55 protein-coding genes and 1 pseudogene (2 of these 56 running past the window's edge) are annotated in these 56324 nt (G+C 68.7%); 28 read left to right on the top strand and 28 right to left on the bottom strand.

Features of this window, described 5'->3' with window-relative positions; translation table 11 throughout:
• Window positions 1-2190: the 3' portion of a transglutaminase family protein gene (locus DIZ26_RS12095; RefSeq protein ID WP_112240452.1), read on the top strand. The gene continues 171 nt to the left of window position 1, outside the view; the window shows 2190 of its 2361 coding nt (coding positions 172-2361); its start codon lies off the left edge, out of view; the stop codon is at window positions 2188-2190.
• A 345-nt stretch (window positions 2191-2535) separates the two neighbouring features.
• On the opposite strand, the gene DIZ26_RS12090 is transcribed toward DIZ26_RS12095, so the two are convergent.
• The 4 genes from DIZ26_RS12090 to DIZ26_RS12075 all read right to left on the bottom strand — a co-directional run bounded on the left by DIZ26_RS12090 (window position 2536) and on the right by DIZ26_RS12075 (window position 6097).
• Entirely contained in the window at window positions 2536-3009 is a 474-nt protein-coding gene (locus DIZ26_RS12090) for a DUF3040 domain-containing protein (RefSeq protein WP_232828286.1), read from the bottom strand.
• Between the two features lie 719 nt (window positions 3010-3728).
• Window positions 3729-4532 carry a class I SAM-dependent methyltransferase gene (locus tag DIZ26_RS12085; RefSeq protein ID WP_232828285.1) on the bottom strand — a complete coding sequence of 268 codons (804 nt, stop codon included), beginning with the start codon at window positions 4530-4532 and terminating at the stop codon, window positions 3729-3731.
• A gap of 735 nt (window positions 4533-5267) precedes the next feature.
• Window positions 5268-5741, bottom strand: a complete 474-nt coding sequence (locus tag DIZ26_RS12080; RefSeq protein WP_112240448.1) for an SAV_6107 family HEPN domain-containing protein — start codon at window positions 5739-5741, stop codon at window positions 5268-5270.
• Complete coding sequence (locus DIZ26_RS12075; protein WP_112240446.1) at window positions 5738-6097, bottom strand: DUF6504 family protein; 360 nt, start codon at window positions 6095-6097, stop codon at window positions 5738-5740. Before DIZ26_RS12075 ends, DIZ26_RS12080 begins: the two co-directional genes overlap by 4 nt.
• Before the next feature lie 337 nt (window positions 6098-6434).
• Between DIZ26_RS12075 and DIZ26_RS12070 the strand changes: the two genes are divergently transcribed.
• Genes DIZ26_RS12070 through DIZ26_RS12060 form a run of 3 tightly spaced genes read left to right on the top strand, consistent with a single transcriptional unit; the run spans window position 6435 to window position 8592 of the window.
• On the top strand, window positions 6435-7028 hold the full coding sequence (locus DIZ26_RS12070) for a DM13 domain-containing protein (RefSeq protein WP_112240444.1): 594 nt from the start codon (window positions 6435-6437) through the stop codon (window positions 7026-7028).
• Between the two features lie 51 nt (window positions 7029-7079).
• A complete protein-coding gene (locus DIZ26_RS12065; RefSeq protein WP_112240443.1) occupies window positions 7080-8111 on the top strand; it encodes a DUF4037 domain-containing protein in 1032 nt (343 codons plus the stop codon).
• A gap of 10 nt (window positions 8112-8121) precedes the next feature.
• Complete coding sequence (locus tag DIZ26_RS12060) at window positions 8122-8592, top strand: YbaK/EbsC family protein (protein WP_112240441.1); 471 nt, start codon at window positions 8122-8124, stop codon at window positions 8590-8592.
• Between the two features lie 166 nt (window positions 8593-8758).
• Here the strand turns inward: DIZ26_RS12060 and DIZ26_RS12055 are convergent, their stop codons facing one another.
• Both DIZ26_RS12055 and DIZ26_RS12050 read right to left on the bottom strand, forming a co-directional pair.
• Complete coding sequence (locus DIZ26_RS12055) at window positions 8759-9499, bottom strand: nucleotidyltransferase (protein WP_112240439.1); 741 nt, start codon at window positions 9497-9499, stop codon at window positions 8759-8761.
• Window positions 9500-9509: 10 nt separating this feature from the next.
• A complete protein-coding gene (locus DIZ26_RS12050; protein WP_112240437.1) occupies window positions 9510-11429 on the bottom strand; it encodes an N-acetylmuramoyl-L-alanine amidase in 1920 nt (639 codons plus the stop codon).
• A gap of 183 nt (window positions 11430-11612) precedes the next feature.
• On the opposite strand from DIZ26_RS12050, the gene DIZ26_RS12045 reads away from it, so the two are divergent.
• The 3 genes from DIZ26_RS12045 to DIZ26_RS12035 all read left to right on the top strand — a co-directional run bounded on the left by DIZ26_RS12045 (window position 11613) and on the right by DIZ26_RS12035 (window position 15831).
• Window positions 11613-12224 carry a DUF4126 domain-containing protein gene (locus tag DIZ26_RS12045; protein ID WP_112240435.1) on the top strand — a complete coding sequence of 204 codons (612 nt, stop codon included), beginning with the start codon at window positions 11613-11615 and terminating at the stop codon, window positions 12222-12224.
• Window positions 12224-13531, top strand: a complete 1308-nt coding sequence (locus tag DIZ26_RS12040; RefSeq protein WP_112240433.1) for a phytoene desaturase family protein — start codon at window positions 12224-12226, stop codon at window positions 13529-13531. The genes DIZ26_RS12045 and DIZ26_RS12040 overlap by 1 nt, the downstream gene beginning before the upstream one ends.
• Before the next feature lie 92 nt (window positions 13532-13623).
• Complete coding sequence (locus DIZ26_RS12035) at window positions 13624-15831, top strand: HelD family protein (protein ID WP_112240431.1); 2208 nt, start codon at window positions 13624-13626, stop codon at window positions 15829-15831.
• Window position 15832: 1 nt separating this feature from the next.
• On the opposite strand, the gene DIZ26_RS12030 is transcribed toward DIZ26_RS12035, so the two are convergent.
• From DIZ26_RS12030 to metF, 5 genes are all read right to left on the bottom strand, one after another.
• Window positions 15833-17092 (bottom strand): MBL fold metallo-hydrolase, encoded by a 1260-nt coding sequence (locus DIZ26_RS12030; protein WP_157979685.1) that lies wholly within the window; start codon window positions 17090-17092, stop codon window positions 15833-15835.
• Entirely contained in the window at window positions 17092-19017 is a 1926-nt protein-coding gene (locus DIZ26_RS37430) for a gluzincin family metallopeptidase (protein WP_157979684.1), read from the bottom strand. The genes DIZ26_RS12030 and DIZ26_RS37430 overlap by 1 nt, the downstream gene beginning before the upstream one ends.
• Complete coding sequence (locus DIZ26_RS12020) at window positions 19014-20171, bottom strand: patatin-like phospholipase family protein (protein WP_112240425.1); 1158 nt, start codon at window positions 20169-20171, stop codon at window positions 19014-19016. Before DIZ26_RS12020 ends, DIZ26_RS37430 begins: the two co-directional genes overlap by 4 nt.
• A gap of 68 nt (window positions 20172-20239) precedes the next feature.
• Complete coding sequence (locus tag DIZ26_RS12015; protein WP_112240423.1) at window positions 20240-20770, bottom strand: SixA phosphatase family protein; 531 nt, start codon at window positions 20768-20770, stop codon at window positions 20240-20242.
• 210 nt (window positions 20771-20980) lie between these two features.
• Window positions 20981-21895, bottom strand: coding sequence for a methylenetetrahydrofolate reductase [NAD(P)H] (gene metF, locus DIZ26_RS12010; protein WP_112240421.1), 915 nt, complete (start codon window positions 21893-21895; stop codon window positions 20981-20983).
• Between the two features lie 56 nt (window positions 21896-21951).
• On the opposite strand from metF, the gene DIZ26_RS12005 reads away from it, so the two are divergent.
• Entirely contained in the window at window positions 21952-23022 is a 1071-nt protein-coding gene (locus tag DIZ26_RS12005; RefSeq protein WP_112240419.1) for a polyprenyl synthetase family protein, read from the top strand.
• 51 nt (window positions 23023-23073) lie between these two features.
• Here DIZ26_RS12005 and DIZ26_RS12000 read toward each other — a convergent pair whose 3' ends face one another.
• Window positions 23074-23490, bottom strand: coding sequence for a helix-turn-helix domain-containing protein (locus tag DIZ26_RS12000; protein WP_112240417.1), 417 nt, complete (start codon window positions 23488-23490; stop codon window positions 23074-23076).
• Between the two features lie 69 nt (window positions 23491-23559).
• On the opposite strand from DIZ26_RS12000, the gene DIZ26_RS11995 reads away from it, so the two are divergent.
• Both DIZ26_RS11995 and DIZ26_RS11990 read left to right on the top strand, forming a co-directional pair.
• Complete coding sequence (locus tag DIZ26_RS11995) at window positions 23560-23916, top strand: DUF4180 domain-containing protein (RefSeq protein WP_112240415.1); 357 nt, start codon at window positions 23560-23562, stop codon at window positions 23914-23916.
• A gap of 9 nt (window positions 23917-23925) precedes the next feature.
• Window positions 23926-24681 carry a YqjF family protein gene (locus tag DIZ26_RS11990; RefSeq protein ID WP_112240413.1) on the top strand — a complete coding sequence of 252 codons (756 nt, stop codon included), beginning with the start codon at window positions 23926-23928 and terminating at the stop codon, window positions 24679-24681.
• Here the strand turns inward: DIZ26_RS11990 and DIZ26_RS11985 are convergent.
• Genes DIZ26_RS11985 through thiE form a run of 3 tightly spaced genes read right to left on the bottom strand, consistent with a single transcriptional unit; the run spans window position 24659 to window position 26180 of the window.
• On the bottom strand, window positions 24659-25090 hold the full coding sequence (locus tag DIZ26_RS11985) for a barstar family protein (RefSeq protein ID WP_112240411.1): 432 nt from the start codon (window positions 25088-25090) through the stop codon (window positions 24659-24661). The two genes, DIZ26_RS11990 and DIZ26_RS11985, sit on opposite strands and share 23 nt — an antisense overlap.
• Window positions 25087-25518, bottom strand: coding sequence for a ribonuclease (locus tag DIZ26_RS11980; RefSeq protein WP_232828284.1), 432 nt, complete (start codon window positions 25516-25518; stop codon window positions 25087-25089). Before DIZ26_RS11980 ends, DIZ26_RS11985 begins: the two co-directional genes overlap by 4 nt.
• A complete protein-coding gene (gene thiE / locus DIZ26_RS11975; RefSeq protein WP_112240409.1) occupies window positions 25515-26180 on the bottom strand; it encodes a thiamine phosphate synthase in 666 nt (221 codons plus the stop codon). Before thiE ends, DIZ26_RS11980 begins: the two co-directional genes overlap by 4 nt.
• Before the next feature lie 43 nt (window positions 26181-26223).
• Here thiE and thiO point away from each other — a divergent pair, with 43 nt between their 5' ends.
• The 8 genes and pseudogenes from thiO (at window position 26224) to DIZ26_RS11940 (ending at window position 34009) form a co-directional block, all read left to right on the top strand.
• The gene (gene thiO / locus DIZ26_RS11970) at window positions 26224-27378 is read left to right on the top strand and encodes a glycine oxidase ThiO (protein WP_112240407.1); all 1155 of its coding nucleotides are present in this window, start codon (window positions 26224-26226) and stop codon (window positions 27376-27378) included.
• Window positions 27375-27587 carry a sulfur carrier protein ThiS gene (gene thiS, locus DIZ26_RS11965; RefSeq protein ID WP_232828283.1) on the top strand — a complete coding sequence of 71 codons (213 nt, stop codon included), beginning with the start codon at window positions 27375-27377 and terminating at the stop codon, window positions 27585-27587. The genes thiO and thiS overlap by 4 nt, the downstream gene beginning before the upstream one ends.
• A gap of 9 nt (window positions 27588-27596) precedes the next feature.
• On the top strand, window positions 27597-28373 hold the full coding sequence (locus DIZ26_RS11960; protein WP_112240403.1) for a thiazole synthase: 777 nt from the start codon (window positions 27597-27599) through the stop codon (window positions 28371-28373).
• Between the two features lie 271 nt (window positions 28374-28644).
• On the top strand, window positions 28645-29598 hold the full coding sequence (locus DIZ26_RS11955; RefSeq protein WP_112240401.1) for a lytic transglycosylase: 954 nt from the start codon (window positions 28645-28647) through the stop codon (window positions 29596-29598).
• 88 nt (window positions 29599-29686) lie between these two features.
• Window positions 29687-31456 (top strand): annotated as a pseudogene (gene pknB / locus DIZ26_RS11950) (Stk1 family PASTA domain-containing Ser/Thr kinase); the annotation flags it as partial.
• A gap of 21 nt (window positions 31457-31477) precedes the next feature.
• Complete coding sequence (locus DIZ26_RS39210; RefSeq protein ID WP_456298633.1) at window positions 31478-31666, top strand: PASTA domain-containing protein; 189 nt, start codon at window positions 31478-31480, stop codon at window positions 31664-31666.
• A gap of 277 nt (window positions 31667-31943) precedes the next feature.
• Window positions 31944-32825, top strand: coding sequence for a DMT family transporter (locus DIZ26_RS11945; RefSeq protein ID WP_112241113.1), 882 nt, complete (start codon window positions 31944-31946; stop codon window positions 32823-32825).
• 11 nt (window positions 32826-32836) lie between these two features.
• Window positions 32837-34009, top strand: a complete 1173-nt coding sequence (locus DIZ26_RS11940) for a glycoside hydrolase family 15 protein (protein ID WP_112240399.1) — start codon at window positions 32837-32839, stop codon at window positions 34007-34009.
• A 162-nt stretch (window positions 34010-34171) separates the two neighbouring features.
• Here DIZ26_RS11940 and DIZ26_RS11935 read toward each other — a convergent pair whose 3' ends face one another.
• Complete coding sequence (locus DIZ26_RS11935) at window positions 34172-35245, bottom strand: glycoside hydrolase family 172 protein (RefSeq protein ID WP_112240397.1); 1074 nt, start codon at window positions 35243-35245, stop codon at window positions 34172-34174.
• A gap of 150 nt (window positions 35246-35395) precedes the next feature.
• Between DIZ26_RS11935 and DIZ26_RS11930 the strand changes: the two genes are divergently transcribed.
• A complete protein-coding gene (locus DIZ26_RS11930) occupies window positions 35396-35908 on the top strand; it encodes a SigE family RNA polymerase sigma factor (protein WP_112240395.1) in 513 nt (170 codons plus the stop codon).
• Window positions 35898-36962, top strand: a complete 1065-nt coding sequence (locus tag DIZ26_RS11925) for a hypothetical protein (protein ID WP_112240393.1) — start codon at window positions 35898-35900, stop codon at window positions 36960-36962. Before DIZ26_RS11930 ends, DIZ26_RS11925 begins: the two co-directional genes overlap by 11 nt.
• 25 nt (window positions 36963-36987) lie before the next feature.
• Here the strand turns inward: DIZ26_RS11925 and DIZ26_RS11920 are convergent, their stop codons facing one another.
• The 4 genes from DIZ26_RS11920 to DIZ26_RS11905 form a co-directional block, all read right to left on the bottom strand.
• Window positions 36988-37512 (bottom strand): hypothetical protein, encoded by a 525-nt coding sequence (locus DIZ26_RS11920; protein WP_112240390.1) that lies wholly within the window; start codon window positions 37510-37512, stop codon window positions 36988-36990.
• A gap of 144 nt (window positions 37513-37656) precedes the next feature.
• Window positions 37657-38634 carry a ribose-phosphate diphosphokinase gene (locus tag DIZ26_RS11915; protein ID WP_112240388.1) on the bottom strand — a complete coding sequence of 326 codons (978 nt, stop codon included), beginning with the start codon at window positions 38632-38634 and terminating at the stop codon, window positions 37657-37659.
• 252 nt (window positions 38635-38886) lie between these two features.
• The gene (locus tag DIZ26_RS11910) at window positions 38887-39927 is read right to left on the bottom strand and encodes a threonine aldolase family protein (protein ID WP_332872727.1); all 1041 of its coding nucleotides are present in this window, start codon (window positions 39925-39927) and stop codon (window positions 38887-38889) included.
• A gap of 48 nt (window positions 39928-39975) precedes the next feature.
• Window positions 39976-41349 (bottom strand): class II 3-deoxy-7-phosphoheptulonate synthase, encoded by a 1374-nt coding sequence (locus DIZ26_RS11905; RefSeq protein WP_112240386.1) that lies wholly within the window; start codon window positions 41347-41349, stop codon window positions 39976-39978.
• A gap of 222 nt (window positions 41350-41571) precedes the next feature.
• Here DIZ26_RS11905 and DIZ26_RS11900 point away from each other — a divergent pair, with 222 nt between their 5' ends.
• Window positions 41572-42642, top strand: a complete 1071-nt coding sequence (locus tag DIZ26_RS11900; RefSeq protein WP_157979683.1) for a type IV toxin-antitoxin system AbiEi family antitoxin domain-containing protein — start codon at window positions 41572-41574, stop codon at window positions 42640-42642.
• A 49-nt stretch (window positions 42643-42691) separates the two neighbouring features.
• On the opposite strand, the gene DIZ26_RS11895 is transcribed toward DIZ26_RS11900, so the two are convergent.
• Complete coding sequence (locus DIZ26_RS11895) at window positions 42692-43084, bottom strand: DUF2237 family protein (protein ID WP_112240382.1); 393 nt, start codon at window positions 43082-43084, stop codon at window positions 42692-42694.
• Between the two features lie 8 nt (window positions 43085-43092).
• The gene (locus DIZ26_RS11890; protein WP_112240380.1) at window positions 43093-43863 is read right to left on the bottom strand and encodes a lysophospholipid acyltransferase family protein; all 771 of its coding nucleotides are present in this window, start codon (window positions 43861-43863) and stop codon (window positions 43093-43095) included.
• 226 nt (window positions 43864-44089) lie between these two features.
• Between DIZ26_RS11890 and DIZ26_RS11885 the strand changes: the two genes are divergently transcribed.
• The 6 genes from DIZ26_RS11885 to DIZ26_RS11860 all read left to right on the top strand — a co-directional run bounded on the left by DIZ26_RS11885 (window position 44090) and on the right by DIZ26_RS11860 (window position 48997).
• Window positions 44090-44869, top strand: coding sequence for an alpha/beta hydrolase (locus DIZ26_RS11885; RefSeq protein ID WP_232828282.1), 780 nt, complete (start codon window positions 44090-44092; stop codon window positions 44867-44869).
• Window positions 44862-45653: a hypothetical protein gene (locus DIZ26_RS11880; protein WP_112240376.1), complete on the top strand. Its 792-nt coding sequence runs from the start codon at window positions 44862-44864 to the stop codon at window positions 45651-45653. Before DIZ26_RS11885 ends, DIZ26_RS11880 begins: the two co-directional genes overlap by 8 nt.
• Before the next feature lie 60 nt (window positions 45654-45713).
• The gene (locus DIZ26_RS11875) at window positions 45714-46943 is read left to right on the top strand and encodes an ornithine cyclodeaminase, nickel-pincer nucleotide-dependent (RefSeq protein ID WP_112240374.1); all 1230 of its coding nucleotides are present in this window, start codon (window positions 45714-45716) and stop codon (window positions 46941-46943) included.
• Window positions 46944-46998: 55 nt separating this feature from the next.
• Window positions 46999-47388: a VOC family protein gene (locus DIZ26_RS11870; RefSeq protein ID WP_112240372.1), complete on the top strand. Its 390-nt coding sequence runs from the start codon at window positions 46999-47001 to the stop codon at window positions 47386-47388.
• A 49-nt stretch (window positions 47389-47437) separates the two neighbouring features.
• A complete protein-coding gene (locus DIZ26_RS11865; RefSeq protein WP_332872726.1) occupies window positions 47438-48187 on the top strand; it encodes an enoyl-CoA hydratase-related protein in 750 nt (249 codons plus the stop codon).
• Window positions 48188-48253: 66 nt separating this feature from the next.
• On the top strand, window positions 48254-48997 hold the full coding sequence (locus tag DIZ26_RS11860; RefSeq protein WP_112240368.1) for a phytanoyl-CoA dioxygenase family protein: 744 nt from the start codon (window positions 48254-48256) through the stop codon (window positions 48995-48997).
• Here DIZ26_RS11860 and DIZ26_RS11855 read toward each other — a convergent pair.
• The 6 genes from DIZ26_RS11855 to DIZ26_RS38295 all read right to left on the bottom strand — a co-directional run bounded on the left by DIZ26_RS11855 (window position 48984) and on the right by DIZ26_RS38295 (window position 54521).
• Window positions 48984-49697 carry an endonuclease/exonuclease/phosphatase family protein gene (locus DIZ26_RS11855; protein WP_112240366.1) on the bottom strand — a complete coding sequence of 238 codons (714 nt, stop codon included), beginning with the start codon at window positions 49695-49697 and terminating at the stop codon, window positions 48984-48986. The two genes, DIZ26_RS11860 and DIZ26_RS11855, sit on opposite strands and share 14 nt — an antisense overlap.
• Window positions 49694-50836 carry an ROK family glucokinase gene (locus tag DIZ26_RS11850; RefSeq protein WP_112240364.1) on the bottom strand — a complete coding sequence of 381 codons (1143 nt, stop codon included), beginning with the start codon at window positions 50834-50836 and terminating at the stop codon, window positions 49694-49696. Before DIZ26_RS11850 ends, DIZ26_RS11855 begins: the two co-directional genes overlap by 4 nt.
• A 103-nt stretch (window positions 50837-50939) precedes the next feature.
• A complete protein-coding gene (locus tag DIZ26_RS11845; RefSeq protein WP_112240362.1) occupies window positions 50940-51911 on the bottom strand; it encodes an ROK family glucokinase in 972 nt (323 codons plus the stop codon).
• Complete coding sequence (locus tag DIZ26_RS11840) at window positions 51902-52342, bottom strand: hypothetical protein (protein ID WP_112240360.1); 441 nt, start codon at window positions 52340-52342, stop codon at window positions 51902-51904. Before DIZ26_RS11840 ends, DIZ26_RS11845 begins: the two co-directional genes overlap by 10 nt.
• Window positions 52339-53610 (bottom strand): ArsA family ATPase, encoded by a 1272-nt coding sequence (locus DIZ26_RS11835; RefSeq protein WP_112240358.1) that lies wholly within the window; start codon window positions 53608-53610, stop codon window positions 52339-52341. The genes DIZ26_RS11840 and DIZ26_RS11835 overlap by 4 nt, the downstream gene beginning before the upstream one ends.
• 5 nt (window positions 53611-53615) lie before the next feature.
• A complete protein-coding gene (locus DIZ26_RS38295) occupies window positions 53616-54521 on the bottom strand; it encodes an SRPBCC family protein (RefSeq protein WP_112240356.1) in 906 nt (301 codons plus the stop codon).
• A gap of 102 nt (window positions 54522-54623) precedes the next feature.
• Between DIZ26_RS38295 and DIZ26_RS11825 the strand changes: the two genes are divergently transcribed.
• Window positions 54624-56324, top strand: the 5' portion of a protein-coding gene (locus tag DIZ26_RS11825; protein WP_112240354.1) for an AMP-dependent synthetase/ligase. It continues 87 nt past the right edge of the window; 1701 of the gene's 1788 nt are visible here — the first part of the coding sequence; it begins with the start codon at window positions 54624-54626; the stop codon falls past the right edge of the window.

Here is a 56324-nt window from a genome sequence, read left to right as displayed (position 1 = left end):
GTACCGGCGGTCCAGTTCGTCGTGCTCGTCGAACTGCTCTCGTTCTTCTTCCTGCGCGACACCTTGCGGTTCGGCCTGGTGCCGTGGCGGCAGACGGTCGTCGAGTTCAACCAGCAGATGGTGAACGCGATGGACTCGATCAATCGCTTCAGCGCGCCGCTGCCGCCCGACTCGCACCTGACGCTGTTCGCCGTCGCGGTGATCTCCGTGACCGGGCTGCTGATCCACCTGATCGCCGTACAGCTCAAGCAGGCCGCGTGGGCGGGGCTGCTGCTCCTGACCATGTACACAGTGCCCGCTGCGACTGTGCACGGTGGACTGCCCGCCCTGCTGTTCATCCCGCCGGCCATCGGCTACATCGTCCTGCTGTCGGCCGAGGGCCGGACCAGGTTGAGCAGATGGGGGCGCCGTATCTCCGGCGTCTCGCACCTGGACGCCGCCGAGCCGATCGAGGCTTCGGCACTGGGCCAGGCCGGCCGGCGGATCGGCCTCAGCGTGGTCGCGCTGGCGGCGCTTCTTCCCGCTCTCCTGCCGGCGCTGCCCGAAGGTGTCATCGGCAACGGCCTTTCCGGCAGTGCGGCCGGCGGCGGAGTCGGCGCGTCGATCTCGGCGACCGATCCCATGCTCGACATGGGCAAGAACCTCAAGCGCGGCGACAACGTCACCGCCCTGACCTACACCGGCGGCCCGGCCGGCGGCACCTATCTACGGCTCACCGCGCTCGATCTGTTCGACGGGAACACCTGGCGGATCTCGCCGCGGCAGACAGGCCACAAGATCACCGGCGACCTGAGCGGACCGCCCGGGTACTCCGGTGACGTGAGCAAGGTGCCGACCACGAAGATGCAGATCGACGTGTCGCGCAGCTTCCGGTCCCAGTTCGCTCCGGTGCCGTACCCCTTGCACTCGATCTCGCTGAAGAACCGCTGGCGCTACGACGCGAGCGCGCTCGACGTGGTGTCGGCCAACGGCCAGGTCGTGGGTGGCCAGAAGTACAGCCTCACGGCGTACGATCTCCAGCCGACTCCCGAGGACCTGTTTGCCAGCATGCCCGGCGGCGAGCCCGACCAGTACACCAGCGACGTCCCGGCCCGGACCGACCCGAAGATCAAAGCCAAGGCCCGCGAGGTCACGGCCGGTGCCGAAGGCAACAAGTACGAGCAGGCGGTCGCACTGCAGAAGTGGTTCCGGACCGAGGGCGGCTTCACCTACAGCACGGCGAACTCGCCCGGCAGCGGGATGCGGGCACTGAGCGCCTTCCTGCTGCAGAACAAGACCGGGTACTGCGAGCAGTTCGCCACCGGGATGGCGCTGATGGCCCGCATCCTCGGCATCCCGTCCCGCGTCGGCATCGGCTTCCTGCCCGGTCAGGCCGGCAAGAGCGGCGAGCACATCGTCCGGATGCACGACATGCATGCCTGGCCCGAGCTGTATTTCCAGGGCATCGGCTGGGTCCGGTTCGAGCCGACGCCGTCGACTCAAGCCGCCACCACGCCGAGCTGGACCGACTCGTCCGGCGTTGTCATCACCCCGACTACTGCGCCGACCACCGCACCCACGACGCCGGGCGACGCCGAGTCCCCCGACATCAGCAAGCCGAAGGACCCGCGCGACGGGCCCGACAGCGCCGGCCTCGCGCCGGTCGACACAGGCAACTGGTTCACCAACGGCGGCGGCAAGGCGATCGCGCTGACCCTCGGCGTACTGCTCGTGCTGTGCATCCCGTGGCTGATCCGCGCGTTGACCAGGCGGAAGCGGTTCGCCCGCGCACCTGGACGAGCCGGCGTCGAAGGGTTGTGGGCGGAGATCCGCGACGGCTCGCGCGACCTCGGCCTCGACTGGTCGGACACGGCGACGCCGCGACAACTAGGCGATTGGCTGGTCACACAGCTTCCGGCTGACGCCCACCCCGCGGCCCTGCGCCTCGCCCGCGGCGTCGAAGCCGTCCGGTACGCCGGTCTCACGGACCCGAAGGTCGACCTTCGAGCCGAGGCACGCACGGTCAGCAAGGGCCTCTGGAGCCAGGCGAAGCTCGCCCGCCGCTGGCGCGCGAGACTGCTGCCGCCGTCGTGGCGCTGGTACCTCAACCGAGGCAGCAGCGAAGCCTCCGACCTCCTCGACGAGTTCGACCTAGCGCTCGCCCGCCTCCGCTCCCTACTCCTCCCCCACCGCCGCCGCCCCGCCAACTAACCCAACCCCTCGCGTCCGAAGAACTGTAGGCCACCCTTCAGTTCTTCGGACGCATTCATGTCAGCCTGCTTGAGCACACGTGCCCACCCCAGAGCTCCACCCAGAGCGCAAGCCGACCACAACTTGCTCGGCTCTCCCGACTGTCTTACCTCTGCGAGCTTTCTCGCTTGAACCGACGCGAGGCGCGAGACGGTGGTTGGGTGTGGCGGGCGCGCGAACGTAGTACGGGTGGTGCGGTGGGGGCTGGGCGACGTGCGGAAACCAGAACCACACCCGGCGCCGAGGCGTGGGGTGTGGTTTGGGTGTCGGTGTCAGCCGGGCGGGATCGTCAGCGGCGTGAGGACGTCAGAGGTCCTCGTCGCGGCGGCGGCGCCAGCGGTCTTCCATCCGCTCCATGAAACTGCCGGAGGAGTCGTGTTTGGTTCGGTGCCGCCTCGACTGCGGCGGGGGCGGCGGGATGTCGTCCGCGTCGCCTGCGTTGCTGATCCGCTTCATGCTCAGCGCGGCGATGTAGAGGCACGCGACCATCACGATGAAGCCGAAGACTCCGATGATGGTGTTGGGGATGATCGCGCCGGCCATCAGTATGACGATGCCCAGCACGAATCCGACGCCGGCAAGAATTGCCCGGCGCTTGTAGTACAAGCGCACATTGGTCCCTCGCATGGCGGAAACGAACTTCGGGTCTTCCGCAGCGAGGGCGCGTTCGAGCTGCTCGAACTGGCGCTGCTCTTCTTCCGAGAGGGGCACCGTCGATCCCTCCATGGTGAGCGCGATCTCGATAGGCCAGCTCCAGTCTAGGCCGCCGGTGCGGTCCACGAAACCCTGACCGCCCCTCCCGCGCGTCACGGTCCCACAACTCCACACCGTAACCACCCCGATTTCCCGCCCTACCCCCCTCAAACCCCACCTTTTCCCCGCTCGCCAGTCACAACCGCACGCACCCAATCTCAACAACTCCACCCCGCCCTGCCACTGCCAGTAACCACCCTCACCAGCCCGAGGCGAGACTGACCACCCCGAGGCGAGCCGCAAGTCCCACCAGCCCTTCGTCCGCACTGCACCCGGTAGCGCCGCTTAGCAGGCGGTGCCGATTACCGGGTCTCGGCGCTGGCGGCTGGCCACGGACTAGACGGTTGCGCCGGTACTGAGCACCGGCGGCTGGCGGGTAGCGGGTTGTTTGCACCGGCTACTGGGCGGCCCAGGAGGCGTGGTTAGCGGGTGGCGAGGATGTGGAGCACGGTGGCTATGGCACGGGAGGCGCAGTGCCGACTCGCGGAGTTCCACATCGGCCCGGGCTGCGGTCAGCCGCAGGCGTCGGCCGCGGGGGCGGTTAGCGGGTGGCGAAGATGCGAAGTTGGGTGGTTATCGCACGGAGGGCGCAGTGCCGACTCGCGGAGTTCCACATCGGCCAGGGTTGCGGTCAGCCCCAGGCGTCGGCCGGCGGTGGCGGGTAGCGGGACGGCGCAGTGCCGACTCGCGGAGTTCCACATCGGCCCGGGCTGCAGTCGGCCGCAGGCGTCGGTCGGCGGTGGTGGTTAGCGGGTGGCGAGGATGTGGAGTTGGGTGGCGATTGCGCGGAAAGCCGGGTGTTGGCTGGCGGAGCGTTCCAGGTCGGCCAAGGCTTCGGCAGCGCCTGGTTCGGAGTCGACGAAGGCGGAGGGGACGAGGTCCGTGAAGGTGCGTACGCCGTGGATCGTGTGCACCATGAATCCTGCGTCAGCAAGGAGTCCGGTGATGCCGACTTCGTCGAAGCGGCGGGGCATCGGGTCCGTCGGCCCCCAGCGCCCGTCCGCGTCCTGCAGGGCGACCCGCGCCTCGGCGAGATGTCCGGCGAGAGCGCGCGCCAGCACGACAGCGTTGCGTTGGGCAACCAAGAGACTGAGTACGCCGCCCTCGCGCAGTACGGACGCCATCGCCTGCAAAGCCTGAGCGGGATCATCGACAACCTCGAGCACACCGTGACAGAGCACGGCATCGGCACTCGACTCCCCGGCGAGCCCTGGCAACTCGGCGGCATCACCCTGAACTCCGTGCACGAGCTTGCTGACACCTTCATCACTGGCGCGACGCTCGAGCGAAGCCAGTGCATCCGGACTCGGGTCGACGACCGTGACCCGGTGCCCTTCCACAGCAAGCGGTACGGCGAACCCGCCGGTGCCGCCGCCGAGATCGACGATGTCCAATCCGGCACCGGGATCGATTCGGGCCCGACCGGCCAGTGCGACCCGCAGAGCTTCGGCGACCAGCGCCGTACGTACCGAGGCGGCGTCGATCGACCATCGTGAATGCCCTCCTCGGCTACGAACCCGTTGCGGGCAACACCTTACTTCCCACCCCACCACCCCCAGCCCCCCGAGGTCACCCCCACCCAAACGCGCGCCTCAACTACCTCGCGCCGCCCGTACGACGAGCACCCGGTACGACGAGTACCCGGTACGACGAGTCGCGGTAAGACGCGCAGGATCGCCTGGCGTGGATCAACGCCAGGCGACCCACCACGAATCCAACGTCGGGCGGACTGGCTGGAACTGGAACCTGGATGGGCATGTGCCTGCTGGCTCGCCGCGTCGTTGAGCTGGATCAGGTTGCGCGCGGCGGCTGGCGATCCTGGCCGTGGTGGACGCGTCGTTGGGCTAGATCTGGTTGAGCGGGGCGGGCTGGCGATGCCGGGCGCGGCGGACGCGGCGTTGGGCTCGGTCTGATTGAGGACGGCGGGCTGACGACCCCCACCGCGGCAGACGCGTCGCTGAGCTCGATCAGGTTGAGCCCGGCGGGCTGGCGACCACCACCACCGCGGCGGACGACCGCGAGCGTTGTGCGCCCTCGATGCCGCGCCGTTCGCGTCGTTGAGCTGGATCAGGTTGCGCGCGTCGGGCTGGCGATGCCAGCCGCGGCGCGTCGTGGAGCTCGATCAGGCGGACGGTGTACTGCGTGACGCCATTCGTCAGCTCGTTTCGGGCGGGGCGGGCCGATGCCCTACCTCTAGCGGCGTGACGTGGGTGAACAGGCGGCGGGGAGGGGCGCCGCGACCTCCGGACCGCCCACCTGCAAACCCTGTGACAGATCCTCCGCGACTAGCTGGCTTGCATCCAGGGTTGGGCTAGGACTGATTCGGGGGCGAAGGTGGTGGTGAGGGTTGGCTGGGTGGCCAGGTGGAGGCTGGACTCGACCAGCTCGTAGAAGGTTTCTACGGCGCGGACCAGGTCGTCGGCCTCGCGGGTGGTGACGGCTCGCTCCAGGCCCGCCTCGGCGGCGGCGCGCTGGGTGGCACCGGCGGCGAAGAAGCTTGCCCATTCGCCGAACTCGGGGGCGACCTCGGCGAGCAGCACCCAGGCATTGCGCTGGACGCGTCGCCGCGGGCCGGACCGCACCGGGCGAGCCCGCACGGCGAGCACCGCCGCGGCGACCCGGAGGGCTGCCACGTGAGCGCTCGAATACTTCAGCAGGTGGTCGGTTGACTCGCGGGCCTCGGCCAGCGCAGCGCGTGCGCGGGACAGGTCGCGGCTGGCCGAGCCAGCGGCTGCCGGTGAAACCGGTGAAACTGTCATCGGTCCGTCACCCTCTCCAGTTGCCAGCGGCCGGAGTCCGGGTCGTGCGCGAGATCGAACATCTCGCGACGACCGTGCCGGCCGCACCCCGCCTCTACTCGGAAGACCGCCCGTTGCGGCCCCCAATCAGCGTCCAACACTCCGACGGCCGCAGATGATCCCGCCACCGCGGTGGCCGTCGCCGCACCGACACCCGAGCCGATCACGCCGCGCTCCCACCAGGCGGCGGTCTCCACCCACTGGGCCTCGACGGCACAGACCCGCCAGAGCCGGCCTCGCCACAGGAACTGCTCCGGAGTCTCGATGCCGTCCACGACGCCTGAACGCACCTCAACGGCTTCGTCGAACTCCCACATGCTCCATCGCCTCCTGTGTGCGAACTTCTTCCCCTGGGCAGCGGCCCGGTGGGTGGGCGCCGGGTGGGGGTCGAGGTCCACCACGGCGCCCGGCCCACCGGGACCGCCGGTTACCGATGCGGCCGCAACTCCGCACCGGAGTCGTCCAGTTGCTCCGATCGGCCCCTGCTGGTCTCCCGACGACACCGGCCTGGGGTCAATCGAACATCTGTTCGAACACTTGAAGCGTAGCGCTGCCCGCCGACAATCGTCAACGGGACGTAAGGCCGGCGTGGTTTCCGGCCGCCGATCCGCCGGACAGACTGAGATTCCAGCCTGAGCCGAGCCGAGGAGTCCGATGCCGACACCGAGCCGACGCACCGTAGCCGTCACCGCGCTTGCGGTGGCAGCCGTCGTCGCAGCGGTCGCGTTGCCGCTGTTCCAGCCGTGGCGGCTCTTCACCGACAAGGTTGTCGACGAAGCGCTCCCTGGCACCGGTCCGATCTCCATGACCTCATCCTCACCGGCGCCACCGACAATTTCCGGCGCCCCGGGTCGGACCCCCGCCAAGACGCCCGGTTCGGACGCGACCTCGGCGCCCGTAGTACAGGCGTCGGGTCGGTTCGTCTCTCACGAGCACCACACGGAAGGGGCGGTGGCCGTCATTCGGCTTCCGGGCGGAGCGCGGGTACTCAGGCTGACCGGGCTGGACACCTCCGATGGGCCGGCCCTGGAAGTCTGGCTCAGTGAAGCCGCGGTGGTCGAGGGCAAGGCCGGCTGGCATGTGTTCGACGACGGCCGCTATCGGAGCCTCGGGCAACTGAAGGGCAATCACGGCAATCAGAACTACGCCATCCCCAGCGATGTCGACCTGTCGGTCTTCAAGAGCGTTTCGATCTGGTGCAACCACTTCAACGTCTCTTTCGGCGCAGCTCAACTCGCCCTCGACTGAGCCTGTGGAAAACGTCAGGTGACATCGGCGAGATCGAACTAGAGTCGCCGTATGACCAAGACAGGGTTTGTTTCGGCAAGGAGGCTGAGCGCCGGCTTCCACGACGACGTGATCCGGCCGTTGCTGGGCGAAACCCTTTATGCAGCAGGCTTGCTGGGCTGGGGCTCCGATGTCCTCGGCTACGACACGGAGCGCTCCACCGACCATGGTTGGGGCCCGCGAATGCATGTCCTGGTGGATGCGGGCGACGTCGAGCGGATCACCGAGCTGATCGAGGCGCACCTACCCATGCAGTACAAGGGGTATGACGTCCGGTTCGGGTGGGACGGTCAGGAGCCCGTGCACCACATCACGGTGAAGACGGTCGGCGAGTGGCTCGACGGTCAGGTCGGTCGGGATGTCAGCGACGGCATGACCATCGAGGACTGGCTCGTCACGCCGCAGCAGCAATTGCTCGGGGTCGTCGCCGGGCCGGTGTACGCCGACGACGGCCGGCTGCAACGCGTTCGTACTGCGCTCAGCTGGTATCCGGATGACGTCTGGCACTGGATGCTCGCCTGCCAATGGTCCCGGATCGCGCAGGAGGAGGCTTTCGTCCAACGCACCGCGGAAGTCGGCGACGAGCTCGGATCACGAGTCGTCACGGCTCGCCTGGCCCGCGACCTGATGCGGCTGGCGCTGCTGATGGCCCGCGCCTACGCGCCGTACACGAAATGGCTCGGTACGGCGTTTGCGCGGCTGGGGCATCCCGACGGGCTCGACCGCGACCTGGTCGAGGCGGTCGGTGCGGCGACTCTCGAGCAAAGGGAGAAGGCACTGACCACCGCGTGCGAGAAGGCCGGGCGGCGGCACAACGAACTCGGTATCACGGAGTACGTCGATCCGCTGCCGAGGCAGTACTTCGACCGGCCGGCGACCGTGCTCGACGCCGGGCGTTTCGTGCAAGCGTGTCTGGCGAAGGTCGACGATCAACGGCTGCACGAGCTAGGACTGGTCGGCGGTATCGACCAGTTCGCGGACAACACCGATGTGCTCAGTAATCCGGCCGTCTACCGACGGCTGGTCACCATGTACGAAGAATAGGGTTTCAGCTGTGAGTACTCATCCCAATGTCCAACTGGTCGCGGAGGCACTTGAGGCGGCCGGTGCGACCGGTGTGATCCGGATTCTCGACGAGGCGGTGCCGACGGCCGCGGCCGCCGCAGCCGAGCTCGGCTGCGAGGTCGGCGCGATCGCGAACAGCCTGATCTTCGACGGCGACGGCGAGCCGGTACTGATCCTCACCTCGGGTGCGCATCGGGTCGACACGGCCAAGATCGCCGCGGAGCTGGGCGTCACCAAGCTGCGCCGGGCCACGCCGGAGTTCGTCAAGGAGCACACTGGTCAGTCGATCGGCGGGGTCGCGCCGGTCGGCCACCCGGCGCCGGTGCGGACGCTGGTCGACACGGCTCTCGACGAGTACTCCGAGGTGTGGGCGGCCGCCGGGATTCCCCACTCGGTCTTCCCGACCACCTACACCGAACTCCTCAACCTCACCAACGGCACACCGGTAACAGTCAACTAGGCGTCGTTGAAGAGGCTCGCGGTTGACGAGTCACCCCCTGCCTCTAAGCGCGAGACAGGGGGCAGCCGGCGTGCTTGTCGTAGGTGTTGCCTCCGAGCAGCATCAGGTCCGAGTTCGCGAGCGATTCCTCGGTCTGCCGGGCCGCCTCCTGGCTGAACTAGCTGGATCAGCTGAGGAGCGTGCGGATCTGCGAGCGGACGAAGGTGCGAGCGAGGTGGGCTCGGTGGAGGCGCCACGGCGACCAAGGCGGGGAGCCGGTGGCGGCGTACCGGCGGTTGCGGATGTCTTGTACTACGGCAAGCGGCGCGCCGAGTGACGGGAGTTCTGCGATCGCGGCCTGCTTGGTGATCAGGTGGCCGTCTTGGAGAGTACGACGGGCGCGGGCGACGGTGATCATGCCTAGGTCGACCCAGATGTCGGTGTACCAGCGGGTGCGCTTGGCGGTCGCCGGGTACCAGAAGTCTTGCAGGTCGCGGCGGATGAAGGCAGCCAGTTCCTCGTCAGTAGTTGCCGGAAGCAACGATGAAGGCGGCGGACCGAAAAGCGCCATATCCCCGAGAGTCAGTTCTCGACGGCTGACCGGCGTCACCGGCCGGTCGAAGTACCGCTCCTGCGCGAACGTCGGATGACGCAACGAGGCGTCGCCCAACTCCCCCACCGGCACATACGTGCAGTGCAGCTTCTTCCCCAGCGGTGTCGACTTCATCAGACCCCGGTGAACCTCGATCAACCCAGCTGGATCCCCCACCGGAGAATCCAGCACTGCGATCACGTCGAAGTCACTGCGCCCGAGCACGAAGTCGCCGAGCGCCAACGACCCGTGCAGCCACACAGCGCGCACAGGAAGCACCGCACGGATGGAAGCGACGAAGCCGCCCAGCAAAGACTGGACGGCTTCGTCGGACATGCGGCAGATCTTAGAAGGCCGGCTTCAGATCCACATCCGCAGCGCGGACGTACACCATCCGGTGGCCGAACCAGATCTGGTAGTACCGGTCCGTGCCGAGCACCTGGACGTGATCCGTCGGCGGCTCACCAGCGAACGTCACGGCCCGGTAGTAGTCCGTCTCGATGTTCGCGTCGCCCACCGGATAAGCCTGTCCCGCGCCGATCGTGTACTGCAGCGGCGTGACGGTCTGATACGGAATACCCGCCGGGTACGCCGCCTGCTCGGGGTACGCCCGGCCGTAGACCGGCACGCTCGCCTTGCCCGCCTTCGGCTTCACCACGAGCCCCGGCTTGGCAAACGCGTCCGGTGCCGACGCCGGGTTCTTGAACCAGCCCTTGGCGCCCAGGTACCAAACGGCCACCCAGTCCCCCGACCGCTCAGCCACGACGTACTTCGAACCGGCTGCAGCCCGCGCACCGATGTCGGACACCTGCGTGGTGCTGTCAGCGCCGTTCGGCCGGTTGCCCAGGTCCTTGACCAGCGGAGCGGCGTCGTCCGGCGCCTGCCGCAGGTAGACGAAGTTGGTGCCCTGCGGCGCGCAGGTGCCGTCGGGGTTGCACCCGGTGACCACCTGCACGTTGTCGGAGAAGCCAGGCTTCACCGTGACGATCGAGCCGACCCGGACCGGGAAGATGTTGTGCCCGTAGATCGGCGCGCCCAGCAGGTCGAAGTAGTGCTCCCAGTCCCAGTACGGTCCCGGATCCCAGTGCATGCCGGCCACGGTCGAGGGGATCGTGCCGGACACCTGGTCGTGACCGATGATGTGCGCGCGGTCCAGCGGGATGTTGTTCTTCTGCGCCAGGTAGCGGACCAGCCGAGCCGAGTTCCGGTAGAGCGCCTCGGTGTACCAGGTCGCGCCCTGGGCCGCGAAGCCTTCGTGCTCGATACCGATCGAGTGCATGTTGACGTACCAGTTGCCGGCGTGCCAGGCGACGTTCTTAGTGTCGACGTGCTGCCAGATGTGCCCGTCGGAGGACCGCATCGTGTAGTGCCAGCTCACGTACGTCGGGTCCTGGATCAGGTTCAGCGTCCCCTGCCAGCCGCCCTCGGTGTCGTGGATGACGATGTAGTCGATCTTGCCGGTCTTCGGCCGGTTCGCCAGGTCGTGGTTGCCGTAGTCACCGGCACCAGGCCCGTACTGCGAGTAGGGCGCCGGCAGCGACTCGCAATCCAGCTGGGCGGGGCACTCGGTGGCGGCGGCGGCCTTGGTAGCCGCGCGCAGTCCGGTCCGGGCGAGCTGCGACTTGGCAGGCGTGACCTTTACAGCAGGCATGACGATCTGCTGCCCAGTGTTCGTCGTACGAGCTGCGCCGCGGGCGAGGATCGCGTAGACGTCGTCAGCGAAGGCAGAAGCGCCCGCCTGGTCCGACGCACCGGAGTACGAGCCGACAGCGCCGTACCAGTCGGCAGCGGAGGTGTCGGCGCCTACCGGGAGCTTCAGTGAACGCTGGTAGTCGGCCAGCAGGGCTGCACCACCGGCGATGTTCGCCGCAGGGTCGTTGCGCAGGGCAACCGGCTCGAGCCCGGTCAGCGTCGACGCCTTCTCCAGTGTGCGCAGAGAGTCGGCCTTGGCCACCTCGGTGCCGCCGGACCGCTCCTCGAGCTCACCAGGGTCGACGGACGTCAGGTGCATCAGCCCGTACCCGCCCGACGTGCTGGGCTTGCCCGCGTGATCGTCCCAGCGCGTCTCGGCGTACGACACAGCCAGTAGCACCGACTCCGGTACGCCGTACTTCTGCGACGCAGCCTCGAACGCTGACGCGGCAGCCTGTGTGGACGGCCCGGGCGAAGCGGCAGCAGCCGGTGGACCGCCGGACGACACGCCGATCACGGATATGGGCAGCGCTACCGCTGCCAGTGCGGCGAGAATCTTCGGACGACGAAGCATGATTGATCTCCCTGACCCGTATGGGGGTGGCCGGGCTGATAGTCACACAGACCAGCAGCCTGTTCACTTTGGGTCGCAAACAAGCCGATGTCAACGGTTAACCAAAACTCGGATCGAAAGGTTCGATACTGACCACGCGTATCGTCCGACTGGGTTGCAACTGAGGGTTACGGAGTACCGATCATGGAAGCGTTGCCGCTGGCGTTCACGACGGGCTGGGCGAGCGGGATCAACGCCTATGCGTGCGTCCTCATCCTCGGCCTGCTCGGCCGGTTCGCGGACGTCGACAGCGTCCCGAAGGGGCTGACCGGGAACGCGGTGCTGATCGCCGCCGCGGCCTTGTTCGCGTTCGAATTCGTGGCCGACAAGATCCCGTACATCGACTCGGCCTGGGACGCGGTGTCGACCGTGATCCGGCCGACCGTCGGCGCGATCGTCGCGGCGCTGGTGGCCGGGCAGGCCAGCGACCTGCACCAGGCGATCATCGCGACCACCGGCGGAGTGACCGCGCTGCTGTCACACTTCGTGAAGTCGAGCCTGCGGCTGGCCATCAACACCTCCCCCGAGCCGGTCACCAACATCGCCGCCTCCTCGGGTGAGGACGTCGCGGTCGCCGGAGTCGTCTCGCTGGCCGCGTTCCACCCGACGGCGGCCCTCATCATCGCCGGCATCCTGTTGCTGACCGGGCTCGTCTCGGTCTACTTCGCCTTCCGCGCGATCCGCCGCGGCCTGGCCAGATTCCGCGCCTGGCGGGAGAGACGGAGCAGTCCGGCTCCCGGGAGCAGTGCTGCCTGATGGCCCGGGTGATCGTCATCGGGGCCGGCCTCGCCGGTCTCGCCAGTGCAGTGCGGCTTGCCAAGCTCGGCCATCAGGTCACCGTCTGCGAGCAGGACGAACGTCTCGGCGGCGCTCTCGGCCGGGTCGACGCCGACGGCTTCAGCTGGGACGCCGGAGCAGCCAGTACTACGTTGCCTGCTGCCCTGCGCGACCTGTTCCGGAAGTCCGGGCGGCCGATCGAGAGTCTGGTCCAGCTGGATCCGATCACACAGCCGCGCCGGCATCTGTTCGGCGACGGGTCCGTCCTGGACCTTCCGGTCGGTGACCGGGGTGGCCAGCTCGACGCCTGGACCGACCTGGCCGGAGCGAAGACCGCCCAGCGCTGGACCGACCTGGTCGACAACTACGGCGAGACCTGGCAGGTACTGCGGAAGACTTCGCTCGAGCCGCCCCTGATGGACCGGTTGCCGTGGAGCGCCATCCGGGTGCTGAAGCCCTGGCAGTCGCTCGCACGCGTTGCCGACAGCCGGCTCGACGACGCCCGCGCCCGCGCAGTACTGCGGTACTACGCGACGCAGCACGGCTCAGACCCCAAGCTCACGCCCGGCTATGTCGGTGTCTGGTCGTACCTCGAACGCACCTTCGGCCGCTGGACCGTGGACGGCGGCTTCGGCGCGGTCGCTGACGCACTCGCCCAGCGGACCAGTGAGCGCAAGGTCGACGTACGTACCCACGCCGAAGTGGTTGCCGTCAGCACCAAGAACGGCGCGGTCACCGGCGTCCGGCTGGCCGACGGGACCGAGTTGCCGGCCGAGATCGTTGTCAGCGACATCGACCCGCGCGAGCTCTACGGGCGGCTGGTCGACGACCCGAGAGCAAAGAAGGTCCGGCGCAAGGTGCTCTCGACGCACCAGGCGCAGGCGGCGTACGTCGTACATCTGGGGCTGCAGGAGCCAGTGCCGGACTTGCCCTTCGAAACGGTTCTGCACGGCAGCCCGACCGTGGTCGTGCGCACTGGTGGTGTAGCACCCGCTGGGCACCAGGCGTGGTCCGTACTTGTCCACGGCTACCCGACGGACGACGTACTGGACCTCCTGGTCGCGCGTGGGCTGCATATCCGGGACAAGGTGGTCACCCGGCAGACATCCTCGTCCTGGCTGGCGGGAGTCGCCTGGGAGGGCTTCCGCACCGCCCGCAAGCGCGCCGCGAACGTCTCCCCCGTCAAGGGCCTATACTGCGTCGGCGCCGGCGCCCACCCTGGCACAGGAGTCCCGGCGACCACCCTGGGCGCAGCCATCGTCGCCGACGCCATCGGGAAAGCCTGAGACCGCCCTAGGGTCGCTGGGAAGCTCGCACTAAGATTGATCGTTCATGTGTTCCATGTCGGGTGAATTGCCCGGCAGTAGAGAGGACCCCGGTGGATCAATCCCCCACATCGACCGATCTCGAAAACGTCGAACGGGCTGAGCTGGACGCAGAGCAGGCACACGTCGATCGGGTCTACACCCGGGTCGACGAGGCCGCCCGGTCCGCCTCCCGGATCGCGGTCGAAGGGCACCAACGCGGTCAGGCGCAGAACGTCGGCCGGGTCCGCGACGAGGAGCAGACCGGCCTCTACGAGCGCGACGTGCTGGTGTACGCCGCGGCCCGCCGGATCGCCGAGCTGGACGCGGAGCACGAGGGACTCGTGTTCGGCCGGCTCGACTCCGATCAGGGCGACGACACCGAACCCGTCGCGACCGCCAAGGACCTGGAGAAGCTGTACGTCGGGCGGATCGGCGTCCGCGACGCCGAGTACGAGCCGCTGGTGATCGACTGGCGGGCGCCTGCCGCCGAACCCTTCTACCGAGCGACCTCGACCGACCGGCTGCGCGTCGTCCGGCGTCGCGTACTGCGGAACAAAGGCCCGCGGATCGTCGGGCTCGAAGACGACCTGCTGGCGCCTGACCGCTCACCCGAGGACCTGCCGGTGCTCGGCGAGGGCGCGCTGATGGCGTCGCTGTCGCGCGCCCGGGGTCACACGATGCGCGACATCGTCGCGACCATCCAGGCCGAGCAGGACGAGGCGATCCGGGCACCAGCCCGCGGTGTCACCGTCATCGGCGGCGGCCCTGGTACCGGCAAGACGGTCGTCGCGCTGCACCGCGCGGCGTACCTGCTGTACTCCGACCGGCGCCGCTTCGAGCGTGGTGGCGTGCTGGTGGTCGGGCCGTCCGCTGCGTTCATGGCGTACATCGAGCGCGTGCTTCCCAGCCTCGGTGAGAACACGGTGTCGCTGCGTGCGGTCGGTGAGTTGGTGGACGGCGTACGCGCGACTGCTGTCGACAACGCCGCTGCTGCTGCGATCAAGGGCTCACTGCGGATGCGTGGCCTGCTGTCGCGAGCTGCGCGCGACCGGGTGCCGGATGCTCCGACGACGCTGCGCGTGTTCATCGGTGGAGCCACTGTCGAGCTGGACGCGAACCAGCTCGACAATGTCCGCCGCAACGCACTACGCCGTACGCCGCGCAACCGCGCCGCCTCCGAAGCGCGCAAGGGGCTGGTGGCCGCGCTGTGGAACAAGTTCCCCGAGGACCTGCGCACTGGGGTGTACGCCGACCGGGAGGCCTTCGGCGACCGGGTCACCGACACCCCGGCATACAAGAGCTTCTTTGCCGCGTGGTGGCCGGTGCTGACGCCTGGTGCCGTACTGCGGTGGCTCGGCGACGCGCGTCGGGTGTCTCGGTGGGCACGGGGTGAGTTCAGCCCGGCGGAGGTCGAGGACCTGGCGGCGGCGATCCGTAGTACGGACGAGTTCACCATCGCGGACGTCGCGTTGCTCGACGAACTCGGTCAGTTGCTCGGCCGGCCGCCGATCCAGGAAGCCGGGCGGGACGAGGAGTTCGACTGGCTGGAAGGGCTGTCGGACGGCGTGAACGAGGTGCTCACCACGTCCGAGCGCCGGGCGCGGAGCATCGCGGCCGCCGAGGCCGACGAGCCCGAGGAGTACGCGCACGTCCTCGTCGACGAGGCGCAGGACCTGTCCCCCATGCAGTGGCGGATGGTCACGCGACGCGGTCCGCAGGCGAGCTGGACCGTCGTCGGCGACACGGCACAGAGCTCATGGCCGGACCCGGCCGAAGCGCGGGCCGCGATGGACTCGATGCTGTCCCACCTGCAGCGGCACACGTTCCGGCTGTCCACCAACTACCGGAACTCGGCCGAGATCTACTCCTTCGCCGGCGAGGTCATCCGGCGGCAGATCCCCGACGCGGACCTGCCCGACGCGGTACGCCGTACCGGGGTCGAGCCCGAGCACCGCATCTTCGACGCCGCCAAGATCGCCGAAGCCGCCGGTGACGCGGCGGTCGAGCTGCTCCAGCTCGTGGAGGGAACGGTGGGCGTCATCGTCCCGCCCGCGCTCCGACCGGCCATCGACGCAGTGGTCGCCGAGGTTGGCGACCCGCGTGTCGTCGCGCTCAGCCCGCTGGATTCCAAGGGGCTCGAGTACGACGCGGTCATCGTGGTCGAACCCGACCGCATCGTGAGCGACACCCTCGGGGGGATCCGCGCCCTCTACGTCGTGCTCACCCGAGCCACCCAGCGCATGATCACCATCAACAGCACCACCAACTGGCTGCCGTAGCTCATTTGGTCTTCAGGACGATCTCGCGCCAGAGATCGTCCTGAACGGTGATCCCGGCCTGCTTGTCCGCCGGCGTGTCGGCTCGGATCACCAGGTGTTTGTGGTCGTGCAGCGACTGGAGCAACTGCTGCTGGGGAATGGTGTCCTTCCAGCGTTCGACTATTCCCCACGGCAGCATCGCGCTGGCACCCTCGGTCCACACCTCCTCCACGAACTCCCTCGGGGTGGCGTTGTGCGATCCGTGGTGACCGATCTTGTAGAAGGCGGCGTCGCTCAACAGCGCCCTCTTCCGCGGATCCTTCAACACGTGTTGCCACGCGCCGTACTGCGCATCGCCGGGGAACAACAGCCGCGTCCCGGCCACGTCGAGCACCATGAACAGGCTGGTGTTGTTGACCGCGTGCTCCAGCACCGAGGCCGCGCCGAGCAGACCCGTATCGTTACCGAGCTGATCGAGCTGCAACGAGTCGGCGGCCGCCTCGAGAACCGCAGGGAGTCGCAGCCGATCCCGCAGCTCGTAGGTCCCGTTGAACAGCGGGTACGGCGAATCGTCGGCGTCGCCGGTCTCGTCCACGTCGAGTTGATGCCAGCCGGCACTGGCCGGCGGGTTCATCAACTTGAGCTCGTCCGGGTCCCGCGACGGGCCGAGGACGTGCGCGATCACCTGGTCGGGGCCGACCGCGATCTCGTTCTCCGCGTCGTTCAGGCTCGGCAGGTAACGCACGTGGTGGCCGGGGTTCGCGAAGTGCGTCTTGTTGCGGCCGATCAGCCGGTCCGTCGCCACGGCGTTCCCGGCCGAGTTGAGCGCGAACGACCGGGCCGCGGCAACAGCGGCCGGCCAGGCCCCGGGGTCGAGTCCGAGCGTCCGCTGCTCGATCAGGCCGAGCAGGCGCTGCGCGGTCTGCGTCTGCGCCTGGCGCAACGCGCTGGCGTCCGCGTCCGACTGGTCCTCCACGAACGGCAGCCAGACCTCCTCGACGACGACCTTCTCCCAGTCGGGCAGGGCGAAACCGGAGATGTGATCGGCGTGGTGATGGGTCGCCACCACGACGTCGAGCTGGGGCTTACCCGCTGGGCTCGCTGCGGCGAGGTCCGCGATGATCGCCTTGACCGACTCAGCGATCGGCCGGGCCTGGCCCTGACTGTGGACGCCGCAGTCGACGAGCATCCGCCAGACCTTGCCTTTGCGCCGGACGGTGACCAAGAACGCGTCGCCGAAGCCCATGTTGTACATCCGCACCGTGACAGTCGATCCGGCCATCAGCGGCTCTCCGTCATGATCTCGCCGTGGATCGCGGCGAAGGTCAGGCGGTTCATGGCCGGCTCCGCGGTCCACCCGCTGAGCGCGTCCATCACCTCGACATCCGCGGCCCATTGGTTCAGCGCCTTGAGCCGCCGTACGCCGGCCGCTTGGTGCTCGTGCGCCGGGTGCTCCGGCGGCAGCTTGTCGATCGCCGCATCGTCGCGGAGCGGGAGTGGTTTGGCGATGATGTGCTCGACCCGGCCGTCCACTCCGGCGATCAGGACGGTACCGGCCCGGATCCTCGGTCTGCTCGCGGCCGGCAGCTGCTGGTCTTCCAGTTCGGGCCGGCGTTGGGTGAGCTGGATCGCGACCTCCGGCCGGGGCTGGCCGTCCGCCGCCTGCCGGTAGGCGACATGGATGCCTCTCAGCGCGATCCGGAGGTCCGGATCCGGGTCGAGGCCGATCTCCAACGCGTGCAGCCGGGCCCATTTGCTGACCGTCTGGTAGAGCACTTCGCCCGGGTCGCGTTCGTCCGCGTCACTCTCATCGGCGGCCGGCGTGTCACCGACGGCCGCCGCCACGGGCGCGGGTGCGGCCACCGGTTGCTGCGGCACGAGCAATGCGCCTGCCTTGCCGCCGGGATCGAGGTCCATGGTGGCGAGCAGGATCAGATTCCGCAGGTCCACCGGAGCCGCCGGGTCGTTCAGATCGAGGTCGTCCGCCGTCGGCCAGGCAAGTGCCTCGTCGGTCAACGAGGCGACCTCTTCGGGATAGATGCCGCGGCGCCGCAGCGCCTCGACCAGATTGCGCCGCAGGTTGATGGCGTCGTCGGGGTACAGCGCGCGGTCGGCGGTGACGATCGCGCGGACGACGTCGCCGAAGCGGACATCGACGACCGGCAGGTAGTCCATCGCCCGGACGACCATGCCGAGCAGCCGGTCCGCGTTCCGCACCGCCTCGTCCGCGATGCGTTTGACCAGGTCGGGCGACAGCTGGCCGGCAGGCAGTACGCCGGACCCGCCGGTGGCGATCCGGAGCAGATCCACGATCGAGGCCTGGTAGCTGTCGAGATACGCGTCGAAGACGGCGCTGACGAAACACGCGCCACGCTCGTGCGGTTCGGTGGCTGCGCGGAACCTGTCGGGCGTCCGGTTCCGGTCCGCGATGGCCGAGCGGAGGGCCGCTCCCCGTCCTGTCGACTCACCGAACTCACTGGCGAGCTGGAGCAGACCGCTGGTCTTGCTCAGGTCGCCGGAGGTGGTCGCGACGGCGTCGATGACGAAGTCGCGGTGCACGAAGTGCTGGAACAACGCAACGAGGTCCGCGAACGCTTCATGCCAGGCGAACACGTCGCGGTTCGTCGGCTCGGAGTAGTACTGACGCATTCTGTGCAGGATCGCGTGGGTGACCTCGTGAGCGATGATGTCGGTCGACAGGCAGGTGAAGACGACCTGGCCGGGAAGGTTCCGGCCGGGGTCGAGCCGATCGGCGCGGTAGTAGCCGAACAGGACAGCCCGGCGGCCCGGGTCGAAGAAGGCGTTGCGTCCCTCGAAGGCATGCGGCACGAGGCGCAGCTTCTGGTTGGCCCGCCAGCGGAACCGCCGGCCGACGAAGCGTTCGAACCGCTCGATGACACTGGTCGCCACGGCATACACGATCTGCTGGTGGGTTCGCGGATCGCCCTCGGCCGGTCGCAGGCCGTCCTGGGCCAGGACGGCCGGATCGTTGAGATCCAGCGGTTCGTACCACCGGTTCCGGCCGGCATCGAAGTCGACCACCTGGACCAGGCTGCCGTCCGGCCCCGGCCGCAGCTCGGCCTCGTACGGCACGTCCAGGGCAAGGAAACGACCGGACAACCGGGTCGACATCGGGTCGAAGGCGAACGTCCGCAACCGGCGGCGGTCGGGCAGCCGGATCGCCGGACGATTCAGCTCCGCGTTCATGACTTCGTGAGCGCGGCGTCCGGGTAGGGCAGCTTGCCGGCCCCCGGACCCTTCCCCAGATGGGCCCTCAGCCCGGTGTCGCAGATGATGTAACCCCAGTTGATCAACTGCTTCTGAAGATCCTCGTCCATCGAGTCCAGCCTGGTCGGGATCGCGGCAAGCCTCGACGCGACGGCCTCGTCCACCGGCAGCGGATCGGCCAGTCCGTAGTCGGCCACGTGGCTGCGGATCCCGATGTACGCGCCGGTTCGCACCTTCCGCTGGAAGGAGTCGATGACCTGGCGCTTGCGCAGCGCCCGGACCTGGTTGTCCATCACCTTCAGCACCCGCAGCAGGTGCCGCCCCCAGTCCGACGGTGGGTCGGGATCCGGGCCCAGATGACCACCGGCATCGCTGACCAGGATGGTCAGGTAGTTCTTCCAGGCCGTTTCCAGGCCGAGGTTGTCGTACACGCCGCCGTCGCTCAGCCGGATCTCGTTGCGGAACTCCGGACCGGTCAGATCATTGCCGTCCTCGGTGACCCACTGCTCGTGCTCCAGATCGACCGTGCACGGCGAAAGGAACGGCGGGAACGACGACGAGGCGGCGACCGCGACGGCTAGCGGCAGATCCGGATGGTCGATCCTGCCCACCCGATAGTCCGCCAGGTAGGCCTTCCTGAAACGCATCAGGTCGCCCGATTCCAGGTTGGTCGCGTTGATCACGAAGGTCGGCTTGTCCGGCAGGTCCTGCAGCGTCTTCTTCCCGAACAGCTGCTTACGGAACGCCCGGACGACCCGGTCGGCCACCGAGGTGAACGGCAGGCCGATCCCGGTCAGCAGCGCCGGTACGTCCACGTGGGTGCCGGCCATCGCCCGGATCGGGTCGACGACCTGGGACACGAACTCCTGCGCCACCCCGTCCTCGTCGAAGTCCAGGTGCTGCCAGTTCATCGCCAGGACGCCGGCCGTGATGGAGCCGCCGGACACGCTGGAGACACGGTCGAGTTCCGGCAGCATGCGGGCCTCGTTGAGTCGCAACAGCACGCCGACGTGGAACACCATCGCCCGGTATCCACCGCCCGACAGGCACAAGGCCGTCCCTGGCTGCGGACTCTTCGCCGCGTCACCCGGAATCCGTCGTACCGGTTCTTCGGCGACCTGGATCTCGCTCATCACGCCGTCCCCCTGAAGTGCTCCCCTTGCTACGGAGCGTCCTCCGGGTCAGTGCCAAATGCAAGCACTCAGCCTCGCGGGATGACGTAGTCGACCAGGTCGGCGGTGTCGGCGGTGACGTCGGACCAGCGCGTGGTCAGGTGCAGGACCGTGAGGCCGCTGGTGGGGTACTTCTGGGTCAGTTCGACTCGGGACGGGCTGGTGCCGTCGAGGGCCAGTTCGTCTGCCAGCCAAGGGATTCCCGGCGCGTGGCCGACCAGGACGACGGTACGGGTGTCTGCCGGGACGTCGTGCAGTACTTCGAGGAGTTCCTCGGTGCCGGCGCTGTAGACGCGGCGGTCGTACCAGATGTCCGTCGCCGTCGCGCCCGCCTCGGCGGCGTACTGCCAGGTCTCGCGGGTGCGGATCGACGGCGAGCAGATGACCAGGTCCGCGTCGATGCCTTGGGCAACTAGATAGCGTCCGGCCGCGGCGGCGTCGGCCCGGCCCCGGTCGGCCAGTGGGCGCTCCAGGTCGGGCATCGACTCGGGCGGCACCGCCTTGGCGTGCCGGAGCAACACCAAGGTGCGGTCCATCAACAGATCGGACGGGTCAGCCATCGGCTCAGGATAGAGCGTCCACCCCGATCCGGTGTACGCCGCTCAGCGCGGCCGCCGCGTCGCACCCGAGCTCGGCCGCCGCGTCTCGCTTGAACTGGCCCCCCCGCGTCTCGCTTGAACTGGCCGCCGCGTCTCGCTCGAACTGCCCGCCGCGGCTCGCTCAGACCGGCCGCGGCGCGGCTCGCTCAGACCGGCCGCGGCGCGGCTTGCTCAGACCGGTGCTGACTGGAGGTTGCGGTAGACCTGGCGGGTCGCCGTCGAGCGGTTGAGGGTGATGAAGTGGATGCCGGGGGCACCACCGGCGAGGAGTTCGTCGCAGAGTTCGCTGGCGATCTCGATGCCGACCTCGCGGACCGCCGCCGGGTCGTCCTCGACGGCATGCAGGCGATCGGTGACCGCGGTCGGCAGCGCCATCCCGGTCAGCTCGGCCATCCGGTGGATCTGCTTGATGTTCGTCACCGGCATGATGCCGGGCAGGATCGGGATGTCGCAGCCGAGCGCGGCGGCCCGATCGACCAGCCGGAAGTAGTCGCCGGCGCCGAAGAACATCTGGGTGATCGCGTAGTCCGCGCCCGCCTTCGCCTTCGCCGCGAGCACCTGGGCATCGGCTTCGAGCGACGACGCCTCCGGGTGCTTGTCCGGGAACGCGGCGACCCCGACACAGAAGTCGCCCAGCTCGCGAACCAGCTCGACCAGCTCGATCGCGTGGTTCATCCCCTCGGGGTGTGCGACCCACGGCTGGTTCGGACCGCCTGGCGGGTCACCGCGCAGAGCGAGCACGTTGCGCACACCGGAACCGGCGTACGCCCCGATCACCGAGCGCAGCTCGTCCTTGGAGTGCGCGACGCAGGTCAGGTGCCCCAGCGGCGTCAGCGAGGTGTCCTGCGCTACCCGCTCGGTGACCCGGATCGTTCCGTCGCGGGTCGTCCCGCCGGCGCCGTACGTGATCGACACGAACGTCGGCCGGAGTTGCTCGATCTCGCGGATCGACCGCCAGAGCACTTCCTCGGCCTCGGGGGTCTTCGGCGGGAAGAACTCGAACGAGAAGGATCGCTGTCCGGTCGCCAGCAGCTCACGGATCGTCGGCGTCGCGCCGGGAAGCTTCGAGGGGAGACCGTTTGCCATTGTTCAAGGCTACCGGGGCGTGGGCGCACGGGCCCCGACCGGCTACCCTCCGAGACGTGTATGCCGACGCAGACATCCCGACCGACGTCCAGCGAGCCCTGACCAGCTTCCTGGACATCCAGTCCGAACGGCTCGCCGAGATCGGGCCCGAGCTCGCCGAGCTGGTGCAGGCCGCCCGCGACGCGACCGCCGGCGGCAAACGACTGCGTCCTTCCTTCTGTTATTGGGGTTTCCGGGCCGCGGGCGGCGACACCGGCCAGCCGATCCTTAAGGCCGCGGCCAGCTTGGAGATGCTGCACGTCAGCGCGCTCGTGCACGACGACGTGATGGATTCCTCCGACGTACGCCGGGGCGCGCCGGCCGCACATCGCCGGTTCGAGGCGCTGCAGCGGGCTCGCTCGGCGACCAGCGGACGTGGTGGCGACCCGGTGGGATTCGGTGTCGGCGCGGCGATCCTGCTCGGCGACCTCTGCCTGATCTGGGCCGACGAGATGCTGCACACGAGCGGCTTCGACGCCGCCGCGCTCGCCCGGGCGTCCAAGTTCTTCGACGCGGTGCGGGTCGAAGTGACCGCGGGGCAGTATCTGGACCTCGTAGCCCAGGCCAGCGGCGAGGCAGACATGGACCGAGCCCTTCGCGTACTGCGGTACAAGGCGGCCACCTACACGGTCGAGCGCCCCTTGCACATCGGGGCGGCGCTCGCCGGAGCCGACCAGCTCCTGATCGACGCGCTGTCGACGTACGGGCTGCCGCTCGGGGAGGCGTTCCAGCTGCGCGACGACCTGCTCGGCGTGTTCGGCGACCCGACGGTGACCGGCAAGCCAGCGGGCGACGACCTGCGCGAGGGCAAGCGGACCGTCCTCACCGCGTACGCCGTGGAGCACGCTTCGGAGGTCCAGCTCGCCGAGTTCGACCGGTTGTTCGGCCGGCCGGATCTGGACGACGACGAGATCCAGCTGCTGCGCGAGATCCTGCAGGACAGTCGCGCCGTACAGGCCTGTGAGGACCTGATCGCCGATAAGACCGAGGACGCCCTGGCGGCGCTGGACCGGGCCCCGATCGAGGACGAGAACGTCCGCAAGGCCCTCGCCGACCTGGTCGTCGCCGCGACCTCGAGGCACCTGTAGCCCACCGGCGCAGTCCGCCGGGGCCCCTGTAGTCCGCCGGAGTACCTGGGATCAGGACTCGGCCAGCAGGCCGATCAGCCGCAGCAGGTCTGCGGCGATCTCGGGATCGCCCAGCACGATCACCTTCAGCGTGCCGCGATCGGGGTCGTACGCCGTCTCGACGCGGAGCCGGCCGACGTCGCGGTTCAGCGAGCCCATCACGTGCGTGCTGATCCGGTCGGCGAGGGTCCGGTCGACCGACTCGACGTGGACGATCGCCGAGACCTCAACGTGCCGGGTCTTCGCGGCCGGGTCGAAGACGGCCGCGCTGGTCCCGGTGAACGCCTCCAGGTCCTCGCGGGCGATCCGGTACTGCTTGCCGATCCGGGCCGCCTTGAGCCGGCCGTCGCGGATGTAGTTCCGGACCGTCCGCACGTGCAACCCGAGTTGCTCCGCGACCTCCTCGACCGAGTACAGCTCCCGGGCCATCGCGACGCCTCGATTCCTTAGAATTCCCTATAAATCGCTCGATAGGGACTTTTAGAGTACTTTAAATCCATGGTTAAGTACCTCCACGGCACGACCGTGTATATCGCCGACACGGAAGTCAGCACCGACCGGGATGCCGTCGACGTCATCGCAGCGGCGCACTACGACCACGGCGCGGAGTTCCTGGTGCTGCCGGTCGACAAACTGCCGGCCGAGTTCTTCCGGCTGAAGTCGGGTGTCGCCGGAGCCATCGTGCAGAAGTTCGTCGACTACCGCATGCGGCTGGCCGTGATGGGCGACATCGAGGCACACGCCGCGGCCAGTACGTCCTTCGGCGACTGGGTGCGCGAGGCCAACCGCGGCAGGCACCTGTGGTTCGTCGCCGACCTGGCCGACCTCGCCGAGAGGCTCGCAGCGCAGCAGTAGATTGCCCCTATGGCAGAGCCGGTCGAGTTCGAGGCGCCGCTGCTCCATCCGCCGCGAATCCTGAGGCAGAACTGGCGAGATCTGACCTTCCTGCACTGGGCCGTCGAACCGGCTAGCCTGCAACGCTTCTATCCGCCCGGCACCGAGCCCGACACCTTCGAGGGCAAGAGCTACGTAGGCCTGGTTCCCTTCCGCATGACCGGCACCGGGTTCCCCCGCGGACCAGCAGTGCCCTGGCTGGGCACCTTCCTGGAGACGAACATCAGGCTGTACTCCGTCGACGCGACCGGCCGTCGCGGTGTCGTCTTCCTCAGCCTGGACGCGGATCGTGCCGCAGTGGTCGGCGCTGCTCGAACTGTCTTCGGTCTGCCCTACCGCTGGGCCCGCATGCGGCACGAGGTCCACGGTGACACCCACACGTACACCTCACGGCTGCGGTGGCCCGGTACTCAGGCCAGCAGCCTCATCCGGGTCCAGGTAGGCGACACGCTCACCCCTGGACCACTGGAGCACTTCCTGACTGCGCGCTGGGGACTACACGTCGCACGAGCCGGTCGCACGTTGCACCTGCCCAACGAACATCCCGCCTGGGTACTGCGAACCGCCGAGCTCACCGCCTTCGAGGAACACGGTCTCCTGGCGTCCGTGGGGCTTCACGAGCTCTCCGGCCGCCCGCCCGACCACGTGGTCTTCAGCCACGGCGTACCGGCGCGGTTCGGGCTACCGACGCTCGCGAGTACGGCTAGACGACCGGGAGGTCGCTGACGAGATCCGGTACGTCGCCGGCTTCGCGCAGCAGCACCCGGAGCTGTCCGGACTCCTTCGCGTCCTCACCGAAGATCTGCAGCGCCACGTCGACCGTGTCGTGGTCGTGGTCGAGCAGATCGCGCCAGCCCTCCCACAGCACCACCTCCGGCTCACCGGTCGACCTGTCGCTCAACGAGTCGGCCAGCGCGTCCCAGTTCCGCCCGAACCAGCGCGGTAGATCGAACGCGGTCGCACAGAGATCCAGGAAGCCCGCCTTGTCGGGGATCCGCGTCGTGTCCAGCAGCACGAAGTTCCAGCCCGCGGCGGCGACGGTACGGCGTACATCGTCGGCAGAGTCCTGGTCAGCTTTCCAGCGGTACACGCCCGGGCGTAGCCCGTTGTCGAGCAAGGTCCGCAGGTCGGTCATCCGTCGGTCCCCCCGTCCCCCCTGATCCGGCGGAACGACTTGTAGTGATCGTCGGTGTAATAACGCTCGCCGTTCTTCCCGGTCACGATCCGGCGGGCGCCGCGGTCCTTCTCCCCGGGCGTCTTCACCGTGTACTCGTGGTAGTAGCCGCTGACTTCCTTCGGCAGGACCTTCTCGAAGTTGCCGAACACGACACCGTCGCGGCTGTACGGGAACGGGCCGCCCTTGTCGATCAGCTGCAGTGTTTGCTGCGCCTCTTTCGGTAGGTCCCCAGCGGCGACGAACACCAGCCCGCTGTCCGGATCCTTCTGTGGCTGGCCACTCGCTTTGTCCGCGCTGCACCCGAACAGCGACGCCGCCAGCGTGATCACCAGCATGGCGACCACGACCGCGGCGATGATGCGCGCTGTCTTCTGGTTGTTGATCACCCGGCACCCCGCAGCCGCCTGCTGAACTCCGCAGCAGCAGCACCCGGATCGTCGGCCTCAGTGATCGCCCGTACGACGACGACGCGCTCGGCGCCGGCCTCGACGACCTGGTCCAGCCGGTCGAGGTCGATCCCGCCGATGGCGAACCACGGCTTCACGGGTTGCCTACTGGCGGCGTACGAGACCAACTCCAGGCCGGCGGCGCTTCTGCCGGGCTTGGTGGGGGTGGCCCAGACCGGGCCGACGCAGAAGTAGTCCGAGCCTTGTTCGATCACCGCTGCGTTCACCTGGCTGAAGGTGTGAGTGGAGCGGCCTATCACCGGCTCGTGTCCAGTGATGGCGCGTGCTGCGTGCACAGGCAGGTCACGCTGGCCCAGGTGCAGCACGTCGGCGCCTGCTGCGAAGGCGATATCCGCTCTGTCGTTGACCGCCAGCAACTTGCCGTGTCGCTTGCAGGCGTCGGCGAACACCTCCAGGGCCGCCAGTTCGTCGGCCGCCTCGAGGCTCTTCTGACGGAGCTGCACGATGTCGACGCCACCGCCGAGTACTGCGTCCAGGAACTGCTCCAGGTCGCCTTGCTCCTCCCGCGCGTCCATGCAGAGGTAGAGGCGGGCGTCGGCGAGTCGTTCGCGCAATCCATCGTCAGCGGTGGGCTCAGTCACACGCCCAAGCCTGCCATGTGGCCACAGACGTAGGGTTGTCGCCATGGCTGAGCGAACTTCGGAAGTCGTCGTGATCGGCGGCGGACTGATCGGCCTGGCGATCGCCTGGCGACTCGCGGCAGACGGCATCCAAGTGACCGTCTGCGACCCGACACCAGGTAGCCAGACTTCCGCGGTCGCGGCCGGCATGCTCGCGCCGGTCACCGAGGTCGAGTACGGCGAGGACGAGTTGCTGGCCCTGAACCTCGCCAGCGTCGCCGCCTGGCCCGGCTTCGCGGCGGAGCTCGAAGAGCTCACCGGCCGGCCGGCCGGTCTCAACCGGACAGGAACTCTCTCGGTCGCCTACGACACGGACGACGTCGCCGCGCTCCGGCGGCTCGCGGACTATCAGCGTCGCCTCGGCCTGGAAGTCGAGGAGCTCACCGGCCGCGAGGTCCGCAAGCGTGAACCGCTCCTCGCGGCAGGCGTCTCCGGCGGCGTCTGGGTGGCCGGCGATCACTCGGTCGACAACCGCCGGACCGTCGCAGCCCTCCTGCGAGCAACCGAGCTGACCGGCGTACGGTTCGAACGGCAGCAGGTCTCCCGAGTCCTCACAGCCGGTACTACGGCAGTCGGTGTGGAACTGGCGGACGGCAGCACCATCCGGTCCGCCCAACTCATCGCTGCGACCGGTCCCTGGTCCGCCCAGCTGCAGGGGATCCCGGAAGAGCTGCGGCCGCCAGTGAGGCCGGTCAAGGGCGAGATCCTCCGGCTGCGCGTTCCCGAGGCCTACCGACCCGCCTTGCACCACACTGTTCGAGCCACCGCGCGGGGCTTCTCGGTCTACCTGGTCCCCCGGCCTGGCGGTGAGCTGGTGGTGGGCGCGACGACTACAGAGCTCGGGTACGACACACGCGTCCTCGCGGGTGGGGTGTTCTCGCTGCTGCGCGACGCACGGATGGTCCTGCCGATCACCGACGAGCTGGAGCTCGTCGAGACAGTCGCCGGGCTGCGGCCGGCGACACCGGACAACGCACCGATCCTGGGAGCATCCGGACTCGACGGACTGCTCTGGGCGACCGGGCACTACCGCAACGGCGTACTGCTCACTCCGATCACCGCACAGGTCATCGCCGAGACCGTCCGGACCGGCCAGATACCGGACCTTGCGGCACCGTTCGCGATCGACAGGTTCAGCGCGCCTAAGGTAGCCAGGTGAGTGAGGTTATGAAGGTGCTCGTGAACGGCAGCGCCGAAGAGATCGCAGTGGGAACCACCGTGGCCGACGTGGTGGACCGCTGGGCCCGCAGTCCCATCGGCGTGGCCGTCGCGGTGAACGAAGCCGTGGTGACCCGGGCCGAGTGGGCCGCCACGGCACTGGCCGAGGGCGACCGGGTGGAGATCCTCACCGCGGTCCAGGGCGGTTGAGGAGGAACCATGAGTGACGACAGCCTGACGATCGCCGGACTCGAGCTGACTTCGCGGCTGGTGATGGGGACCGGCGGCGCGCCGAGCCTCGAGGTACTGGAAGAGGCACTGGTCGCGTCCGCGACCGAGCTCACCACTGTCGCCCTGCGGCGGCTCGACCCGAACCAGCAGGGTTCGGTGCTCGACGTACTGCGTAAGCACGGGATCGCCGTGCTCCCCAACACCGCCGGCTGCTTCACCGCGGGGGAAGCCGTCCTGACCGCCCGGCTGGCTCGGGAAGCGCTGGAGACCAACCTGATCAAGCTGGAGGTCGTTGCCGACGACCACACCTTGCTGCCCGATCCGGTCGAACTGCTGGACGCTGCCGAGACGCTGGCCGCGGACGGCTTCTCCGTGTTCGCCTACACCAACGACGACCCGATCCTGGCCCGCCGGCTCGAGCAGGCCGGCTGTGTCGCCGTGATGCCGCTGGGTTCGCCGATCGGTTCGGGGCTGGGCATCCGGAACCCACACAACATCAGCATGATCGTCGAGGCGGCCACGGTTCCCGTCGTACTGGACGCGGGGATCGGGACCGCGAGTGACGCGGCGCTGGCGATGGAACTCGGCTGCGACGCGGTACTGCTGGCCACGGCTGTCACCCGTGCGGAGCGGCCGGCTTTGATGGCGGCCGCCATGCGGGACGCGGTCAACGCGGGTCGGAGCGCACGACTGGCCGGCCGGATCCCCCGCCGCTGGCACTCGGCCCAGGCGTCGTCTCCCACCGACGGACGCCTCTCGTACTGACGGGCTGTCACCGGCGCGCGGTCGGCGTACCGGAGATAGGTGCCGTGGGCATCTGTTGCCGGTGGCAATTGCCTGGATCAGGACGCTTTGCGGTACACGCTTTGTGTGATCGCTTGGCGACGACGCGTCGATCGATTGTGAACCACATCCATGTAGTTCAGTCATAAACTGTAAACATTGCGTAACAGCCGTAACAAGTGACCCATGCGTACCTGTTGTCACAGGAGTACCTGCACTTACCGTCAAGGAACGTTGACACGGGGAGACGGATATGCGTCACAGGGTTGTACGGATACTGACCGGACTCGCCGTTCCGCTGCTGGCCGCGGGGGTGATCACCGCCGGGTCGCCTGGCTTGGGGCACTACAAGATCAAGAACGGCGACACGCTCACCCTGATCGCCAGCCGGTACGGAACGACGGTCAAGACCTTGGTTGCCCTGAACAACCTTCCCGGCAACGGCAACGCCATCTACGCCGGCGAGGTGCTCGCCCTGCCCGCCAAACCGGCACCGGCACGCCGGCCGTCGCAGCCGAAGGCCGGCCAGATCGTCTACGTCGTCAAGCCCGGCGACACGATCAGCAAGATCGCCAAACGGTACGGCGTATCGCAGAAATACCTGCTGTCGGTGAACGGCCTGAAGCGGACCTCCCCGATCTACGCCGGACGGCCGTTGCGCGTTCCGGTGCCGATCCCGAAGCCCAAGCCGAAGCCGGTCGTCAAGAAGAAGAACAACACCTTCGCCGGCCGCACGTACGCCGACCACGTCGTCGCCCAGGCGGACCGGAACCGGGCGATCCTTGCCCAGCGCAAACTTCCCACCCGCGCCCAGATGCGGTCGCTGATCACCTCGGTCGCCCGCAAGTACGGCGTCGATCCGGAACTCGCGCTGGCCGTCTCCTGGCAGGAGTCCGGCTGGAAGCAGCGGGTCGTCTCGCCCGCGAACGCGATCGGCGCGATGCAGGTGATCCCGTCGACCGGACGGTTCGCTTCCAGCATCGTCGGCCGCAACCTCGACCTGCTCAGGCCGCTCGACAACGTGACCGCCGGAGTCGTGCTGCTGGACCGGCTCACCGCCGCCGCGAAACTCGACATCGCCGTCGCCGGTTACTACCAGGGTCTGGGCGGCGTCCGGCGCAACGGGATGTACCCGGACACCAAGCTCTACGTGAAGAACGTGCTGCGGATCAAGGCGCAACTGGAGAAGGGCTGGAGCCCGCGGTAAGCGCGGTCCGGCGCGGCGGGGAAGCCGCTGCCGGACCGCCTCTTTACACTCTCTAAGCAGACAGGCTTCGAGAGGCGGCTCACCGCACGTGACGGACGACGTACACACCCAGCTCAGTGATCCCCTCGTCGGGCGTGTGCTCGACGGGCGGTACCGGGTGGGTGCGCGGGTCGCCAAGGGCGGCATGGCGACGGTCTACGAGGCGCTGGACATGCGGCTGGACCGGATCGTCGCGCTCAAGATCATGCATCTCGGGCTCGGTGACGACGCCGAGTTCGGCCGCCGATTCGTGGCCGAGGCACGGGCCGCGGCGAAGCTGTCGCATCCCAACGTGGTCGCCGTCTTCGACCAGGGCGACGACAACGGCACGTTGTTCCTGGCGATGGAGTACGTGCCGGGCCGCACGCTGCGCGACGTAGTACGGCAGCAGGCTCCATTGCCGCCTGCCCGGGCGCTGGATCTGTTGTCGCCGGTGCTGTCGGCGCTGTCCGCCGCGCATGACGCAGGCATCGTCCACCGCGACATCAAGCCGGAGAACGTGCTGATCGCGGACGACGGCACGGTCAAGGTCGCCGACTTCGGGCTGGCGCGCGCTGTCACCACGACCGGGCAGACCGCGACCCAGGGGCTCTTGATGGGCACTGTGTCCTACCTCGCCCCGGAGCTCGTCACGGACGGCAGGGCGGACGCCCGGTCCGATGTGTACTCGGCCGGCATCATGCTGTACGAACTGCTCACCGGCATCAAGCCGCACAGCGGCGACACCCCCATCCAGGTCGCCTACGCGCACGTGCACGCGGACGTGCCGCCGCCGTCAGAGATCCAGCCGGGCATACCGCCGTACGTCGATGCGCTGGTGCAGCGGGCGACCGCTCGCGACCGCGACATCCGGCCGGCCGACGCCCGGGTGCTGAGTCGCCAGGTGCGCCGGGTGCGCAGCGCGCTGGACGAAGGGTTGCCAGACGATCCCGAGCTGACCGGCGACCTCACCATCCCGATCCAGCAGATGCGCCAGGACAACGAGTACGACGACGGCTACAGCCGCGACTACGGCGAGCCGCCGCGCAACGACACCATCGTCGTACCGTACGAGGGCCGCCCCTTCGCCAACGTGCCGCCTGAGCAGCGGCCGCGAACCACCAACGGCTCGGCCCGCCAGCTGCCCCGGCCCGCGCCACCGCGCTCGCGTAGTCACGGCTTGATCGCCGTCATCGTGGTGCTAGCTCTCGCTCTGGGCGTTGGTTCTGCAGCTTGGTACTACGGCATTCACCGCTACACCTCGACGCCGGTGCTGCTGAACATGACCGCGGCTGCCGCGGCGACCGAGGCCGGGAAGGCTGGGCTGGGGACGAAGCTGCTCGCTCCGGACTTCTCCGAGGAAGTGCCGGCCGGTCAGGTGATGCGGACCGACCCGGGTCCTGGTGACCGGATCCGGAAGAAGGGGCAGGTCGGGCTCGTCGTCTCGAAGGGTCCTGAGCGGTACAACGTGCCGCAGCTCGCCGGGCTGGACGTGGAGGCGGCGACCCGGGCGCTGGAGTCGGTCCAACTGGTCGTCGGGAAGCAGACCGGCGTCTACAGCGATGCGTTCCCGACGGGGCGCGTGATTCTGTTCAGCCCGAAGTTCGACACGTCGCAGAAGCCCGGCACGGCGGTCGATCTCTGGGTCAGCCTTGGCCGCAAGCCGATCCCGGTCCCGAACCTGACCGGCAAACCCGTGCGGGATGCGACCAAGGCGTTGCGGAAGGCCGGCTTCACGGTCGAGCGGACCGATCAGTTCGATCCGACGGTTCCGCTCGGTGTGGTGATCAGCCAGACGCCGAACAGCGGCACCTTGTTCGGCAAGGACAAGGTCAAGCTGGTCGTGTCCAAGGGGCCGCCGATGGTCGAGGTCCCGAACGTGCGGAGCAAGAAACTCGCCGACGCGCAGAAGACCCTCACCGACGCAGGCTTCAAGGTGAAGGTCGAACTCGCCCCGTTCCACCTCGGCCTCAACCTCGTCGCCGGCCAGAACCCAGGCGCCGGCAAACTGGCCCAACCAGGCAGCACAGTCATCGTCACCATCGTCTGACCCCACGCGCTTGGCGCTGGCGCCAGCGCGACACCGTAGTACTGGACAAGACCGGCACCGTGGCGGCAGGCGCTCCGCCCGGAGAGGCGTGGCACCCGCACGGTGCTCCGGTCGCAGGCGCTCAGCCCGGCGTTGCACTCCACCCAGCGCTCGCCTCGGTGAGCCGACACTCCGCCCGGCCGCTCGCGGCGTACACCGCAGGTGCTTTGGGCAGCTTCCGGCTGAAGTGCGTCGGGACGTTTTGGTTGGGGTGTCAGGTGTCTGACAAGCTTTGGTCGTGAATCGCTCCCGCATCGCCGTTCTGGCCCTGCTCGCAGTGGCGGCGGCGTGGGGATCGACGTTCTTCCTGACCAAGGATCTGCTGACCAGGATGGACGTCGCCGACTACCTGGCGTTGCGATTCGCGATCGCCGCGATCGCTCTGATCGCCGTCCATCCGCCGGCGATCGGACGGCTCAGCCGGCTGGACCGCGGCCGGGGTGTCGCCCTCGGCGTCACCTACGGGATCGCCCAGCTGGTGCAAACCGAAGGCCTGCGGCACACCTCCGCGAGCGTGTCCGGCTTCGTCACCGGCATGTACGTCGTCTTCACGCCGCTGCTCGCCGCGGTCATCCTGCGGCACAAGATCGGCCGCTGGGCCTGGGTCGCCGTGGTGCTGGCGACAGTCGGCCTCGGCGTACTGTCCCTGCGCGGGTTCACCCTCGGCACCGGCGAACTGCTGACGCTGGCGTCGGCCGGTCTGTACGCACTCCACATCATCGGACTCGGTGCGTGGTCGACACCGGAGAACGCCTTCGGCCTGTCCGCCTTGCAGATGGTGGTGATCACGGCCGTGTGCGCGATCGGCGCACTCCCCGGCGGCTTCACGCTGCCCAGCGGAGTCGGCGACTGGACGGCCGTGATCTATATGGCACTGGTGGCCGGTGCATTCGCCTTGATCGTGCAGACCTGGGCGCAGGCGCATCTGACCCCGACGCGGGCCGCGATCGCGATGACGATGGAACCGGTGTTCGCCTCGGCCTTCGCCGTACTCTTCGGAACAGACAGCGTGACCGGACGGATGCTCGTCGGTGGCGCGCTGGTGATGTCGGCGATGTACCTGGTCGAGCTGGCACCGCGACGCAAGATCGAGGCAGAGGTTCAGCATCTAGCTCAGTGAGGGGGTTGGCAGTGCGGGACAACAGCGCACGACGGATTCGCTGGTTTCCGCTCGTGGTGATCGCCGTACTACTGGCGTTCCTTGCAGCCGGGACGGCCTCGAACCTCGAGCGGAATCCGCAACCAGGGCTGGTCTCCGAAGGAATCCCCGGACAAACGGTGCCGACGGCAACGACGGCGCGCCTGCCCACGCAGTACGGCGGGATGGTTCGCCAGGCGCTGGCCGATCTGGACGCGCTGACCCTGCCGAACGGCGCGACCCTGGCCGGATGGGACGGGCCTTGGCGGTTCGTCTGGCCGCGCGACGCCTCGTTCGTCGTCGCCGCCCGCTGCTCGGTCGGCCAGTACGCCGAGGCCGCCTCGGTGCTGTCGTTCCTGAACAAGGTGCGGCCGACGTCGGGCCGCTGGGCCGCCCGGTACGCCGCTTCCGACGGCTCGGTGCCTCAGGACGGACGTGAACCGCAACTGGACGGCTCGGGATGGGTGCTGTGGGCAAGCTGGTTCTGCTCGTCCGGCCTCGATCTGTCGGCTTACTGGCCGATGCTGCGGGAGTCCGGCGACCAAATCGTCGCGGAACTCGGTGCTGACGGTTTGCCTGCGGTCTCCCCCGACTACTGGGAACGACCCGAGTCCTCGGTGACGCTCGGCACAGTTGCACCTCTGCAAGCCGGGTTGCGCGCCGGACTGGCGATCGCGGCGTCGCTGGGCCACGAAGTCCCTTCCTGGCAAGGCGCTCTGGATCGGTTGTCAGCGGCAACCGATCACGCCTTCGGCCCCTCCTACCCGCGGGCCCCCGACGGCGGCGCGGACGCGATCGTCACCGTCCTTGGTCCCCCGTTCGCCCCACCGCGCGCCGACGTGGCGGACGCGATCGACCACGCCCACGACGTACTCACTCAACCGAACGGCGGCGTCACCCCAGGCGAATCCTGGCGCGCCGACGGCGTCGCCTGGACCCCCCAAACCACCCTCTTCGCCCTCAGCGCCGCCGCCCGCGGTGACCGCCAAACCGCCCTCTCACTCCTCGACTGGCTCAACACCCACCGCACCTCCACCGGCGCCATCCCCGAAAAAGTCAACCGCCACCTACACCCCGCCGGCGAGGCGCCCCTTGCTTGGACCTCAGCCCTGGTCATCCTCACCGCAGCCGCCCTGGACAAACCCCTCCCAGTCCCCGCCGCCTGACCCAAACGCATGAATCCCCCGGATCGCCGCGCTGTATGTCGACGGGTGACTCGACCGGGCGGGCGGCGGCGAACGGCCGACGGTGGTCAAGTGGCAGGAGTAGGCGACTGGCGCGTGGCCACGGGAGCGACGGGCCGGCGCGTGTGGCGTGGGGTTCAACAGTTAGCAGATCTCCATGGTGTCGTGGGTGGGTGGGGCTGGGCGGGTGGTGCTGGTGGCGGTGGAGTAGAAGAAGGCGGTGGAGGCTATGTCGTCGTGGAGGGGGAGGTAGCGGCCGCCGGAGCGCCAGCCTAGGGCTTGGACGTCTGCTCGGAGGGTGGTGCGGAAGCGGATCGGGTCGGGGAGGTGGAAGCGGTACATGCCGAAGCGTTGCTGGCTTTGGTATTGGCCGTCCGGGCGGATGATCTGGGGCAGCCCGAGGTACGGCGTACTGAACTCCGTGTAGCCGCCGCGGTCTTCGCCGAGGTCGAAGTTCCAGGCGCCGCCGAAGTAGTCCTCGGTACCGGTGCCGCAGATCGTCGGGAACTCCTCGTCGTCGTCCAGGTAGAACTTCACCTCGCCCTCGCCCCACCAGCCGGTGCTGTTCACACCCCACGCCAGATAGGTACCGACGTAGTGCCCCGGCCCGGCCACGCCATCCACCAACGTGTGCACGGCTTCGGCCTGTAGCGGGTTGCTCCGGCGCCACTGCGCATGCAGGTACGCCGATCCGTCGGCGACCGTGCCGAGCCAGTAGTCGACCTGGAAGTAGACGATCACGGACTCGTCGTGAGTGTTCTCGATCGTCAACTCCGCGCGGGAGCGGAACGGCATCTCCCAGTAGCTGTTGAACCCACCGTTCGGGTTCACCGAGATCGGCAGCGAGTTCACCTGCGCGAAGCGCCCCCAGCCGGAGCAGAAGAAGTCACCGACGGGGGTCTCGATCGCGGGCGCCTCGTCACCGTCCCAGTGCGCGCGCAGGATCAGCCGGCGCCAGTGGTCGCTGTGGGTGGTCAGCCAGATGTGGGTGATCGCGCCCGAGCCGGTGATGTCGGCGAGCGTGACGGTCTCCCCGGCGGCGATCTCGATCGACGGCGAGACCTTCCAGCCGACGCCGAGATCGCGGGCCGCGTGCGCTCCGGTTCCTTCGGTACGCCGGCCGCCCTGGCCGCGTTCGCCGGTCGGGTTCTCCGCGCTGATGGAGCGGGTCTCGACGTCGACGACCGCGCTGATTCCGGACAGGTTCGGAAGAGTCATGACCGCGAGCCTAGGCTCCGCAACGGCCGTCACGGAGGATTGGAAATCGATTTCTCACACTCTGAACAATTCCGCGCACAGCAAATCGGACCCGACCGCGGTCTTTAGTGGGACAGACCGGTATCCCGCCGGTCCGCACGAGGAGGCAGCGTGACGTTCGAAGAATGGACCCGGCAGGGCGTGCCGAAGCTGCTCCGGTTCGCCACCGTTCTGTGCGGCGACGGTCATCTCGCCGAGGACATGGTCCAGGACGCGGTGATCAAGGCCCAGCGGAACTGGGACCGGATCCAGCAGGCCGACCGGCCGGACGCCTACCTGCGCAAGATCGTGGTCAACGAGTACCTGTCCTGGCGCAGCAAGTGGTCGCGGTTCATCCCACGCCCGCAGATCGACCCGGACTCTTCCGCACCCGATCATGCCGTCCGGTATGCCGACCGCGACCAGCTCATCGCCGAACTGGCCAAGCTGCCGAGGCGGCAACGCGCAGTACTGGTGTTGCGGTTCTACGGCGGACTGTCGGATCCGGAGATCGCCGAGACGCTCGGCTGCTCGGCCAGCACGGTCCGCGCCTATGCATCCCGCGCGCTGTCGACCCTCCGGGTCGGAATGGCGCCCTCCCCCACTCTTCCCAGCCCTCGCACCGGAGCGAACCATGCGCACTGAAGAAGACCTCCGCAACGCCTTCGACTACCTGGCCGACTCGGCCCCGGACCCGTCGCACATCCTGACGACCCCAGAGCACACGCCGGTACGCCGTGCGCCGCTGGCACTGGGCGTTGTCGCGGCCACGGCGGCAGTAGCCATCGCGGTGCCGCTTCTGGTCAGCCACGACAAGCAGCAGCCGTCCGTGCAGGCAACGCCGCAGCACGTCGACGAGGCCTGGCGGGACCGACTGTCTCTCCCGTTGCCGGCCAAGATGATCTACGACTCGAGAGCCTTCACCCACCGCAGCCAGGGCCTCATCTTGGGCGACGGCGACACCCCGGCAACGTGCGTGGTGAACGCTTATGACAAGGGGGCGTTCGACGCCGGCAGCATTCCGCCAGGCAGCCCTCGGGTCAAGATCAATGACACGCTGGGCTACCTCGCCACGCTCGCAGATCCCTTCAGCCCGGCCGTCAGGGCAAAGGTGATCGCTTGGGAGCCCGCGCCCGGCGTCTGGATCACGAGCTACTGCAAAGTGAAGGACAAGGTCGACCCGGTGAAGGCGGCCGAAATCGCGAGGTTGGTGAACACCTCGCCGCAGCGCCTGCCCGCGCCGTACCGGATCGGCTACCTGCCGGCCGGCCTCACCGTCAGCGACCTGTCGGTGAATCCCCAGCCCGATTCGACCAGCGAGGCTCCGAACAACTTCATCGCCACCCTGGACTCACCGGCGGACAAGCCGTCGGCGGCACAGACGCCGGACGGTCCGGTGGTGGTCTCCGGGTCGGGACCGGCGACGATCACGTACTTGACCGGGGAGAGCGCCACGGCGACCCACCTGCCGAAGAACGCCGAACGAATCACCGTCAACGGACGCGCCGGCTATCTCGGCAGCGAATACGGAATCTCCGTCCTCGCCATCAAGGGGGACGGCTTCCAGGTCCGCATCGTGCTGGCCGGCGCGGTGCCGAACGAGCGCGAGGAGCTGATCAAGATCGCCAACGGGCTCGAGCTTGCTCCGAGCGCGACGGACACCACCAGCTGGTTCGACGCGACCACCGCGATCCCCTAACCGGAACGGTCCGCCCCTGGCTTCGTCAGCAGGGGCGGATCTTTGCGTCGAGGCCGGTGTAGGACAGGCACGTTCGGGGGCGGCCCTGGTCGGGCTTGGCGCGGAGGATGAGCGGGAAGCTGTCCGCACCGCGGATCTCGGGAGACTTCGCCGTCTTGAGGGTGCCGACGGCGCCGCCGCGCGCGACGGCCGCAGTACGGACGTCTTCGACCGTGACCGTACTGCGGGCCGCCTTGGTCGCCGCGGCCTTCGCGTCGTCCGCGACCTTGAGGGCGAAGTCGATCTCGGGCGGCTTCGACCAGGTCGTCGCGGATACGGGGAAGACGAAGCCGAACATCAGTACGCCGATCAGCCCGATGATCCGTCGCGATCGCCGGCCCTGGTCGGCCGCCACCACAGCGGCGCAACCGAACGCCAGCAGCAGCGTGATCCCCCGCATCACCCATTGCCGGTCCAGCCGGCCGTCCACCGCGAACGCGGCGACCAGCCCGACCACCAGGCAGGCAAGGGCGGCCGCGGCACCCAGGACACGGGACGAGACGGAATTCATGGCGCTGACGATAGAGGTGGCACAGTTTCCGCCGACACCTGGAGGTGCTTCGAGCGCGCGCGCATGTGCACCGGCCCGCTTCCGGAGGTCGACCTAACCGGCATCTTCGGCAACATCAGCCTCGAGCTCGGCTGACGGCCGGGGTCAGAAGGGCAGTTTGGGTTGAGGTGGGGCGTGGGTGGGGTCTACGCCGTCGAAGAGGCTGCTGACGGATTCGCCGTCGTGGATGCGCTGGATGGCGGCGGCGAAGAGGCCGGAGACGGAGCTGACCTGGAGTTCGGGGAAGCCGTCGGGGCGCGGAACGGTGTCGGTGCTGATCACTTCGGTGATCGACGGGTGCGACCGCAGCCGCTCGACCGCCTTGCCCGCGAACAATCCGTGCGTGGTGGCGACAGCGGCTTCGGTACAGCCGAGGTCCTTCAGCCGGTCGAGGAGTTCGATGATCGAGCCGCCGGTGGCGATCTCGTCGTCGAGGATGATCGCCCGCTTGCCGGCCACGTCGCCGACGATCGCGTCGATCACCACCCGGTCGTCGGCCAGCCGCTGCTTGCTGCCCGCCGCGACCGGCAGCCCGAGCAGTCGCGCGAACTGGGTCGCGGTCTTCGCATTCCCCAGGTCGGGGCTGACCACGACCGTGTTGGTCAGGTCGGCGGCGCGGAAGTGATCAGCCAGTACGCCGATCGCGGTCAGGTGATCGACCGGTACCGAGAAGAACCCGTGCACCTGCGGAGCATGCAGCGCCATTGTCAGCACCCGGTCGACTCCGGCGGCGACGAGCAGATCCGCCACGAGCCGGCCGCCGATCGAGATCCGCGAAGCGTCCTTCTTGTCGGAGCGCGCGTACGCGTAGTGCGGCATCACCGCCGTGATCTGAGCCGCGGACGCACCGCGTGCCGCGTCGATCATCAGGAGCAGCTCCATCAGGTGCTCCTGAGTCGGCGGCACCAGAGGCTGCACGATGTAGACGTCACGCTGGCGGCAGTTCACCTGCAACTGGACCTGCAGGCAGTCGTTGCTGAAGCGGTGAATCTCCACCGGCGACAGCTCGACGCCGAGATCGGTGCAGATCCGGTCGGCCAGACCGGTATGGGCACTCCCGCTGAACACGACGATCTCTCGCACGGCTCTCCCCGAACGCTGTGACCCGACAGCCGAAGCGTAGCTCGCGACCCTCACGACACCACCCACCCGGTCACCCCGCGGACAACCAATGCTCGTGCGGTGGCGCGGCACGCCGACGTCAGCGCAGGGAGCAGGCGCCAGGACCCGACCGTGGCGATGGGCGCAGGCGGCGGGCAGCGGGCAGCGGGCAGCGGGCAGCGGGCAGCGGGCAGCGGGCAGCGGGCAGCGGGCGGCGGGCGGCGGGCGGCGGGGTTAACGCAGGAGGCGGGCGATGGTTTCGGCGGCGGTGCGGCAGTCGTCGGCCGACGCGTCCAGGTGGGTGACCAGGCGGAGCTGGGTGGCGCCTACGCCGCCGACGAGAACGCCTTCGGCCTTGGCGGCCGCGACGACTGAAGCGACCGTCTTGCCGGTGGCGGCCAGGTCGGCTACGACGATGTTGGTGTCCACCTGGTCGGGTTTGACCGAGCCGGGCGCCGCGTCGGCCAGGATCTCGGCGATCTGGCGCGCGTGCGCATGATCCTCGGCCAGCCGCTCGACGTTGTTCCGGATCGCATAGAGACCCGCACCAGCCAGTACGCCGGCCTGCCGCCAACCGGCACCCAGCCGCTTCCGCCAGACCCGCGCCTCCCGGATCAGCTCGGCCGACCCGACCAGCACCGATCCGACCGGAGCACCGAGCCCCTTCGACAAACAGACGCTCGCCGCGGCAGCCCGCGAACCGAAAGCCGACATCGGTATGCCGGACGCCGCCGACGCGTTCCAGAGCCGAGCCCCGTCGAGGTGCAGCGGCATGCTGAGCGCGTCGAGTTCGTCCGCGAGAGCGTCGTACGCCGTCTGGATCGTCCCGCCGCCGAAGTTGTGCGTGTTCTCGACCGAGACGGCCGACGTGGTCACGAAGTACGGGCCGAGGTCGGGCGCGATCAGGGCGCGGATCTGCCCGAGATCGATCTGGCCGCCGGGCGCGCTCCACGTGCGCGTGGTGATACCGCTGATCGCCGCGTGCGCGCCCAACTCCGCCCGCGCGATGTGCGCGCTCGCCTCACAGAGCACCTCCGAGCCGGGCGCGACGAGGGCCCGTACGCCGAGGATGTTCGCCAGCGAACCGGTGACGGTGAACAGTCCGGCCTCGTGCCCGAGCAGGCCGGCGACGGTCTCCTCGAGCTCGGTGACGGTCGGGTCTTCGCCGTACACGTCGTCGCCGAGCGGCGCGCTCGTCATCGCGGCCAGCATGCCCGCCGACGGCCGGGTCACCGTGTCCGACCGCAGATCGATCACGCCACTGCCCTCACCCACGCCTCTACTCCGCTTCTCCGATCAGGCCTGGGCATTGCTCTCGTCCGATCAGGCCTTGGCGCCGCGGAGGCGCTCGGCGACCAGGAACGCCAACTCCAGCGACTGGTGCCGGTTCAGCCGCGGGTCGCAGGCCGTCTCGTAGCGGTTGACCAGGTCTTCGGCGACGAGCTCCTCGCCACCACCGAGGCACTCGGTCACGTCGTCGCCGGTGAGCTCGATGTGCATGCCGCCCGGCCAGGTGCCGACCTGCTCGTGGGCGTCGAAGAAGCCCTGCACCTCGTTGATCACGTCGTCGAAGTTGCGGGTCTTGTACCCGTTCGGGGTCTCGTAGGTGTTGCCGTGCATCGGGTCGCACACCCACGCGATCGGCGACCCGTGATCGCGCACAGCCTCCAGCAGCGGCGGCAGCCCGTCGCGGATCTTCCCCGCGCCCATCCGGGTGATGAAGGTCAGCCGGCCCTCGATGCCCTTCGGGTTCAGCTTGTCGATCAGGGCGCGGATGTACTCCGGCGTGGTGGTCGGCCCGATCTTCACCCCCAGCGGGTTCGACAGCGAGGCGAGGAACTCCACGTGCGCGCCGTCGAGCTGGCGGGTCCGCTCCCCCACCCAGAGCAGGTGACCGGACACGTCGTACGGCTGCTCGGTGCGTGAGTCGATCCGGGTCAGGGCGTGTTCGTACTCGAGGATGAGCGCTTCGTGCGAGGCGTAGAAGTCGACCGTCTTGAACTCGTCCGCGGTCGCGCCGCAGGCCCGCATGAAGGCGAGTGCGCGCTCGATCTCCGACGCGAGCTGCTCGTAGCGGCGCCCGACCGGCGAGGACTTCACGAAGTCGGTGTTCCAGGCGTGCACCTGGTGCAGGTCGGCGTACCCACCGGTGGTGAATGCGCGGGTCAGGTTCAGCGTCGCGGCGGCCGCGTTGTAGACACCACGCAGGCGCTGCGGGTCGGGGATTCGCGACTCCGCGGTGAACTCCAGCCCGTTGACCGCATCACCCCGGTACGACGGCAGGGTGACGCCGTCGCGGGTCTCGTCGCCGCTGCTCCGCGGTTTCGCGTACTGCCCGGCGATCCGGCCGACCTTCACGACCGGCACACTCGCGGCGTACTGCAGCACGACGGACATCTGCAGCAGCACCCGCAGCTTGGCCCGGATGTTCTCCGCGGTGACACCGTCGAAGGTCTCGGCGCAGTCGCCGCCCTGGAGCAGGAACGCCTCGCCGCGCGCGACCGCCCCGATCTTGGTGGTCAGGTCGTCGCACTCACCGGCGAACACCAGCGGCGGCAACTTCCTGAGCTGCCCGATCACATCCTCGAGCACCTCCGCGTCCGGCCACTCCGGCTGCTGCAGCGGCTTGAGCGCCCGCAGCTCCTCCAGACTCGGAACCCCAGGCACCAGCGCAGAACTCAACGTCGCGAATTGCATACCCGAACCATATTCCAGCCCCCACAACCACCGCGTAACCGTCTCACCCCCACCCCTCCTCCCCCCTCCTCTGCGCGACCGGGGAGCGCTACCCACCCCCATCGGCCAGCCACGCTCCCCAAACACCCAGGCCGGCAAGGAGAGGAGGCGAGGCGAGAAGGGTTGTCCACAGGGGAGGGAGGAGGGCGGGGGAATGGGGTCGGCGAGATGCATCTTGTGGGTATGGACGTTGGCGGGACGTTGGAAGCGCGAGGTGGCGAGGGCGCCGCAGCGGAAGAGGGCGAGGTCGCCGGAGGTGGTGGGAAGCGAGCGCTGGAGGAGCGGTTCGAACGAGTGCGGAGCGCTCAGTCGGGCGCGTTCACCCGGCAGCAGGCGAACGCACATGGGATCTCTGACAGAGCGCTTGCCACACGGTGTCGGAGTGGACGGATCCAGCGGATCTATCGCGGGGTCTACGCCGACTTCACCGGCCCGGTGCCGTGGGAAACCCGGGTCTGGGCCGCTTGGTTGGCCTACGGCCCGGACGCCGCGCTGGCTGGTGAGACCGCTTTGCGCAAGCACGGACTGAAAGGCGAATGGGCCGAGAGCCCGATCCGGCTGGAGATACCGCACAGCCGAAGAGTGCGAAGACAGGGCGGCATCCTGCTCACGCGGTGCCGCGACCTGGATCGCCGACTACTCGGTAGCCGCGAGCCGCCGATCGTCCGCCTCGAAGTGGCAGTGCTGACTGTGGCCAGCGGCCGGTCCAAGCCAGAAGACGCCGTCGCGCTGGTGCTCGACGCCTGCCGTCAGCGCCGTACCACCGCGCGGCGCCTCGTGGACGAGCTGGGTCAGCTGCGGCGGCTTCCCCGGCGCGACCTGCTGCTCGGCGTACTGCGGGACGCCGGTGCCGGGGTCGAGTCGTTCCTGGAGCTGGTCTATCTCCGCAAGGTAGAACGAGCGCATGGTCTGCCGGCCGGAAAGCGCCAGCTCCGTGCCGAACGCGCCGGCAGCCCGGTCTACCGCGATGTCGAGTACGAGGATTTCGGCGTCATCGTCGAACTCGACGGCCGAACCGGACACGAGGACGCAAGGTCGCGCTGGCGCGACATGTCCAGGGACAACAGCGCACTGCTGGAGTCCAAACAGACACTCAGATTCGGCTACCAGCTCGTCAACGATCCCTGCACGGCGGCCGCCCAAACAGCAACCGTCCTACACCTCCGAGGTTGGCCCTCCTCCCCCACCCTCTGCTCCCCCACCTGCGCAATCACCACCATTCGGGGAGCGCTACCCACCCGCGCTGAGCAGTAGCTCTCCCCAGACCGAGCCTGAGCGCGGAGGGGGAGGTGGAGCGGGCGTGTTAGCCGAGGGAGCTGGGGTCTGCGGGGACGTCGACGGCGTGGGCGCGTAGGACGGACAGCGGGATCGTTTCGAGGGCGCGGGCGTGGGTTGAGGCCAGTACTACGGGGGCCGCGGCGCCTGCGTGATAAGCCTGGAGCCAGCGGACGGCGACCACGCACCACCGGTCGCCCGGCTGCAATCCGGGGAAGCTCAGCTCCGGTCGGGGCGTCGTCAGGTCGTTGCCGACCGACTTCTGGTGCTCCAGGAACTCGCTGGTCACCACCGCGCAGACCGTATGACTGCCGAGATCCTCCGGCCCCGTGCTGCAGCAGCCGTCGCGGAAGAACCCGGTGAGCGGATCGGTGCCGCACTCCTCCAGTGCCCCACCGAGCACGTTCAGCTCGCTGTCCATCGGGCTGGTCAGGAGGCCTTCGTGTCGTCGATCCGGGGCTTGACGTGGTTCTCCACGATCTCGCCCGCCTTGATCAGTTCCTTGGCCTTGTCGGCGTAGATGTCGACGTACTCCTGGCCGGACAGCTCCATCAGCGCGTACATGATCTCGTCGGTGACGGAGCGGAGTACGAACCGGTCCCGTTCCATCCCCTCGTACCGGGAGAAGTCCAGCGGCTTGCCGATCGCGACGCCGGGGCGGATCAGGCGCGGCAGCCGACGACCCGGCTCCCGGATCAGCCACTGCGGCCAGACGGTGCCGGGCGGGTTCATCTTTTCGGTGTCGATCATCGCGACGGGGATCACCGGTACGCCGGCCACGATCGCCATCCGGGCGACCCCGGTCTTGCCCTTGTACAGCCGGCCGTCGGGCGACCGGGTGCCTTCGGGGTAGATGCCGAACAGTTCACCTTTGGCGAGGATCTCCAGGCCGGTGTTCAGCGCGGCCAGCGACGCGCGCCCGCCGGAGCGGTCGATCGGAATCTGGCCGACGGAGCGGAAGAAGGTCGCCACCAGCTTGCCCTTGAGGCCGGGCGCGGTGAAGTACTCCGACTTGGCCGGGAAGACGATCTGCCGCGGCACCGCCACCGGCAGGAACACCGAGTCCATGAAAGCCAGATGATTGCTGACCAGCAGCGCCGGCCCGGTCGCCGGAACGTTCTCCAGCCCGCTGACCTTGGGACGGAAGAGCAGCTTCACAATCGGTCCGACGAAGAATCGCCTGAGGAACAGGTACAGCATCCGCCTTCACCTCCGTCGCTCGGCCGATACCCTACGTTCCAGCCTCCACCCAGGGCAACGTCACGGGCAGGAATAGGCATGTCGCGGATCGTGTTGTCAGCCCGTTGCAGACTGGGTGCGAGATCGGTCACGAGAGCCGAACGACACCCTAGCCGGACTGGGCGAGCCGCCTCCTGGCTGCGACCATAGCCGTCTCAGGTACTACGGATCTTGTCGAGGAGCAGCCGTGCCAGTGCAAGCCCACGCGGAGGAGTTCCGCAGCCCCGGTTCCGGCGCAGGAGCCGGCACGGGGATCCTGCTGAGCCACGGCTTCACCGGGTCACCCCGCTCGATGCGCCCGTTCGCGGAGCATCTCGCCGCCGAGGGCTACGGCGTCGCCGTACCGCGCCTGCCAGGTCACGGCACGCACTGGCGGGAGATGAACACGACCCGCTGGCAGGACTGGTACGCCGTGCTGGACAACGAACTCGAGCGGCTTCGCAAGGAGCACGACCAGGTTTTCGTGGCCGGCCTGTCGATGGGCGGTTGTCTCGTACTGCGGCTCGCCGAGCAGCACGGCGCGGACATCTCCGGCGTGATCCTGGTGAACCCGTCGGTCCGCACCGACGACAAGCGACTCGTCCTGCTGCCGGCCCTCCAGCGCCTTCTCCCCTCCTTCCCGGGAATCTCGAACGACATCAAGAAGCCCGGCGTCGACGAGGGTGCGTACGACCGGATGCCGCTCAAGGCCCTGTACTCGCTGTCGCAGCTGTGGCGGGTGACCCGCGACGATCTGGCGAAAGTCACTCAGCCGGTGCTGTTGTTCCGCAGTACTGTCGATCATGTCGTGGAGCCGAGTTCCGGACGGGCGATCCTGTCGGCGATCTCGTCCCGCGACGTGACCGAGACCCTGCTCGAGGACAGCTATCACGTGGCCACTCTGGACAACGACGCACCGCGGATCTTCGCGGACTCTGCCGCCTTCATCAGTCGCCTGACCGCCGCCAGGCCGGCCGCTGATGCGTGACAACGGCCTGTCCGCCTCGGCGTACACGTCGATGGGCGGCATCGACCCCCTCGTGAGCGAACCGGTCCTGGCCGCACTGGCCGAGGCAGGCATCGCCGCGTACGCCGTGACGCCGGGTGAGCCAGGTCCTTCCGGCGAGGCGGCCGCGACCCCGGTGAACGACAGCGACGGTGACGTCACCGGGCTCGCCGAGGTCGACGTACCGAAGAAGGCCGATGTGGACGCGCCGGAGAAGTCGACTCCGGCCGAGAAGATCGGCGCCGGGCTGGACGAGATCTTCGTCGACGCCGGCTCCGCCGAGCAGGCCCGTGGGGTGATCGACCGCAGCGCCGAGGACGCCGAGTGGAAGTCGCTGGTCGAGCAGTTCAACGCTCCGTCCGCGCCTGGGCACTCGGACTCGCCGGTGCCCCGCTGGCCGGTCAGCGAGGACGTCGACGAGAACTCCTACGAGCCGCTGATCGACGTACCGGCCGGCTTGGACGTGGCTGACACCGACGACGAACCGCCGGAGGAACCACCGGCCCGGCGTGACGACCCGCACGACCACTACGTGCCGCCGGAGCCACCGCGCGGACCGCGACTGGACTGGATCAGCCGGGCCGCCTGGCTCGGGCTGCTGGGCGGACCGGCGTTGCTCATCCTGGCGGCGCTGTTCGACTTCGGGACCGGCCGGATCACCACGCTCGCGGTGGTCGGGTTCATCGCCGGCTTCCTCACCCTGGTGATCCGGATGAAGGACCGGCTCCCGCCGGACGACACCCCGGACGACGGAGCCGTGGTCTAGCAGCACTAGAGTGCAGATCGTCGGACAATCCGACGACCGCTCTGCAGAGGAGGCAGCCCCGTGCAGGTCACCGAGACCGTCGAGATCACCGGCCACCTGATGGACACGGGACTGCTGTCCCGGGTCCTCGACGACATCCGCGGGTACGGCGGTGACTACACGCTGGACAAGTTCGACCTGGGCTACGACAAGGACGACCCGTCCACGGTCCGGATGACGGTCAAGGCCGAGGACGAGGAGTCGCTGCAGCGGCTGCTGATGCGGATCCAGACCAAGGGCGCGAACCTGGTCCACCCGGGTGAGCCGGAGATCTCCGAAGTCAGCCAGGACGGCGTCTTCCCCGACGGGTTCTACTCGACCACCAACCTGCCGACCAGCGTCCGGCTCAACGGTCACTGGGTCTCGGTCCAGCAGCCGGAGATGGACTGCGGGCTGCTGGTCGAGGGCGAGACCGTGCGCACCATTCCGATGTCCGACGTGAAGATCGGGATGAAGATCATCACCAGTGCGCAGGGTGTCCGGGTGACGCCGCCGCTGGTCGAGACGATCGAGGACGCGTTCGGGTTCATGGACTCCGAGGTGTCCAGCGAGAAGCCGCAGCGGGTGCTGGTCAAGCAGGTCGCCGACGGGATGCGCGAGGCGAAGGAGAACGGGCAGAAGGTGCTCTGGGTCGGCGGCCCCGGCATCGTGCACACCGGCGCCGCGCCGGCCATGGTCGCGATCATCGAGGCCGGGTTCGTCGACGTGCTGTTCGCCGGCAACGCCCTGGCGACGCACGACATCGAGTCCTCGCTGTACGGCACGTCGCTGGGTGTCGACCTGGCTCGCGGCCGCGGCGTCGAGCACGGCCACGAGCACCACATCCGTGCGATCAACACGATCCGCAAGGCGGGCTCGATCGCCGATGCTGTCAAGCAGGGCATCCTGACTTCCGGCGTGATGCACGCGCTCGTGAAGAACGGCAAGAGCTTCGTCCTGGTCGGCTCCGTCCGCGACGACGGCCCGCTTCCGGACGTCTACACCGACGTACTGGAAGGCCAGCGGGCGATGCGCGCCGAACTCGACGGCGTCGGCTACTGCCTGATGGCTGCCACCATGCTGCACTCGGTTGCCACCGGCAACATCCTGCCGGCGTCGATCCCGCTCACCTGCGTGGACATCAACCCGGCAACGGTGACCAAGCTCGCCGACCGCGGCTCGTCCCAGGCCCGCGGCATCGTCACCGACGTCGGCCTGTTCGTCGAGCACCTGGCGCGCGAGCTCGACCCGTCGTACACGGGCAAGGACTAGCCGGTACGCCGCTCGCCGGCGTGATCTTGTCGGTGCCGTGGTCCATGGTGGATCCATGGCACTGAGAACGAAAGCGAACTGGTTCGGCGTCGCACTCAACTCGCCGGACCCACAGAAGCTGGGGCGGTTCTACCAGCGACTCCTCGACTGGAAGCTGTACGCCGACGAGCCCGACTGGGTGACGCTCGCCCCGGAAGAGAAGGCCGGCTACAACCTCGCCTTCCAGCGGGAGGAGCTGTACGAGCGACCGGTGTGGCCCGCCGAGAAGGGCAAGCCACAGATGATGATGCACCTCGACATCGCGGTCGACGATCTGCAGCAGGCGGTCGCGCACGCGCTCGAGGCCGGCGCCGAGCTAGCGGACTTCCAGCCGCAGGACGACGTACGGGTGATGCTCGATCCGGACGGGCATCCGTTCTGCCTGTATCTGGATTCCGACGACTAGGTGGTGTGGATTACGGCGTGACCGGGCCCTGCAGGGCAAGATGTCGGGCATGACCGAACTGGTGCACCTGGCTGTGGCCGAAGGCGTTGCGACGATCACGCTCGACTCGCCGCACAACAAGAACGCGCTGTCACAGCAACTGACGGGTGAACTGCTGGCCCACCTGGAGTCCGCGGGCGCCGACGAGGCCGTCCGGGTCATCGTGGTGCGCTCTGCGCTGGACGTGTTCTGCTCGGGTGCCGACCTCTCCGAAGCGACCTCGGTCGGGATGGGCGTCGGCGCGCAACGGATGGTCGACGTCCAGCGCGCGATCGTGGCCAACCCGAAACCGGTCGTCGCCCGGGTCGCGGGTCCGGTACGCGCGGGCGGTATCGGCATCGTCGCCGCGGCCGACATCAGCCTGGCCACCGACACCTCGTCGTACGCGCTGACCGAGGTCCGGCTCGGGCTGGCTGCCGCCACGATCTCCCTCACGGTCATCCCACGGCTCACCGACCGCGCCGCCGCACTCACCTTCCTCACCGGCAACACCTTCGACGGCGTCGAGGCCGCCCAGCTCGGCCTCGTCACGTCGGCGTTCCCGGCGGACGAACTCGACGAAAACCTCGACGCCGTCCTGGCCTCCCTGCTCAAGGCCGTCCCCCAGGGCCTCCGCGAAACGAAGAAACTGCTCAACCGCGAACTCCTCGCCGACATCGATGCCCGCGGCACCGACCTCGCCGAACTCTCCGCCTCCCTCTTCGCCTCCTCCGCTGCCCAGGAAGCGATGCTCGCCTTCCTGAACCGCAAGAAGAAGTAGTTTCCCCAACCCACACAGGGTTTTAATCGGTTGCCGAGCGACTCGGCGACTGTTGCACTGGTGGGCATGCCGATCTCTGCCGCCCAGCGCGCGACGTTTCGCGAGCAGGGCTATCTGGTCGTACCCGGGGTTCTCACCGAGGACCAACTGGCGACGGGCCGGAAGCTGGTCGCGGCGGAGTTGGAGAAGCAGCCGCCGGCAGCGGGTCACGTAGGTCACTATTTCGCCTGGCCGCGGTTCGAGGACGGTCGGCATCCGCTGCTCGATCTCTACCGCGAGACCGTCGCACCGCTCGCAGCCGAGCTGGTGCTGCCGGAGCTCGGCGTCGACGATCCCGACTTCGCGCAGATCGCGACGACGATCCCGCCTTGGTCGCACCGCCCAGGAGCACCGCATGTGGACGGCGTGACTCCGCTCGCGCCGGACGGTACGCCGTACACGTTCTCCGTGCTCGCCGGGATCTGGCTGACGGACCAGCAGGAGGAGTACCACGGGAACCTGCACGTCTGGCCGGGTACGCATCGGCGGTTCGGGGAGTATCTGGCCGAGCACGGTGCCGATGCCCTGGCCGAGCTTTCGAAGGACACGAGCGGCGCGCCGTACCCGAAGATCGAGCTGGGCGAGCAGGTTCAGGCGGTCGGCCCGGCCGGAAGCGTGTTGTTCGCGCATTACCTGCTGGGGCACAACATCGGCGGCAACACCGGCCCGGAGCGACGCGAGACGATCTACTACCGGCTGCAGGCACGCGGGCATCGCGATCGCTGGCGTGACGTGGTCGTCGACCCGCTGAGCGAGTTCAGGGAAGGGTGAGTTCGACCAGCATCGGCAGGTGGTCGGAGCCTGCGGCCAGGTCCGCGCGAGTCACGCCGTCGATCGAGTCGAGTGGGACGACTCGACCGCTCAGGCCTGGCGACAACATGGCGCCGTCGATGCGTTTGACCGGGTTGTCGGAGTGGAAGGTGGGGCCGGCGTCGACGCCGAGGTCGGTGAGGCCTTCCGCGGCCAGGCGGTCCCACACGGGGCCGCCTGGTTCCTCGTTCAGGTCGCCGACGAGCAAGTAGGGCAGACCGAACGACTTGCACCCGCGCAGTACCTGGTCGAGTTCGTGCCAGCGACCGCGGATGTGCAGGCCGAGGTGGCAGACGATCAACGCCAATTCGACCTCACCGAGTTTGGTCCGCCCGCCGACGGCACCGCCGGGAAGCTGGGTCGCGATGAACCGCAACCGGCGACGGACGAACGGCCGCCAGACCCGCCAGTGCGCAGGGTCGGCGAAATCGGTGCTCTCGGCAACCAGTACGGCGTTGCGGGCCGACGCCGCGACGTACCGGAGCCCGAACGTCGCCGCCATCGCCTCCCGCTTGCGGCGCGTCCCCCACCAGGTGGGAGCTTCCTGGATCAACGCGATGTCGGGTGCGCAGGCGCGAACCACGCGCGCCAGCGCCTCGCGGTCATCGCCCCAGCGGTGCACGTTGTACGACAGCACCCGCAGCGACGGGCGCTCCGTCATGCCTCGGGCTCCCCTTGCAACTCGGCCGACTGCTTCGACAACTCCGGCTCAGCCGTCCGCATACCCGTACGCCGGCCGACCGACTTGCGCGCGGCCCGTTCGAGCCGGGCGGACCGTCCACTGCGCGCGGCCGTCTTCGCCGTCACCGCAGTCGTCTTCACCCGGACCCGGCGCAACCAGGTCGCCTCTTCGCGAGCCAGGTCCGCGGCGCCGACCATGCCGGCCTCCGGTCCGAGCACCGCGCGCACGATCCGCGCCTCGGGCCGGAACCCGCGACCGGTCAGCGTCCGCTTGAACGCCTCGCGCGCAGGCGCCAGCAACAGCTCGCCGGCATCGGAGACGCCGCCACCGATCACGAACGTCCCTGGGTCGAGGGCCGCGGCGAGGTTGGCCAGCCCGATGCCCAGCCAGCGGCCGACGTCCTCGAGCAGTTCGACCGCGACCGGGTCGCCGTCCTTGGCCAGCTCGGTCACCATCGGACCGTTGATCTTGCGCGGATCGCCTTCGGCCGCGCGGAGCAGGTTGTGCGCGACGGGAGAACCGGACAGCGCGAGCTCACGAGCCTCCCGGGTCAGCGCGTTGCCCGAGGCGTACTGCTCCCAGCAGCCGCGGTTGCCGCACTCGCACCGGTGACCGCCCGGCACGATCTGCATGTGGCCGAACTCGCCCGCGATGCCGAACTTCCCACGCTGCAAGGCGCCGTCGTTGAGGATCGCGCCGCCGATCCCGGTCCCGAGGGTCACGCAGACCAGGTGGCTCTCCCCTTGGCCGCCGCCGAATCGCCACTCCGACCAGGCGGCCGCGTTCGCGTCGTTCTCCACGACGACGGGCAGCCCGAGTCGGCGCTCGACAGCGTCGCGCAGCGGCTCGTGCCGCCAGGCGAGGTGCGGCGCGAACAGAACGGACGAGCGGGTGCCGTCGACGAACCCGGCCGCGCCGATGCCGACCGCGATCACATCGTGCCGCGACTCGAGGTCGTGCACGATCTCGGCGATCGCGTCCTCGGTCTCGCGCGGGTCCTTCGTCGGGGTGTCCCGGCGGAGCCGGTCCAGGATGTTGCCCTCCGGATCGACCACGCCGGCGGCCACCTTGGTGCCGCCGATGTCGATTCCGATCGTCAACGCCTGTGTCAGAGCCATCGCACGACCCTCCTGGTGGAACCCCCTGCAACCAGCGAACCACCCCTGGACAAGTTCTTCATCGAGATCTCACCGGCGCCGGGGCCGCTGCGGGCAGCCTGCCTCACCGGTGCTTCTCCGGCGCCGGGGCGGGCCGGCGGGCCAGGTCGGCGGCGCCGATGATGCCCGCGTCGTTGCCGAGCAGCGCCAGCCCGAACTTCGGGTGCGGCCGGTTCGCCTTGGCCGGCAGGTTCTTCTCGAACGCCACTGTCGCCGACCGCAGCAGCAGGTCGCCCGCGGCGCTCACCCCGCCGCCGATCACGATCGTGGCCGGGTCGAACAGGGTCGCGATACTCGCCAGCCCCTCCCCCAGCCAGCGGCCCAGATCGTCGAACAGCTCCACCGCACACGGATCCCCGGCGGTCGCCGCCTGGGTGATCATCGGCCCGGTCAGCAACGCCGGATCGGTGATCCCGCAGACGCTCAGCATCTGCGCCGCCGCCAGCGAACCGGACTCGGCCTGCGCCCGGCCCTCCCGGACCAGAGCGCTCCCTGACGCGTACTGCTCGATACAGCCCCGGGCTCCACAACCGCACCGATGCCCACCCGGTACGACGCGCATGTGCCCGAGTTCCGCGGCCACACCGTTCGCGCCGCGAAGCAGCTCGCCGCCGATCACGACGCCACCACCGATCCCGGTGCCGACGGTGATACAGACCATGTGCTCGACGTCCCGCGCGGCGCCGAAGGCGAACTCGCCCCAGGCAGCCGCGTTCGCGTCGTTCTCCACCACCACGGGAACCTTGAGAACCTCGGCCACCCGCGCGCCGAGCGGCTCGTCGCGCCAGGCGAGGTTCGGCGCGAACAGCACCGTCGACCGGTCCGACGAGACGAACCCGGCCGCGCCGATGCCGACGGCCTCCACCTCGTGGTCCGCGATCAGCTCGGCGGCCGCTTCGCAGATGGCGGCGGCGGTGGCATCCACCGAGTTCGCCGGGGTGTCGCGGTGGGTGCGGGCGCCGATCTTGCCGTCGGTACCGACCACCCCCGCCGCGATCTTCGTACCGCCGACGTCAACGCCGATCGTCAGTCCCATGGTTCGGGGTCCTCACTCACATCGATCCGGTCCACCCGGGACCGGGCCGGCTGTTCTCCGGGATCCTCGGCGGTCCGCGACTCTGCGTCCGCCCGGGCTTGCCGCGCGGCCTCCGCGGCGGCTTCCAGCAACGACCGCAGCGAGCCGAGTACGCCGGCTGCCGCGCTCGACAACTGCTCGATCGTCTCCGGGCTCGTGGTGCGCACCTTCGCGATCAACTGGCAGACCGGGCACCACTGACACTCCGGCCCACCGCGATGCGCCGTACCGTGCTCATGCTCGTGCTCGTCCGCTGCCTCGTCCGCCGGCTCTTCGTACTCCTGCTCCTGGTGGGACGAGTGCTGGCCCTTGGCTTCGGTGGTCGCCTGCTGCAGTACTGCGAACAGCTTGGCGGCCTCCTCAGCGACCGAGCCGACCGGTTCCTTGGTCACCTGGTGCCCTCCGTGATCGCGGCCGGCTCCGCGTCGTACTGCTCGCGAATGCCCTGGGCCAGCTCTTGGGCCGTCGTACCGGCCAGTGGCTCACGGGGAGCGAACCGGACCTGCAACCGCCCGTTGTCGAGTCGGGCGCCGGCGACGACCGCTCGGGCCAGGGCGGCGGGCAACGGGAGAACCCGGCGGTACGAACCGACCGTGATGATCAGGTCGTCCCCGTGCCGGGCGAGTTCCAGGTCGCTCGCTGTTGCCAAGGGCAACGGCATGGTCAGCGTGTAGGTGCGTCCGTCGGTGTCGATGTGGCGGTCCACCCACAGCGAGGTCTCGTCCGTGGCCCGCGCGAACGGGTCGTCGCCGCCGTACATCTCGACGGCGAAGGCGGCCAGTTCCTCGACGCCGACCGGCTCGCACGCGCGGTACGGCGACTCCCAGATCGGCAGCGGACGGAACGAGTCGGCGACGTCGTCGAGGATGCCGCGCTGGGCGGCGACCCACTGGCGGCGCCAGTTGTCGGCACCGGCGGCGGGGAACACCCGGTTCGCGATCACGCCGTCGACGCGGTACCCGTACAGGGACAAGGTGGTGAGCGAGCGACGGGCCTCGGCGACGACCACCGCCTCGGGCGTCAGCACCAGCCGCACGGAGGCGTCCGGGCCGGCCAGCAGCGCGCGGATGTCCGCGAGGTCGCGGTGCAACCGGCGCAACGCGTCGAACACGCTGTCGTCGGGCATCGGTATCCCGGCCGCCTTGCTGAGCAGCGGCCGGAACGTGCGGGCCACCTTGCGCTCTACGTTGAGGATGCGGTCCATATACCAGTTCAGTGCCTCGGGCAGTGCCAGCAACCGCAGCGTCTCGGCGGTCGGCGCGCAGTCGACCACGATCACGTCCCAACGCCCGGAGCGGACGTGGTCGCGCACCTCGAGCAGCGCGAGCACCTCCTCGGCGCCCGAGAGGACCGTCAGCTCCTCGGCCTCGATCGGGTCGACGCCGACCTCGTGCAGCACCGAGCGCAGGTACGACTGGATGTCACCCCAGGCGCGCTCGAATCGCCGCTGGGCGTCGATCTGCTGGACGAACAGCAGGTCGTCGATCTCGGTCGGCTCGCCGCCGACCGCACTGTCGAAGGCGTCCGACAGCGAATGCGCGGCATCCGTCGACAGCACCAGGGTGCGCAGTCCGCGTAGTGCGGCGAGTGTGGCCGTGCCGGCCGCGGACGTGGTCTTGCCCACGCCGCCCTTCCCTGTGTACAGCAGTACCCGAGTCACCGGTATCAGGACTCGACGCGCTTCTTGAGCCCCTTCAGGGCCGTGTCGATGATGACCTTCTCCGCCTTGCGTTTCAGCATCCCGATCATCGGGATCGCCACGTCGACGGCGAGCCGGTAGGTCACCTCGGTGCCCTCGGCGCCGAGATCACGCAGTACGTAGGCGCCGTCCATGCCCTTGACCATCTTGGCCTGGACCAGCGTCCAGGTGACCTCGTTGCGGGACCACACGTAGTCCAGCGTGTACTCGTCGGAGATCGCCCCGGCGTCCACCTTGAACCGGACCTGCTTGGGCCGTCCCGCCTCGTCGGTGGAGAGCACCTGGGTCTCGCGCATCGAGTCCGCCCACTCCGGGTAGGCCTCGAAGTCCGCGATCACCGCCATGATCGCCTTCGGAGTCGCGTTCACGACGATGGTCGAGGTGGTCTGCTCTGCCATCGATTCACCTCTTCGCTGCCGGGACGTGTTCTGCCGGGACGGGTCCGCGGCCGGTGGTGAGGCCCCGTTGCCCACACCGGAGACTATCGCGGGTTCGGAGTCCGATCTGCCTTCGCCCGCGGCGCGGCCCGACTCCAGCTCGTCCTTGAACCGCCAGAGCCGCTCGCGGTACCGCGCGACGTACTGCTCCTTGAGCTTGCGCAGCCGCCGCTGCCCCGCGGAACCGGTCGGGTCGACCCGGAGGTACCAGTGCACGACCACCCCGTCGCGGACCGGCTCGAGCCACCACTCCGCAGTACCGATCGCCGCTCCGGTGACCGCCCAGCGAACGCCCTCGCGGCCGCGCCGCTCCGACGGGGTCAAGGTCAGCTCCGGCCACCACTCGCGCCAGAGGGTGTCCGCGCCCAGCCTCTCCGCGACGTAGGCTGGATCAGCAACGACCAAGTCGTCGCAACTGATGTCGAGCGATGGCATGCACGTCCTAGTTCCGTGGGTCACATCTGTCTGGCTACTACCGGGTAGGTGACTGTAGCGTGCGCCGGAGTCGACAAATCGTGACCGACTGAGGAGACGCGGATGCGTGAGTACACCGTTCCAGCTGTGATCGAGCCTCCCACCACCGGTGGGCTGAGCGATCCCGTCTGGGCGAACGCCTCCTCCCATCCTGACACCGCCGTCTTCAGCCGCCGGGTCGAGGGCGGCTGGCTGGACATCAGCGCGGCCGAGTTCGCCCGCCAGGTGAGCGGGGTGGCGAAGGGCCTGATCGCGGCCGGCGTCAAGCACGGCGACCGGGTCGCGCTGCTGAGCGCCACGCGGTACGAATGGACGCTGATCGACTATGCGATCTGGAGCATCGGCGCGGCCACCGTCCCGATCTACGAGACGTCCTCGGCATCGCAGATCCAGTGGATCCTGACCGACTCCGAAGCCGTCGTCGCGGTCGTCGAGAACGCCGCGCACGGTGCCGTCGTCGAGTCCGCCCGCACCGAGGCTCCTGCCCTGCAGGAGGTCTGGCAGATCGAGTCGGGCGCGGTCGACCAGCTGATGGTGCTGGGTCAGGAGGTTTCCGATGCCGAGCTCGACAAGCGCCGTACCGCGGTCGTGCCGTCGGACCTGGCGACCTTGATCTACACGTCCGGCACGACCGGGCGGCCCAAGGGCTGCAAGATCACCCACTCGAACTTCATGGACGAACTGGGTACGGCGGTGAAGATCCTCGACGGGCTGTTCGCCGAGGGCGCGTCGACGTTGCTCTTCTTGCCGCTGGCCCATGTTTTCGCGCGGATCATCCAGGTGGGCTGCGTGATGATGCGGGTGAAGCTGGGTCACACCGCGGACGTGAAGAACCTGGTGCCGGACCTGGGCTCGTTCAAGCCGACGTTCATTCTGAGTGTGCCGCGCGTGTTCGAGAAGGTTTTCAACACGGCGAGCCAGAGCGCGCACGCGTCGGGCAAGGGCAAGATCTTCGACGCTGCCGCCGAGACAGCTATCGCCTACTCGACTGCGGTTTCCAACGGTGGGCCCGGCTTCGGGCTTCGCGCCAAGCACGCTCTGTTCGACCGGCTCGTCTACGGGAAGTTGCGCGCTGTGCTCGGCGGCAACGTCCAGTACGCCGTCTCCGGCGGCGCGCCGCTGGGCGATCGACTCGGCCACTTCTTCCGCGGCATCGGCGTACCGGTGCTCGAGGGCTACGGGCTCACCGAAACCACCGCCGCGCTCGCCGTGAACCTCCCCGACGACATCCGCATCGGCACCGTCGGCCGCCCGCTGCCCGGGGTCTCGGTGGGCGTCGCCTCGGACGGCGAGCTCTGCTTCAAGGGCGGGCAGGTGATGGCCGGCTACTGGAAGAACGACGAAGCCACCGCGGCCGCGATTGACGAAGACGGCTGGTTCCACACCGGCGACCTCGGCGAATTCGACGCCGACGGCTTCATCCGCATCACCGGCCGGAAGAAGGAGATCCTGGTGACGGCGGGTGGGAAGAACGTGGCCCCCGCCGTACTGGAGGACCGCATCCGTCTGCACCCGCTGGTCAGCCAGTGCATGGTCGTCGGCGACGGCAAACCCTTCATCGCAGCCCTGGTCACCATCGACCCCGAAACCATCGTCGCCTGGTCCAAAACCCACGGAAAGCCCTCCGACGTGCCGTCCCTGATCCACGACGAGGATCTGATCGCCGAAATCCAGACCGCCGTCGACGACGCCAACGACGCGGTCTCGAAGGCGGAGGGCATCAAGAAGTTCGCCATCCTCCCCGAAGACTGGACCCAGGAAAAC

The organism is Kribbella monticola, assembly GCF_003261635.1.
In the GTDB taxonomy this organism is placed as follows: domain Bacteria; phylum Actinomycetota; class Actinomycetes; order Propionibacteriales; family Kribbellaceae; genus Kribbella; species Kribbella monticola.
Note: the sequence above shows the minus strand (reverse complement) of the source record. Positions and strands in the feature narration are given on the sequence as shown.

What these genes read in the sequence shown, in the direction of transcription:
- DIZ26_RS12080 (WP_112240448.1), bottom strand. Translation starts at nt 5,741, where the DNA reads ATGACAGTTTCACCGGTTTCACCGGCAGCCGCTGGCTCGGCCAGCCGC.
- DIZ26_RS38295 (WP_112240356.1), bottom strand. Translation starts at nt 54,521, where the DNA reads ATGCCATCGCTCGACATCAGTTGCGACGACTTGGTCGTTGCTGATCCA.
- DIZ26_RS11895 (WP_112240382.1), bottom strand. Translation starts at nt 43,084, where the DNA reads ATGGACAGCGAGCTGAACGTGCTCGGTGGGGCACTGGAGGAGTGCGGC.
- DIZ26_RS12050 (WP_112240437.1), bottom strand. Translation starts at nt 11,429, where the DNA reads ATGCTTCGTCGTCCGAAGATTCTCGCCGCACTGGCAGCGGTAGCGCTG.
- DIZ26_RS11995 (WP_112240415.1), top strand. Translation starts at nt 23,560, where the DNA reads ATGGTTAAGTACCTCCACGGCACGACCGTGTATATCGCCGACACGGAA.
- DIZ26_RS11985 (WP_112240411.1), bottom strand. Translation starts at nt 25,090, where the DNA reads ATGACCGACCTGCGGACCTTGCTCGACAACGGGCTACGCCCGGGCGTG.
- DIZ26_RS11870 (WP_112240372.1), top strand. Translation starts at nt 46,999, where the DNA reads ATGGCACTGAGAACGAAAGCGAACTGGTTCGGCGTCGCACTCAACTCG.
- DIZ26_RS39210 (WP_456298633.1), top strand. Translation starts at nt 31,478, where the DNA reads ATGGTCGAGGTCCCGAACGTGCGGAGCAAGAAACTCGCCGACGCGCAG.
- DIZ26_RS12000 (WP_112240417.1), bottom strand. Translation starts at nt 23,490, where the DNA reads ATGGCCCGGGAGCTGTACTCGGTCGAGGAGGTCGCGGAGCAACTCGGG.
- DIZ26_RS11865 (WP_332872726.1), top strand. Translation starts at nt 47,438, where the DNA reads ATGACCGAACTGGTGCACCTGGCTGTGGCCGAAGGCGTTGCGACGATC.
- DIZ26_RS12020 (WP_112240425.1), bottom strand. Translation starts at nt 20,171, where the DNA reads ATGAGCGAGATCCAGGTCGCCGAAGAACCGGTACGACGGATTCCGGGT.
- DIZ26_RS11880 (WP_112240376.1), top strand. Translation starts at nt 44,862, where the DNA reads ATGCGTGACAACGGCCTGTCCGCCTCGGCGTACACGTCGATGGGCGGC.
- DIZ26_RS11925 (WP_112240393.1), top strand. Translation starts at nt 35,898, where the DNA reads ATGCGCACTGAAGAAGACCTCCGCAACGCCTTCGACTACCTGGCCGAC.
- DIZ26_RS11935 (WP_112240397.1), bottom strand. Translation starts at nt 35,245, where the DNA reads ATGACTCTTCCGAACCTGTCCGGAATCAGCGCGGTCGTCGACGTCGAG.
- DIZ26_RS37430 (WP_157979684.1), bottom strand. Translation starts at nt 19,017, where the DNA reads ATGAACGCGGAGCTGAATCGTCCGGCGATCCGGCTGCCCGACCGCCGC.
- DIZ26_RS11905 (WP_112240386.1), bottom strand. Translation starts at nt 41,349, where the DNA reads ATGCAATTCGCGACGTTGAGTTCTGCGCTGGTGCCTGGGGTTCCGAGT.
- DIZ26_RS12065 (WP_112240443.1), top strand. Translation starts at nt 7,080, where the DNA reads ATGACCAAGACAGGGTTTGTTTCGGCAAGGAGGCTGAGCGCCGGCTTC.
- DIZ26_RS11900 (WP_157979683.1), top strand. Translation starts at nt 41,572, where the DNA reads ATGGACGTTGGCGGGACGTTGGAAGCGCGAGGTGGCGAGGGCGCCGCA.
- DIZ26_RS11960 (WP_112240403.1), top strand. Translation starts at nt 27,597, where the DNA reads ATGAGTGACGACAGCCTGACGATCGCCGGACTCGAGCTGACTTCGCGG.
- DIZ26_RS11890 (WP_112240380.1), bottom strand. Translation starts at nt 43,863, where the DNA reads ATGCTGTACCTGTTCCTCAGGCGATTCTTCGTCGGACCGATTGTGAAG.
- DIZ26_RS11860 (WP_112240368.1), top strand. Translation starts at nt 48,254, where the DNA reads ATGCCGATCTCTGCCGCCCAGCGCGCGACGTTTCGCGAGCAGGGCTAT.
- DIZ26_RS11855 (WP_112240366.1), bottom strand. Translation starts at nt 49,697, where the DNA reads ATGACGGAGCGCCCGTCGCTGCGGGTGCTGTCGTACAACGTGCACCGC.
- DIZ26_RS12075 (WP_112240446.1), bottom strand. Translation starts at nt 6,097, where the DNA reads ATGTGGGAGTTCGACGAAGCCGTTGAGGTGCGTTCAGGCGTCGTGGAC.
- DIZ26_RS12070 (WP_112240444.1), top strand. Translation starts at nt 6,435, where the DNA reads ATGCCGACACCGAGCCGACGCACCGTAGCCGTCACCGCGCTTGCGGTG.
- DIZ26_RS11845 (WP_112240362.1), bottom strand. Translation starts at nt 51,911, where the DNA reads ATGGGACTGACGATCGGCGTTGACGTCGGCGGTACGAAGATCGCGGCG.
- DIZ26_RS12045 (WP_112240435.1), top strand. Translation starts at nt 11,613, where the DNA reads ATGGAAGCGTTGCCGCTGGCGTTCACGACGGGCTGGGCGAGCGGGATC.
- DIZ26_RS11990 (WP_112240413.1), top strand. Translation starts at nt 23,926, where the DNA reads ATGGCAGAGCCGGTCGAGTTCGAGGCGCCGCTGCTCCATCCGCCGCGA.
- metF (WP_112240421.1), bottom strand. Translation starts at nt 21,895, where the DNA reads ATGGCAAACGGTCTCCCCTCGAAGCTTCCCGGCGCGACGCCGACGATC.
- DIZ26_RS12055 (WP_112240439.1), bottom strand. Translation starts at nt 9,499, where the DNA reads ATGTCCGACGAAGCCGTCCAGTCTTTGCTGGGCGGCTTCGTCGCTTCC.
- DIZ26_RS12030 (WP_157979685.1), bottom strand. Translation starts at nt 17,092, where the DNA reads ATGGCCGGATCGACTGTCACGGTGCGGATGTACAACATGGGCTTCGGC.
- DIZ26_RS12015 (WP_112240423.1), bottom strand. Translation starts at nt 20,770, where the DNA reads ATGGCTGACCCGTCCGATCTGTTGATGGACCGCACCTTGGTGTTGCTC.
- DIZ26_RS11920 (WP_112240390.1), bottom strand. Translation starts at nt 37,512, where the DNA reads ATGAATTCCGTCTCGTCCCGTGTCCTGGGTGCCGCGGCCGCCCTTGCC.
- DIZ26_RS12040 (WP_112240433.1), top strand. Translation starts at nt 12,224, where the DNA reads ATGGCCCGGGTGATCGTCATCGGGGCCGGCCTCGCCGGTCTCGCCAGT.
- DIZ26_RS11850 (WP_112240364.1), bottom strand. Translation starts at nt 50,836, where the DNA reads ATGGCTCTGACACAGGCGTTGACGATCGGAATCGACATCGGCGGCACC.
- DIZ26_RS11955 (WP_112240401.1), top strand. Translation starts at nt 28,645, where the DNA reads ATGCGTCACAGGGTTGTACGGATACTGACCGGACTCGCCGTTCCGCTG.
- thiO (WP_112240407.1), top strand. Translation starts at nt 26,224, where the DNA reads ATGGCTGAGCGAACTTCGGAAGTCGTCGTGATCGGCGGCGGACTGATC.